Origin of the sequence: Paenibacillus bouchesdurhonensis (assembly GCF_900155685.1) — a bacterium.
Taxonomy (GTDB): domain Bacteria; phylum Bacillota; class Bacilli; order Paenibacillales; family Paenibacillaceae; genus Fontibacillus; species Fontibacillus bouchesdurhonensis.
Genome location: NZ_LT732548.1, coordinates 1,231,058 through 1,279,258 on the forward strand (window position 1 = coordinate 1,231,058; position 48,201 = coordinate 1,279,258).

A 48,201-nucleotide genomic window follows, 5' to 3' on the forward strand; every position below is an offset into this window, starting at 1 on the left:
CAGTCTGGAAGATCTCGGTGATTGTAACTTTCAGAAGTAATATCCCGTCGATAAACCTCATCCGATATAGTCCAGTACGTCTTATCATTAATGTATGTCAATGCTATTCCCCCTTGTCTATTCTGCGAATATATTATAAAGTTACGAAATATATAAATTACCATAATAGGAGAAATGTAGCTTGGTCAAGAAAATTGTTGCAGCTTTAGCTCTTGTTATAGTTGTGCTCTGGCTGGTGGGACGCTACACATCCAATATAGAGAAGAAGGAAATGGTAGAAACGGCCACGATCCTGAGTCAGGAATATATTAAAAAGTATTACAAAAGTGAATATATATTAAAGGATTATGATATTATTCATCCTTCTATCTCTTCTACTATCTTTATGTATGGTTATATTGAGGGGCATGAGGATGAAACGATCACCGTTGTTTATAATTATCGTAAAAAAGAAGTGGACTATGCTAAGGGACCCAGTTGGTTCATTGAATCCCGAAACCCGAAGTATCCCTCTTTAAGCGGGCAGGACACGCAATAACTCTTAGCTGCTTGATGCAAGATGCGTAATCCGTTTAATCTCTATTTTTACAGGATGAGGAACTAGAACTATTATACTACATATGGTTCCTTTTGGGTATATCTGGAACTGGGCAGTGTTTCTTATGAACTAAGTTTATTTCGATGAAGTTGAAATGGAAAAGAGGAGTAGATCTTTGGAATAATCAGATAGGAGGATTGGATATGGTTAAAAAAGTTGCTTTGGTTCTTGTTCTTGTTGTAGTTGCGCTCTGGCTAGTGGGCCGCTATACATCCAGTATAGAGAAGAAGGAAATGGTAGAAACCGCCACGATCCTGAGTCAGGAATATATAAAAAAGTATTATAACAGCGAATATATAGTCACAGATTATGATATTATTCATCCCTCTATAAATTCGACCATTTTTCTTACAGGATATATTAAAGGACATGAAGATGTACCGATTTACATTACATATGATTATGAACAAAAAGTAGTACGAAATGTTGTGGGTCCCAGTTGGTTTATAGACAATGGAAAGTGACACGACTCTCATCAAGTGGACAGGACTCGTAGTAGATCGTGGAATAATCAGATGGGAGGATTGGGTATGGTTAAAAAAGTTATTTTGGTACTTGTTCTTGTTATAGTTGCGCTCTGGCTGGTGGGCCGCTATACATCCAGTATAGAGAAGAAGGAAATGGTAGAAACCGCCACGATCCTGAGTCAGGAATATATAAAAAAGTATTATAACAGCGAATATATAGTCACAGATTATGATATTATTCATCCCTCTATAAATTCGACCATTTTTCTTAAAGGCTATATCAAAGGGCATGAAGATGTAATGATCTCTGTTACATATGATTATGAAAAAAAAGAAGTACGTAATGCTGGGGGCCCCAGTTGGTTCATCGATAGCCGAAACGAGTAACGATAAAAATCCCCATCATATGAAAGAAGTATCATTTGAAACTTAAGCTGACGCCTGCGTCAGCTTATTTATCATATAGAAGCACTCGTGTAGCGACCGGATGCACGATTGTGCATGAAATATCATACAGAAATACTCGATTGGCGGCGGTCAAACCCATGATTGCCTCTCATTTCAATTATCAGTAGATATAAGAGCATATTGGATCAAAGTCCATGATTATATCTATATTCCTATTTATGGTTCTTATAGTATATTATATAGAGGGGGTATTGGATGGATGGAGGACTAAAGTTCTATCGAAGGAAGCCATTATGCTTATTAATGAGGAGTTAATAAAGGGAAAGGTGTTATGGAATGATTAATATTCAACTAACTTTCTATGGTCTATTGCTATCGATGATGCTTATTCTGGCAACAATTGGAGCGATGATGTATTTCAGGTGGCGCAGTCAGTTGTATGTCAATCTGTTCGGCGCAACTCTACTAGGTGCGATATCTTCTATAGCTATGTTAGCCATATCTAACAAATTTACTTCATGGTACGCATTCTTTCTATCTCTCTTGACCTGCAGCTTCGTTCTAATGCAGATCGCTCTGCATCGATTGTTATTTACAAAAAGACAGGATAAATTATACGGACACTTAATAGGAACTGGAGCTAGTCTAATAACGGCAGCAGCATCGCTATTCTTGCCTGTGGAAATGGCAGCTTTACTTCTGCTGTTCGTTATTGCCGGGCTTGCCGGTTTCATGATTTATAAGATTTTTCCTGAAACAGGGAGCAAGCCGAAGATTATGATTTCATTTCTATGCTACGCACTCCATCTTATCTTTTTTATATCTGCAGCAATAACGAAAATAAATGGACTTCATGTGCTAGGTATGCTTGTTCTATTCTTCTCGATGTACATGATCTTCACCCAGCTAATGGAGAGAGTGCTTGATATTATGCAGGCCGCTGCTTTTACGTCGACTAGGGATGAGGCTACCGGACTATACACCCGCAAGCATTTCGTTCAGCAGGCTAATCATTATTTATCGCGTGGACAGGCATTCGGTGTTGTATACATATTGATTGATTTCAGTAAGGAGAATCGAAGCGGGTCTTACGATGAACAATTCAACAATATTGGGCCAATTATTCAGAAATACATAGATAGACTCGGCTTTTCGTGCAGATATGGTCAAGACGGAGTTGCCGTCATCATTACCAAATCATCTTTAGAAATGGCAAACCTAGTAGAATCCCTACGGATGAACATTAAAGGAGAAGTTCCATACCCTATAGCAGTCGGTTATACCAAAGTTATCGAAGGGGCAGAACTGGAGCAGCTCCTCCATGATGCCAGACAGGATGCTGACCGGATAAAATCTAATGGTTTGGATAAAATATTCGATTTGGCAAACAGTAAAATCCTGAGTCATGATGGAAATGGTGGTGGTAGGGTATGAATGCACTGATCATTTCAGCCAAAGCTGCCGCCCAAGTCCGTAAAGCAATTGGGAATTCAGACATTAGTTATGAGAAAACAGGAAGATTTAGCGGCTCCGAGTACTTAGAATTCATACATTCCGTAGCTAGAATTAACATTCAAACTTTTATAACAGATATGGATTGTACGGAAGCCCAGCCTTTTCTAGAGGGGATACGCCAGTATAAATCATTAAGAAGTCATACGCAAATTGTAGTTATTGCTCTTGATCGTCATGAAGAGGATGGAATGGTTCATCAGTTAGCAGATATGGGAATTCAAGTGATTACGACAGTGCCGGGCACTAAGCCCGAGTCTATTATCCAGGCTTTAAATAAATTGTTGCCGAATAATCAAAGCCAACCCGAAGCTGCGCTGGAATTGAATGATTCGGAAGTGCAAATGGAGCGCGTCAAAGATCGTATTTACCGGTTCACTTCAAAGCTTCAAAGCTCTTATTTGGAGAATGCAGATGTTATGGATCTGGAAATTCCCGAGCTTCCCTTCCAGGAGAGAGTTATTGTTCAGGATCGAATTATCGGAACGATAACAATAGCTGTTATGGGTGTGGAATCCAAGGTTGGATCTACGCACTTTAGTATTTTGATATCCAATTATTTAAACCGGAAGGGGTATTCGGTAGCTATTGTTGAAGCTAACTCTTCGCAGGATTTTAGTTATATCGAGAGCGCCTATGAGGGCATTCGGGATTATACCAATCCCACCACGCAATTCAGTATAAATGGGGTAGTTTATTATAAAAGCACCGATAAGATCGATATGAGCTCACTGCTGGCAGCAGGCTATGATTATCTTATATTGGATATAGGCAGTTATGCTGAGAGCGAGTGGAGCGCTGAATTTTATCGCGCGAATGCTCAAATTCTAATCGGAGCGGGAAGCGAGTGGCGACAACCCAGAATCAAAGAGTTCCGGGACGCACACAAGAAGAGTGATCAATCCACTTGGTTCTACTGCATTCCATTCGTAGATCCGATAAGCATAGCAGATATCAGGAAAGAGCTCCCCGGTAATCTGGTTTATCGAATTCCTCCTCATGCTGATCCTTATAAAACCCAAGGAGAGACTGATTCGACCATTTCGAAATTACTAAAAAATTATTTGGGAGAAAAGAAGAAGGCTTCGACAAAAAACACTCTCTATTTAGTGATTATTGCTTGCTTGCTCCTGATAATTATTTTACTAGCGTTATTGTTTGTTAAATAATATTTGAGGTTTCCCTAAGCAGAGGTGTCTGCTAAGGGGAGCCTCTTTATTTTGTCCTTAAAATGCTCTTTTTTTACAAATACAAATCAGGGTCTTTAGAACCGAATATAATTAACTAAATTTAGATATAATAATTAAATTTCAACAAAAATCGACAGTTTCTGCAAAAAGCGTATGATATAATTTTCCTACATTGATAGGTATTTGGGTTCATCTTATTATTTGAAGGGAGTTAAGGTATGTCAAGAATACGACTGAGGCAGAAACAGCTTCTAACGGCCGGCGCCATTGGAGGAGCGATAATTCTGCTTATTTGCATAATTATTGGATATTTATATGTGAGCAATATTCAGAAGAAATATGTGCAGCGCATTAATGAAGTTGAAACCAAGCTAGCTGCGGCTGAAAAGCAGCTCAACGAGGAAAGAGTTAATGTGGCGATATTAAGCGATGATTTTAAGGCAGGGGATCTGATTACTGAGGAGGATATTGTCTCTGTTAGCGTTCCACGGAGTGTCGTTCCAGATAATGTTGTTCTGGAGAAAGATATCATAGGCAAATATTCCAAGATCGATCTAAAGAGGAACACACTAATCACCAATGCGATGCTGTTTGAGGAAGGGATCACGCCTAATGATTTGCGTAATCAAGAATTCAATCTGATTCAACTGCCGTTAAAACTGACAACAAGAGATTTTGTCGACATAAGGATCAAGTTTCCTACCGGACAGGATTACATTGTTCTTTCTAAGAAGAAGGTTGCTGATTTGAATAACGGTACAGTGTGGCACCAACTGAAGGAAGAAGAAATATTATTTATGTCCAGTGCTATCGTGGATGCATTTATTAATGATGCTACGATATACGCGCTTAGTTACGTAGATCCTTATATGCAAGAGAGGGCCCATGTTACGTATCCGCCAAATCCTAAAGTCCAGGAGTTGATTATGTCCAATCCTAATATTATTGGCATTGCGACCATGGCCATGGAACAGCGGAATCGGGAACGGCTGGAGCGCGATCTACAGGAAATGCCGGAGCAGGAGCGCCAGAAGTATATTAGCGGCAAGTCAAAGCTGGAGACGAACAACGCAAATACTTATCAGAATGACTACGATGCTTCTGGTACAACGGATTATACACAGGATAATCCACTATTGGATTCTTCATCAGATTCAGGGCAATCAACGTCATCACGGCCAGCATCTTCTACGACCTCCCGGTCGGAAGATATTTTTAAAGACCATATTGATAGTGTTTCTATAGAGGAGTAGATCAAAAGAAATGAAGCAAATATTATTTCTCGGCCATTATGACAAGACGGATATGATGTTCTACCTGGGGAAGCTGATTTCAATGGAACATAGCGTGCTCATTGCAGATGCAACGGAGTCAAAAAGATATGAATATGCGTATCCCAAACTGGATATAGAGGAGGATATTCACCAATATGATGGCTTTGATGTTATGGAGAACGTGCATAGTCCGACTCAGCTCAAAGAGCGTATCGCTGAGACAAGCTATGATTATGTCTTGATAGACATAGATCATTTAAAGAATATTCAGGAGTGGAGAAGTGATGATCCTCTATTTTTGGTAACGTCCTTGGATAATTCGGTATTGCAGAGGAATTGTCAAATGCTGAACGTCCTACTTGAACAGAGCGAAGCATCTGAGCTGAAGCCAATTACAAGAATCGTGCAGCGGGCAACGGATGCCTTTACTGAGGAATACTTGGATGAATTGCTAAATCATCTCCCCATTCAATGGCATGACACATTTGTGTATTACGTTGATGAGCGGGATAGTGCCCGAAAAATACATAATCAGTTCAGCAATCAGATTTCGATGAGCAAATTGTCTGGAGAATATAAATCGGTATTAAAGCAAATGGCGTCTGCTATTTTGGAAATCGATGACAAAGAGGCCGGAAGGTTGTGGAAGCGTACCGAGAGGAGGAGAAAGTAAGTGGCACAGATATCCTTTTGGGGAGTGCAGCATGGGTTGGGAGTCACAAGCAATACAGCAGCGATAGCCGCAGTGATCGGGCTGGAATATGATCTGAGAACATTAATCTCACAGCCGCAATGGTCTGACTCTACGCTGGAACGATCATTTTATAAAACCATTAATCAGTATAATAGGCAGTTTATCGATGTATCAGGGTCAGGCATGGATGCGCTGGAGCGAGCTGTCCGAAGCAATAAGCTGGAGAGGGAAACGATTAAGAACCATTCCCTGCTGATTGAAAGAAATAGATTGGACTTGCTTAGCGGTACCGAGAAGTCGGATAAGCTGCGATTCGAAAGCTCGAACGATGTATTGGAAATAATATTCGACAAGGCCCAGGATTATTATGACACGCTGCTGCTTGATGTGCATAGCGGTGTTAATAGTCCCGTAATTTTAAATACCTTGGCAAATTCCGATCTTATCGTCGTTTGTCTCAATCAAAACATAAATGTTCTTGAGAAGTATTTTGATGAGAAATGCAGAATTTGGCCGGAAGCATTGGACAAGGTGCCGCACATTCTATTAATTGGACAGTATGATCACGATTCTAAATATAAAATTAGGAATATAGCGAATAAGTATAAATACAAAGGGAAAATAGCATCTATCCCCTATAACAGCGGCTTCCGGGATCATGTCAACGATGGCGATGTGAAGGGCTTCTTTGTTAAGAATCGGTTTGTACCCAAGCATCATAAGAATTACAAGTTCATACAAGAAGTGCGCAAGGTAAGTGAATTGATTCTTACAGAAATAGGAGTTCATGCGAAGACAAAGTACATGGAAGGAAGGGCCTTATAAGATGGGGATGTCCTACACCCTCAATTTTATCGTGATCATCATTATATTGATCATACTGGTTGTGTACCTCTTCGTGGTGCTGAATCGGAAGCCGAATCAGGAACAGATCAAGATCACGGATGGAGATAGGAGAAGATTCGAGCTGGATTCCATTCTACAGTATGTCAAGGTGACCATTAATGACTTTGTAAACAGCAGCTTGCTGGATATGGGGCTTTCAGGGGAAGAGTATGCGCGACGGCAAGCCATTGTTGCAGAACTGAGAAGTGCGATGAAGAATGCAACAAACGGCGATATCCAGGAGAAAATATACTTGAAGCAATACATTTACGACCTGTTGGATCGAAGCTATAAGCTGGATGAGCATAATATTAACTACATTATTCCGTTTGAAGATCCTGATCAACTGACGGATCAGGATAAATTTGAAATTTTACTCCACTTGTATAAGAAGAAGCATGGCTTTCAAGCCTTGACTCAATTAATTGATAAATACCAGCTTGACCGGCCGAAGCAAATTATCGAAGACGGCAAGGTTGATTCCTACATTATTACAGGCGAAGAAATTCGGAGCATCTATCAGCGCGAGGCCCGGAATAGCTTGGAATATACGGACAAGCTGAGTATTATCGTTCAACGTATTTATGGGGCTTACAAAGGATTTGGAGTCATTGATGAGATACGAGACATGGCCATTGATGGAGTATCGGGAGGGGTATCAGGCATTCCTACGGCGATGCAAATCATCGAGGATGAGATAGAGCTTATGCAGGGGATGAAGAATTCCCGTCACCCCGGTTATCAGAGTGTGTGGATATTTTTCCGGGGGAAATCGATTCATTTGCCGTTTCTCAGTTTTGGCTCGGATATTGAGCTGAAGAGGGTATGTCAGAATATTTATAAATACGATAACCCGGGGCAGCTTACGGAAACGAATGGGTTCAAAGTCAATGAAATGAAAGACGGCTCGCGGGTTGTCGTCGTAAGGCCTCCCTTTTCAGAAAGCTGGGCCTTCTTCGTCCGGAAATTTGATCTACCCAATATGAATCTGGACAGTCTTGTCTCCGATAGATCAGGACGTCATTCAGAGCTTCCCCGGGAAATGATCAAGCATTTGATGAGGGGAGCGCAGGTAACCGCGTTTACTGGTCCGCAGGGCTCGGGGAAAACTTCGCTAGTCATGGCGTCTGTTAAATACATATATGCTACTTTAACTTTACGGATACAGGAAATGACGTTTGAGCTTCATTTAAGACGACTATACCCGGAACGGAACTCTCTAGCTTTTCGGGAGACGGACAGTATCTCTGGTCAAGCTGGGCTCGACTTGCAGAAGAAGACGGACGGAGCCGTTAATATTCTGGGCGAGGTAGCGACCGATCCGGTGGCAGCCTGGATGATTCAGATGTCTCAGGTGGCAAGCTTATTCACCATTTTTACGCATCATGCAACTACAGTCCGTGAATTGGTATGGTCGCTGCGAAATTCCTTGCTCAAGACGGGAGTGTTCCAGAATGAGCGCATTGCCGAGGAGCAGGTAGTCCATGCCGTGAAATGGGATATTCATATGCGCAAGGAAACCGACGGAAGAAGATATATCGAACGCATTACGGAGATTATTCCTGTAACGTACGAGTCGGATGTATTGGAAGGTGATGCGCTGTCTTCTACTGCAGACAGCATAGAGAGCAAGCTTGATGCTTTGGTTGAGCTGCACAGAGAGGCTTATCGCCGCAGCAGCGGGCGTGTGTGGACGTCACGCAACATTATTGAATATCGTGATGGTGAATATGTTGCCGTTGCCCCGATATCCCAACAGAAAATTGACAGTATGATGTTTCATATGAGCTCTGATGATCGTCTGCAATTCCAGGCATTCCTAGACCGCTATTGGGGGGGATCGCCATGAATAAATGGTTTTGGGTGCTGGTCATTTGCGGGTCGGCAATCTTAGTATCGGGATTATTTCTGGTCTTTGCCATTCTTAAAGAGCGAAAGAGAAGGAAGAACTTCGGCAGCGTATGGACAACCGGACAGAACTCCAGGAGGGCCACTCCACCGAAATTATTGATTTTCTATCAAAAATCCTACATGTTTCTTCAGCGGATTCCCGTCATTCGCGGACAAATTTTGCGTATACGCAAGCGGTTAACAGCTATTAATACATACGATGAATATACGCTTCGCAAAGAAACGATGAGAATTACCTATCTTACTCTAGGTTCATCCTTCCTGGGGATTCTGATATTGGCAGTAGTCAGCAGAAGCTGGATAGCTGTGTTCTTCGGGGTATTGATTGCCATCATCATGAATGAATTATTTATAGATATATTTGTTAATCGGGTAGAGGACAGGCTGCTCAAACAGTTTTCTCGCTTCTTGGAGGATAACCGCCATTACTATCAAGAGGTGCGTATGGTAGATGAGGCGATTTATCAGGCAGCGCAGGCTTCGCCTCAGGATATTAAGCTCCAGGTCGAGAAGATTTATGATATTTTGACATCCCATGAACCGCATAAAGGGCTCGAAGGCTATTATGCCGTTGCGCCTAATCGTTATTTAAAGGTGTTTGCGGGAATCTCGCATTTGATTATGGAATATGGCGACCGTATGGTGGACAAGGGCTCCATGTACTTGAATTCAATCAACAAGCTCGTTCAGGAAATTAGATATGACCTGTTGAGGAGGCAGAGGCTGCGCTACCGACTTGGGGGACTGACGATGATCGCTATAGCCCCCATTCTGCTATCTTTTCCGTTGGTGCGCTGGGCAGAGAGCTATTTCCCAATTACGAAAGATTTCTATACCAGTAAGATGGGGATTATTATTCGATTGGTAATTTACGGCGTATCGGCGCTTAGTTATGTTCTTATTCGCAAGCTGTCTGAGAATGACGAGGCTAAGTACGTTCCTAAAGGGCCTAGAAGGCAATGGGAAAAGCAGGTGTACAGCTGGCCGATTGTCCGGTGGTTTGTGGATCGATTGGTTCCGGGGATGCAGACTCGCAAGCATTACAGATTGAACATGCTGCTTAAAGAAGCGAATTCGCCATTTATTTTGGAATGGTTCTATATTCATAGAATTGCCGTTAGTACTGCAGGATTCGTTGGCGTAATTATTCTGGCCGTTATTCTCCACATTACTACAGTATTTCATGTATATAACAGTCCGACTAAAGAGCAGACCACGATTCTCGGCTACATGAATGAGACCGAGCTGAGCAGAGCTGAGGAATTAACGAGATTTGACAATCAAATTATAAGAGAGGTGAAGGCGGAGGCACGAACCAATAGGGAAAGCATAAAAACCGTGATTGAACAAAAATCAGACAAGTCGCTCAGTGATGTTGAAATGAATGCAGCTATTATGCGAGTTGAAGGGAAAATGACTCTCATTAATAATGAATTCTTCAAATGGTGGGAGCTGCTCATTGCCATAGCGGTTGGCGGGGCGGGTTATTATTTGCCTGTATGGATACTTCAATTTCAGCGCAAGCTGCGGGCCATGGAAATGCAGAACGAAGTAGACCAATTTCATGTCTTAATTTCGATATTGTCAGAGTTTGAGCGAATGTCGGTGGAGACGATTCTAGAATGGATGGAACGATATGGGATCATCTTCAGGCCAGCGCTCCAGCGTGCGCTGCTTACCTTTGACAGCGGCTCCGAGGCTGCTTTGAAGACGCTAATGGATGAAGCTCCCTTCGAATCTTTTGTCAGAATTATCAAGAGATTGCATCAGGCTATTGAGAAGATTTCGATTCGCGAAGCCTTTGATGATTTAGAAATGGAGCAGGAATACTACGCGGAGCAGAAGAAGGAGCGGCTGGAGCGGCTAATCCGCCAAAAGGCTTCCTGGGGGAAAATGATCGGGTGGACACCGGGAGCATTATTAATAGGACTCTATCTGGTATTTCCGTTCCTCTATATGTCCTTCGGACAGCTCGGTGAATTATCAAAACAAATACAAACTATTTAATTTAAAGGAGATGTTTAAAGATGGAAGAAAATACAGGCGTCGGTATACGAGTCGCGGCAGGGATATTCCTGACGATTATGCTAATTACGATTGTAGTTATTATTACGATATCCTCACAGGATGCCGCTAAGCAGGGCCAGACGAAAATGGCCTCGATTACAACGCAGTTGTCTGACACGGAGTTTAATACGTATAACAATACTACTCTATCCGGCAGTCAGGTGCTGAATGCGGTTCGCCAGTATATGAATTTGGAGCAGTTTGGGATTCGAGTAGTGACTGGGAAGCAGAAAGCTGCTGGCAATAATGTTGGGACGTTCTATGGCAATACTTTTGTTTATGAAGGGGATGACAAGGGCTCCATTAATTCTGATTATAAAAATGTTGACTTAACTATACCTGAGAATCAGAGATATCCGGAGTATATTAATCCGAGCGGTAAATTTAGAGCGACTATTGTGAGAGATAAGAACAATATGATCCGCGGCATAGAGTTTGTTCAGGAATGAATCATGGCTTGCGTACGATGGTATAGAGGGCAGGGATTAAAAGATGGTGGATAACCTCGAGAAAACTATATTCGTTGCTGCCGAAATATTCCTGTTCATCGTTGCCTTTATATTCGCTCTTAACGGTATTCATGCTCAGGAGGCCGCTTTCGAAGCGGCCAGAAAATCCATGGAGCAGGAGGAACGTCGTCTGTACACCAGCCTTCAGCTCAACAGCAATGAGACCTATACGGGGGCAGAAGTCATACAGAGCTTATATCAGATTCCTCAGCTGGGGGTTAATATCCAGGTTGGAGGCCAATATTTCTCCAAGTACAATGATCCGGAGACGATCAATATTTCTGGAATTGATCCGTACAAGGTGTACGATGTAGCTTACATCCGGGATAGTCAGGGTATTCTGTTAACCATTATTTTTACATAGAGGGTGAGTACGTGGAAGGATCATTATCTAAAATAATGGCGATATTTATTGCAGTAGCCCTGCTATTCGGGTATCCGCTCTACCAGCAAGCTCAGCGACAGGACGAACTCTCGCAAATGGTCGTTCACAATGCGGTTACGGAGTTTGTCGATGCAGTGCGGACGAAGGGATATATCACTCCGCGTATGTATCTGGAGCTGAATCGCAAGCTAGGGGCGACCGGTAATCAATACGATATTCAAATGGAGCATTTGCATAAGCGGTACAATCCGGTTTATTTTGATCCCGCCAATCCGGCTACCTTTGAAGGCAGCTTTGATATTTATTTTAATGGTCACTACACGGAAGAGATCATGGCGGCATTGTTCCCAAATAATACGGAGCCTTTGGATAGCAGGAAGCGTATTTATCCCGTCTCTACAGGGGATGCAGCAGCGACTCGGCCGGATCCCATGGTTGCGGGGGACTTTTTTCGCGTGAAGGTGCGAAATGTAAATCGTACCATGGCTGTGATTTTGCAGGACTTTTTTACAAATGGGAATACTGGCAGCAACACCAAGGTGTATGTTACCTACGGGGGAATGATTATTAATGAAGATTACTAATTGGGCGATTCTATTCGTTTGTATCATTCTCCCCTTCTACTTAGTTATGGATTTGCGAACCGCCCATTTGAAGACCGTTCAGACTCTGAACCATCAATATACCGTGGCTTTAAGGACTGCGGTACAGGACGCGGGAGTCGTTCTGAATGCGAATGAGCTGCAGGAATTTGAGGCCGAATACGAATCTGAGAAATATTTTAAAGTAAATAAGGAATTGGCTGTAGAGACCTTCTTCCGAACGATGTACCTGAACTTTGAGGTAGATGGGGATCGAATCAGGGAAGGGGCGCTAGCCGCCTATATTCCAGCGATTATTGTTATGGACTATGACGGCTATCATATTTATGCGGTTTCTGAATATCGGGATGCTGAGGGGCAGATCGTATACAAGCACTTATGGCGGCCGAAGAAGCCATATGCTTATTCCGACGCATCCGGGAACATTATTAACTTTACGCTGGATGGATATGTCCGAGCCTATGAAGCTGCTTCTGGAGAATGGCTAAGGGGATTCCAGCATGAACTGCAGCACAAAACGTATATTTCCTTGTTAAATGATGCTCAGGGTTTTGAAGCGATGAGAAGGAGCACGATCATTAAGCGAATCCAGGAGGATTTGGCTTATTTTATTAACGAGCATAATGAGCACGCTATCCGCAACGGGATTCACTATACCTTTAAACTGCCAAGCATACCGCAAGAGGAATGGGTTAATACGATCAATGATATCGGCATTCTTGCTTTTGTTCAGGGGATTCCTGTGGGTGATCAGTTCTACAACAATTATGCCTTCGGAGGAGGACGGCTGGTTAAGAAAACGGTGATATATGGAGGGATCGATGAAGCTACAGGATTCAAATATTATTACCAAGAGGGCTGCGGGTATTCCTATCGCATAGAAGAAACCTTTGACAGCAGGAAGGATGCGGCGGAGGCCGGATATTTTCCGAAGGAATGTGTGCGATAGACAGTTAATTAGCGTAGGATTGCATACCTCTGATGATTAACCCATGGAAAGGCAATTAATCGATTGACGCCTAAATTACATACAGTGACAAAGTTTCTCAGAAATAAAGTTAATAACAGGAAAGAAAGGTGCTTATAAGATGAAAAAATGGATAACTGTCTTGTTAGTTGGTGCTTTAGCCTTTTCTACTTTTCAATTCGCAGAGACTGTAGAGGCTGCTAGTAGTTCTGTTATTACCGTCTTGGTCGATGCACGAAAGGTAAAATTTCAAGGTGGCGATCCGGTCATGGAGAACAATCGGGTTCAGGTGCCGCTTCGTGGGATCGGAGAAGCACTGGGGGCAAAGGTAGACTTCAGCGAAAAAAACGTAACCTATTTGAAGGGCGAGAAATCGATCGTTCTAACATTAGGAAGTAAGGTGGCCGTGGTCGATGGCCAAAATGTAACGATGGATACGGCAGCCAAAGCAGTAAAGGGACGCACCTATGTTCCGTTGCGGTTTGTTAGCGAGAACCTGGGTGAATCAGTGAGCTGGGATCAGGTGGGAAATTGGGTATGGATTGGAGAGAAGGAGATTCCAACCTTAGAGGAAGCTGGCTTGAAAACAGTGAGTATTGATCCGTATAAAAAATGGTTTGTGAACGATGAAGATCTTCTGCAAAGTCCTGGAGGGGATATAACTTATGAAAAGGTATTGAACTTTGGCATTACTGATTTACCCTTTAAGCACTCACGCGATATTTATAGCGTAGAACTATTTACAGAGCTTAAATACAAAGTTACGTATCTAAAAGTACGTTCTAAGACGAATACAAGGGGAGGCAACCTCTTCTACCTTACCAAAAAAACAGATATTCGATTTCGTCATCCGGTAGCTGAAATGTCTATAGATAACGGCGACGGAACAAAATACAGCTTTTATAGTGTTTGGTCTGCAGCTGATAAAACACTGTATGATATAGTCGATCAGAGGCCTTTAGAGATTAGTGATATTGAATACATTGGTTTTTACGGGGGCACACAAGACTATATCCCTCTCATGGTAAATCCATGGAAAGGCAATTAATCGATAAATGCCTAAATTACATACGGATGACAAAGTTTTCAGAAAGAAAACTAACATCATGAATTATTAAAGAAAGGTGCTTATAAGATGAAGAAATTGATGACTGTCTTTTTGCTGGGTGCTGTAGCCTTTTTCACTTTTCAATTCGCAGAGACTGTAGAGGCTGCTAGTAGTTCTGTTATTACCGTCTTGGTCGATGCACGAAAGGTAAAATTTCAAGGTGGCGATCCGGTCATGGAGAACAATCGGGTTCAGGTGCCGCTTCGTGGGATCGGAGAAGCACTGGGGGCAAAGGTAGACTTCAGCGAAAAAACCGTAACCTATTTAAAGGGCGAGAAGTCGATCGCTCTTACATTAGGAAGCAAAGTAGCTGTTGTCGATGGTCAAAATGTAACGATGGATACGGCAGCTAAAGCAGTAAAGGGACGCACCTATGTTCCGTTACGGTTTGTTAGCGAGAACCTGGGTGAATCAGTGAGCTGGGATCAGGTGGGAAATTGGGTATGGATTGGAGAGAAGGAGATTCCAACCTTAGAGGAAGCTGGCTTGAAAACAGTGAGTATTGATCCATATTTAAAGTGGTTTAAGGATAAAGAAAACCTTCTGAAAAGTCCGCGGAAAGATATAACTTATGAGAAGGTGTTGATATTTAAAGAAACAGATTTACCCACCAAGCTTCTAATGGACACTTATAGTATTGAACCATTTACTGATCCTAAAACCAAGGTCACTTTTCTAAAAGTAAGATCTAAGACGAATTCCACAGCCGGCAACTTATTTTACCTTACGGAAAAAATGGACATACGATATCGTAATGAAGAAGCTGAAAGGACTATCGATAACGGCGATGGTACAAAATATAACTTTTATAGAATTTGGTCAGCAGCTGATAAAACAATACATGGAATCATTGATCAAGACCCTCTAGAATTAAGCAATATTCGTTATATAGGATTTCGTGGTGGAGACTATGACTATATTCCTTTTATGATTAACTCCTGGCAAGGAAAATAACATTATGGGCAGGAAATTAAAACGATTTATATTGTTATATTTGGTAGGTATCCTTGTAATTTCATTGATCCCCATCGGGATAAGTGAAGCTAGTGCAGTGACAGAGATTACCCCTCTTAAGTACCATAAAGATAGAAATTATCGCTATTTTGTCGGTATGTTTTACTACGATATGTGGAAGGATAGCGCGGGGAACTGGACAGATGGCGGAAGACAGCCGAACAAAGGAATGCGTGGGGAGGCGTCTTTCACGTATAGATTCCAGTTTCCCAACCGGAAAATTAAAGATGTTGAAGCTCGTATTTACACATCAGGAGATCCGAGGGTGTATTTTGAGAATTCGAGATCAGACAGATATGATGAATATATATCCAGCATAAGCACGGGTACCTCTGATTCAGATATTAAACCTTTTTCCAAGCAGGGGATCGGAACGGATACGACGACTATACCAATAACATTAAATATGCTGTTGGATGCAAGTAGACCCGAAAACATCAAGAATCAGCAATGTCCTACTTGCGCACCTAACGTAGAAGCTTATCGCATTTACCTTCCTATTCTTTTTAAAATCGAATTGGCAACACAACTCAACGTCAAATACTTTACAGTTAACGGTCAGCCACTCGACGTGTTTACACCGCGGTTAAATGAAGAAATGACTGTAGGAACTCATTATGAGTTTATCCCACCAACAAATGATCGATATGAATACGTGGGGTATAAAAAGACTACCATGGATGGCGATCCAGGTGGAGATATAATTGAGCGAAATCCGGATTCTTTTACTTACAACGGTTCACATGAAAAATATACATTGTTTATGTATTACAAGTTAAAAGGTAGCGAAGATAAACCACCGGGATTTGACTGTACCACGCCTTCGCCGGGGCAGACGATGGCAGGGGAGGATTTTTACCCCGATGTCAGTGCAGTGATTAAGGCCGATTCCCGGTGGAATGAAGCATTTAATGTGCTTGATGGGATACCGACAACGGAAAGCTTGTATGGTAATGTGTGGGCCAAAGAGTATCTGCACTTATATGAGTATCAGGAAATGAACGGGACATGCACCTTTACGGTGAATGTAACAGTTATGCCGCCGCCTCCCGAACCGGGAGAAGAAGCGGGGGAGGAGCCGGAAGGTTCTGTCGTTCAGGTAGTCGTGGATAAAGAATATTCATTTTGGACGATCCAGCAGGTAGAAGTATACAAAATTGAAGAATCGGATTTGTGGAATTATGCTTTTGACGGAAATGGAATTCGCATTAGGCCTGTCGGGTATTATGAGCCTTATTATGCTACAGCCGAGACCCATGCCTATGAGCCTTCGCCGATACCTGAGGATATTCAGGTGAGCTTTGACGGTGATCCAGAGGAGGCGGCCCGCAACGCGGTTAGTGTCAGAGTGAGCAATGATACATTTACGTTCAATGGTCAGACCCTGATGGATGGAATGGAAACGGAGGAAAGCGGCCCTATTCCGTATCCTATCCCCATGGCCCCCATGATCGGGGACAATGTGCTATATAGCCCGGGTCATGTAATTCCGATGACCAAAACAAATAAAGCGTATCAGCCTAGCAGCGGAGCGATATATTACGTTCAGGTCAACGGATATGCAGAACTAAGCTACCCGATATACGGCATTAATGACGTAACGGTTCATACGCCAGTAGTTATTTATCCGGATGTCTCCGACGACAGGGAGCATAATCAAAAAACGAGGCCAGCTGCCAGAAGGTCTGCAATCATTCTTGACCGGCCGTTTACGATTGAAATGCCCAATAGTGGACAGCATACGAATTATCTCGGATACGGCTATCGCAATTATTTGAAATACATTGGCAGCAAACAGGTGCGTTTCCCTTTTGATGTCTATGACGGAACGCAAACCCGCTTCTATCCGAAGAATACGTGGATTGAAGTCGAGAAATCCCAGGAATCCTTTACCTTCTTCCTGCCTGTATGGGTTGACGAAGGATTCTACGACGTAGAGTTCCGGACGATCGCACATAATGCTCCTTACGATGCAAGTCATCAAACGAACGCAAACCTGGATTTGACGCACCATATTGCGTATGACACGGTACCGGTGGACGCAATAGGCCGAGTCTATGATTTTCGGATTACAGATATCGCGGATTACAACTGGGAGAGTGTTTTTCGGGAAGCCAAAGGAAGCGTAACTCCCACGGGGGCGGCCTACTGGGTTGAACTGAACGACATTGATGGAAATCCCAGAGGAAATACGCAGCGGTATACGCTGCCGATCCGTCTTGGCAGTCATCCGTTTTATAAGAATGTGTCGATCAAGACAGGTTATCATTTTAAGTTCGATTTTAAAACCAAAGGCAATATGATGGATCAGTTGGACGGTGTGAGAATAACGCCTACGTTCTATTTTGTTACAAATGACGGTAGAACGAGAGTTCCTGTAGATCTCTACTATCATACGAATACGAAAAATTTTATCAAGGTTGGATCCGCCGACGATAAAGTAGAGCGATACGTTATACTAAACCACAGGCTGCGGAATGTATCTGCTACAGAACTCACCGATACGGCGAGTTACAAGTATGATCATTACTGGGGAGCTGGGCTGGACGCTGCTAGTAAGTCGCAGTATATCGATAAGTACATTCATAAATATACTCAGCAGAAAACACCTGTAGGCTGGTTCCGCCTGCTTGTCCTGCCAGAGCAATTACGGACATTTATTGGGCCGAAAACCACCTATTTAGGACAGTCCATCCCGGCTTCGGTTGATCGTGTACGAACGAATGTATCCGTTCAGAAATGGTATGGTGAATATAGTCTGCCTGCAGCGCCTTATGTCGTGCAAAAAGACGTGAACATCGCCGAATGGGGCAGGCGAAATGGCGGATTAAACGATAAATCCCCTATTTTTCTGAAAAATGGATACATTATCGTGAATTTTAATATTGAGACAATTCAGGATGGAGACATAGATTATCCGCATCTGCAGTACATCCATGCTCCCGCTATGCAGCCCACTGGAAGTCAGTGGGAATTAGAAGGGTATCAGGAGATTGTTCGTGATTCGTATGGTTACCCGTTTCAATTGCAGCAAGGTGATGTGGTGTTCTATCATGCGAACAAGTCTTCAAGGGATGATTTCCACTCTACCGTTCCGCATTAATGAGAATAGGGAGAGTTGGCCCTAGTTATTAATGAGCTAAAAATAGAAAATGAACGAAAAACAATAGATCTTATCTACAGGATGGGATCTATTGTTGCTTTATAATTACAGCTCAGGATCACCACCCAAAATAATGGTATCATTGTGTTATAAAATACCAAATATACGAAAAGGTGAGAATATGAAGAAGCAACGAATGCTGCTGTTAATTTTTCTTTCTATATTGGTTGTGCTGGTAGGAGGCTGTAAGAGCAAGGAAGAACTGAAGAAGGAAGAGGAAATCCGGGCAAGGGCTGAGCAGGTAGCGTTAAAGCATTTTAAGGAAAATTATAATGTTGATGTCGTTTTTACGGAAATAACCTTAGACCTGCTTATATAAATACTACAATAAGTTTTCAGGGGCATATTGAGGGGATGGAGGATGAGAAAATCTATATTCTTATAGACTATACTACATATGAAGTAAGCGTTGCGAGTGTACCGGAGAATACTGAATAGCTGGATTGCCGTCCGGTTAGACAATGAGTTTAGATCTTAGGAGAAGAAATTCATGGGAAGTTAATAGATGAGAAGTGGTGATCGTATGAAGGGACAAAGAATGCTGCTGTTCATATTTCTTTCTATATTGGTTCTTTTAGTAGGAGGCTGTAAGGGCAAGGAAGAGTTGAAAAGAGAAGAAGAAATTCGTGCCAAGGCGGAGCAGGTAGCCCTGACTTATTTTAAGGAAAAATACAATGTAAATGTTGTTTTTACAGAGTATAGCATCAGGCCTTCTTATATAAATACTACTATATGGTTTGATGGGTACATAGAAGGAAAGTTAGATGAGAAGTTGAATATCATTATTGATTATGTTACTTATGATGTAAATAATGCAGGCATACCGAAAAAATACATGAATAATCAGAAATTTAAAAGTAGAATTTCAAGTAATATGGCCGAATTGCTGTCCGATTAGAAAATCGAGTTTAGATCTTAGGAGAAGAAATTCATGGGAAATTAAGAGGCTTACCAGAGGAATATTTCAATTCTACAGGGATTGAGAAAGAGTAGAATAAAGGTAGGGAAAATATAAAGGATAGGTTTAAAATAATATCTATCCTTTATATTTATTTTCATTTCATGGATTCGTCTAAATACCTCATTCGTTCAATATAACGGATTAGCTCATCTCTTCGGGCCTCAAACCGAGAATTCCAGGTAGATAAATCACTAAAGAAGGAGCTCATCTGTTTACGCATCTCGTCGCCAGCCATTCCCTTCCAGCCGTATAGCTGACCATAGACGTTCCTCAAATAGCATTCATCTTGTCGGAGCTTTTGCATCACTTGATTTAGCTTTCGTTCTGCTTGCAATAATTCATCAAGCTCTATAAGGATTCTTCCTGACATATGTATAGCCTCCTGTGTTCTTAAAAAGGGCTAGCCTCGATCCGCTTGAATGAAGTCATCCGCTTTCTTATTAATGAACTGAGCGATACGGTCTGCGGTAGTGGCATACCAGCGGATGAACTGGTTCAATTCGGAAATGGTGTTATGTACAATGGGCTCTAGAGAACGACTGCGGCTAGATCCGAGAAGGCTTTGAATTGTTCTCAAAGTTCCAGGAAGCTCTCGTTGAAATTCCTGGACATTAAGTTTGATTTTGCTGCTGGCCTCTTTAAGAGCTTCGGGCTGTAGTTCAATGGTTGATCCAGCTAAAAGTGCCATGCTAGAGAAAAATTTGTTGGAATAGGCTTGAAACATATCGAGAGTGCCATTTCTTAATTTCTCCCAAGCGACTATAGCGCCGATATAGTTATTCCAGCGCGGAGATCCTTGAATCGGTTCACCTGTCAGTCTATCTATTAGAGTATTATTGATATTTCCATCGGAATCAAAAGTGAAGTTCTCTAGGGAATGAAAAGATAGCCGATCGTCACTACCCATAAATGAAAAAGCTACCCTCATAAAATGCCCAGGTCCCCACTGACCGGGTATATACCACACTTTTCCTCCAATGACTGTTGGATATTTTATAGAATAATATGCTTCGTTAGCAGATTGAAAATCTGAATTGACATAGTATGTAGAGCCGACATGGCGTTTATACTCCCCTAATGCTCCGGCACCGACGGAGTCGCTAGGGTGGACGTAATTTATGACTTGTTTATCATATTCACCGTTATTGAGCTTCTCAAGTTGTTCGTCAGTTAGCAAATTAGTGACACTGGGAGCGCTGAAGGTAACTCCCTGTATATCATTATTTACTGCGACATACTGTGTAAGTGCTCCTCCTAATGAATGACCGGTAGAGGTAATTTCCGCGGTAGGATAATGCTTTTTTACAGCATCATACAATTCTTGTGCTTGATAGAACTGATTGGCTCTATAATTCATATCTGCCTCTAAAGAATATAATAAAAAATTTTTAAGACTAGGCTCATGCTGCTTCTTTAGTTCTTTGAACCTTCCCCGAACAATATCATTCAAGTCTGTGTCAAAGTCGCCAAGTCGGTTTAAAGTCTGATCCAAGCCGCCCCATTGGGGCTCTGTTCCGCGGAAGCCAATGACAACTTGATTGTTCTTCTCATTGTAGAATACAGTCGCATCAAATCCTCGAGAGCCATGAAGAACGGCTCCTTCTGGTTCAACGACTTCCCAGCCATGAAGTTTGGTATCACGTTGAACAGTTTTATTTTTTTTATATGAGGCTTCTGATATTTCTTTATATACTTCATCACTAATATAAGCCAAAGCTCCTCCTCCTTTATACTTAATTATCAATTGATAGTATAATAGTATTATATTATAAATTCCAAATAAATGAAGGGATGAGAAAATGAAGGGTATGAGGATATTTCTGATAGTATGTCTTTCTATATTAATTCTTCTAGTAGGGGGTTGTAAAAGTAAAGAAGAACTGAAGCGGGAAGAGGAAATTCGAGTAAAGGCGGAGCAGGTGGGGGTGAATCATTTTAAAGAAAAATATAATGTTGATGTGGTATTTACAGGGTATGATATTATGCCTTCTTATATAAGTAGTACTATCTACTTTGAAGGTCATATAAAAGGTGAAAAAGATAAAGAAATCGACATTTTTATAAGCTATATTACATACGAGGTGAGCAGTGCGGGTATTCCAAAGGAATATATGAATAGTCAGAGGGTAGAAGATGAAGCTTCAAGTAACGCATCGGAATTGCCGTCTGATTAGAAGCTCAGGAGCAACTTTCTTGGAAATTATAGAGGTGATAATGTGAAGAGTCCGAGGATATTATTGATTGTATTTTTTTCCATATTGATTGTGCTAGTAGGAGGATGTAAAAGTAAAGAAGAACTGAGGCGGGAAGAGGAAATTCGAGTAAAGGCGGAGCAGGTGGGGGTGAATCATTTTAAAGAAAATTATAATGTTGATGTGGTATTTTTGGAGTATGATATTATGCCATCTTTTGTAAGCAGTACTGTGTGGTTTAAAGGGTACATAGAAGGAAAAAAAGACAAAGAAGTGAGTATTTATATAAGTTACATTACATTTGAAGTAAGTACTGCTAGTATACCTAGGGAATACATGATTAATCAGTGATTTGAAAATAGAAATTTAAGCGGGGCGCTGGGCATAATCTATTGAATAAAAATTCAGGAGAACAATTTCTAAGTGAATAAAGAGGTGCGCAAGTGAAAAATACAAAAATATTAGTCTTCTTATTTTTTTCCTTATTAATTGTGCTAGTGGGAGGCTGTAAGGGCAAGGAAGAACTGAAGCGGGAAGAGGAAATTCGAGCAAAGGCAGAGCAAGTAGCGTTAAAGCATTTTAAGGAAAATTATAATGTTGATGTGGTATTTACGGAATATAATATTCGCCCATCTTATGTTAGCAGCACTATTTTTTTTAGAGGACATATAGAGGGCAAGGAAGATGAAAAGATACACATATTCATAAGCTATATTACATACGAGGTAAGCAGTGCGGGTATTCCAAAGGAATATATGAATAGTCAGAGGGCAGATAGGTGATTTTAAGATATAAATTCAAGTACCTTGCAAATAATGCGAGGTTTTTTTATTTGTATAAAATAAAATAATTAGTAACTTTCAACAATAATCGACAATTTTTTCAAAAGTGACATGGTATAATCGGCCTATATTCTAACTTTTTACCGGGTATTTGGAAATAGTTCTGTTATCACGCTTATAACAGCAAGAGTATAGGAAAGTGAGTGGTTAGTCTATGTCATATTTCTTCTACCGAAGGTCGCCGCGAATAATCAAAGAGCAGACCAGGGAACCTGTAGAATTGGTTCGCCCTCCATCGGTTCCTCAGGCCCCATCGTTGAACCTGATATCAATTATGGTTCCGATTATGGTTACGGTTGCCGGGGCTACGGCGATGATTGCTTTTTACAATAGCAGGGGGAATAATCAATTCGTTATCGTTCAGATGATTTCCCTATGCACGATGGTTGCTTCCTATTTCATTCCGGTACTGGTACATTTTCAGCAGAAGAGCAAGCATCGTAAAGATTTGAAGAGACGAACCCAGAAATATGAAGCTCATTTGGAAGAGCAGCGGGAGAAGCTTCAGAACTGGAAGAATGAATTGGTGCTCGATTGGCATCAAACCCATCTTGAACCACAATTTTGTACCCAATTAATGCTGGAGCGAAGCTCCTCGATTTGGGAGAGAATCCCTCAGGATGCGGATTTTATGAAGATACGGGTAGGAATCGGCACTGTCCCAAGCGGATTCGAAATCAATGTCCCGAAGCAGGAAGGACTGGATAAGGATCCGTTGGTGGAGAAGGCGGAAGAACTTGCGGAACGCTTCTCAACGATCACGAATGTCCCGGCCCTTATGGATATGAATAAATACCGTGTGATCGGTCTGGTTGGTGAGGAAGAGGATTTAAATATGTTCTGCAGGTCAGTCATAACTCAAATATCAACCCATCACGCACCCGATGAAGTGAAGATTACCGCCTTTCTAAATCAACTGCAATCACCAAATTGGAGTTGGCTCCGGTGGCTTCCTCACACTTGGGATGATAATAGAAGTAAACGCTATATTTTTCAGGAGCGAAGCTATCAGCCACAATTATTGGAGCAGCTATTCACTATACTTCAAAGACGCTCATGGGTTGAAGAGAAAGAGAAGGCGCTGCCCTTCTATCTCTGCTTCATATCTTATATAGAAATGCTTGAGCATGAACCCTTGCTGCCTTTGCTCCTTAAGCAGTCTGACGATATTGGCGCTTGTACAGTGGTGCTGGCATCGAGAAGAGACTTCCTGCCTAAGGAGTGCCAGTTGGTTGTTGAGCTAAAAGGAACAGAAGGAATTATGCGCTCCACGAATGTAACGGGAGGCTCTTCGGATAATACATATGCTAAACCCAAGGATGCTGTCCCCTATGTCCAGCCGTTTCAATCGGACAGCATGACATTGTTCCAAGTGGATAGCTATGCCAGGGGCATTGCGCCTTATCGTATTAAAAGTAACTCCGCAGATGAAATTGTAAATGTACTGACTTTATTTGAACTATTCGAAATTGATGTAGTTCATGAAATCGATGTGTCAAGCAAATGGGAACAGAGCCGGTATCCGAATACGCTGCCATTCCCCGTTGGAGTTCGAGGGGGGAAGAAGCCCGTAATTCTAAATCTTCACGATAAAATTGAGCGCAAGGGACACGGTCCGCACGGACTAATGGCTGGCACAACAGGCTCTGGCAAGAGTGAAGTCATACAATCGATGATCGCTTCGCTCGCCGTGCACTATCATCCGCATGACGTTGCTCTTATGCTGATTGATTATAAAGGAGGCGGAATGTCCAACACCTTTGCGGACTTGCCTCACGTCATTGCAACGATCACCAACCTGGAAGAGGAAGGATTGATTGAACGCTCCAAAGTTTCCTTGAAGGCAGAGCTAAAACGCAGACAAAGACTGTTTGTTTCCGCCGGGAATGTACAGCATATCGATGAATATTATCGAACCGAGTGGCGAGAGCGGGAGCCATTGCCGCATCTTTTTATAGTTATTGATGAATTTGCCCAGCTAAAAAAGGATCAGCCGGAATTCATGAGCGAGCTTGTCAGTATTGCCGCCATTGGAAGAACGCTGGGAGTTCACTTGCTCTTGGCTACGCAAAAGCCCGGAGGAGTAGTAGATGATAAGATCTGGAGCAACTCCAGGTATCGTGTATGTTTGAGGGTTCAGGATGAAGGCGATAGTCGAGAAATGCTAAAAATTCCTGATGCGGCCTATATTACTAATCCAGGACGCGGTTATTTGCAGGTTGGCAGCAATGAAGTGTTTGAATCTGTTCAATTTGCCTGGAGCGGGGCACCGTACCGGCCAGGCGAGGATGCGAAGCAAAGCGATAATCAAATTTTCGAGATCAAGCTTGATGGCAGCCGCAGCAAGCTTGTGGACCCCTTAGAAATTATTCCGCAAGTACGGGCGGAAGAACGGGGAATTGAGCTGAAGCAGCTTAGTGTGCTGACACAATATATTGCCAAAGAGGCTGAGAGTCAAGGTATCCATCGTTTGCCTGGACCGTGGCTTCCTCCGCTTCCAGCCGAACTTGTCCTGGACGATTTGCCGGATGCAGCGGTTGAGACTCGTACATTGTTGAACCCTAAAGTAGGCCTTGTTGATGATGTAGGCAATCAGACGCAATTCCCGCTGCATATTGATCTCGAATCGGGGCACTGGATTATATATGGCATGCCGGGAACAGGGAAAACGACGTTCATTCAAACGTTTCTTTATGCCCTTGCATTGGGAAATACTCCAGAGGATGTCCATGTTTATGCGCTTGATTTTGGCCGTATGCTCAAGGACTATCATCTGCTGCCTCATGTGGGGGATGTTATTCAGGATGACCAAGAGGAGAAAATTGAGCGATTAATAGGATTGCTGGAGGAACAGATCAGATATCGAAAAGTATTGTTTGCCGAAACAGGGGTTAAGTCAAGGGTCGCTTATTGTGACGATACCGGAGAGCAATTACCTGCGATTCTTGTCGTTATTGATGGATATCTAAGCTTTAAAAATCAGTTTGAGAAAGCTCATGAAAGAATAGAAGTTATCATGCGGGAAGGTGCGAGTCTTGGGATATATTTTGCGATTACAGTGAATCGGGTATCGGATATTGCGGATCGAGTTAGAAGCAATTTCCCCAACGCCATCTCCTTTCAGCTATCTGATGCGGGGGATTACCATTATACGGTCGGCCGTCTATCCAGTATTCCTGGGCAGCTGCCGGAAGGACGCGGCTTTGTGAAAGGAGCCCTCCCGCCTTTTGAATTCCAGACGGCGCTTTCCGTGGAAGCACCTAGCGAGTCGGCTAGAGCCAAGAAGCTTAGAGAGATTTTTCTAACTTTAGATGAAGGCTGGAAAGGCTATAAGCCATCTCCAGTGAGAACCTTGCCTGAAATGATTTCATTGCAGGAATTCTGGGGAAGAAGCTCGGAGTATTCCTCCGAACAATTTCCAATCGCCCTCAGAGTGGATGATCTTAAGCCATTTGTCTGGAACCTCGTTGATGGCCCTTTCTTTACGATTGCCGGTCGTGCGGAAGGTGGAAAGACCTCGTTGCTTACTACAATTGGGATCATGGCATCGCAATACCGCAATTCCGAGGAGCTTGAGTTATATTTGTGTGATTTTAGACGCTCATCTCCGGGGGTAAGCGCACTTAAGTCATTAGCTCATACGAGAGGCTATGCATCGGACGATAGAAGTCTGGAGGAGATGCTTCAGACAATTCGAAATGAAGTAGAAAAACGAGTTTCGGACACGGCCTCTGCTGAAGGAAAGCCTACGCTTATGCTTTTAATGGATGATGCGGATATTACGGCTAAACGAATCTCGGGATCTTTTGCAGTAACAGAGCATTTGGAGTACCTGACTCGTTACGGCCAGGAGAGTGGCTTGGTGATCGTTATTGCTGGGCAGGCAAGCGACCTGCACCAAAACTGGGACTCATGGATGAAAGAGATTAAATCCTCCCAAGTTGGGTGGCTTCTTGGTACAACCGATATTTCTGATGCCCAATTGTTCAATGTTAAGATTCCATATGAGCAAAGCAATAAAATTCTTCCAGCAGGAGAAGGATACTATATTAGAAGAAAGATAGAGCGGATTAAAGCTGTGCACTCGTTTGGCCATGGTATTAATTTGCTGGAGAATCAGATTGAAGAGGTAAATAAGTCTTGGGAAAATAGTCTTGTTTAGTGTGAAAATGTAAGAAAATGTATTGAAGAGAAACGGGTTTTTTAGTACTATTATATTAGTTTGTTAACATTTTCTATATTAGGAGGAATATCTATGTCACGTATTTTAATTACACCAGAGGAATTAGATAGAATTGCTTCGCAGTTTCAGAACGGAGCTAACTCTAGTAAGGATCTGTCTGACCGATTGAATTCAGCAATTCAATCCATGCAGGGCCAATGGGACGGGATGACGCAGCAGCGCTTCTTCCAAAGATATGAGACAGATAAGAAAAACATGCTGACATACATACAAATGCTGACAGACGTTTCGACAGAGCTCAAAAATATTGCAGATCGCTTTAGACAAGCAGACCAACAAGGTTAGCAAGGAGAATTGGTTAGGGGCTAGGCTAAGTAATGACTTATTACTGGCCTGGCCTTTGATGTATAAAGGAATAAATAATGAGGAGAAAATCAACGTGAATTATCAAGTCCGGGCCACCGAGAATACCCCCGCACTAATCATCTACCTGTTGGACATCAGCGGTTCTATGACACTGGAGTTTGAAGGGCGCAGACGAATGGACATCATTAACGAGGCCTTAAAGACGGCGATTCGACAAATTGTATATCGTTCGACCAAAGGCACATCGTTATCACCGCGGTATCGTATTTCTATCTTGGCCTATAGTGATGAAGTCTACGATTTGCTTGATGGAGTGAAGTCCATTGATCGTATTGCCAACCGTGGGAATTTGCCGCAATTGTATCCAAAACGTTTCACAGATACAGCCAAAGCCTTCAGGCAGGCTGAGAAAATCCTTCTTTCGGAGCTTCCTCATATGACACATTGCCCTGCGCCTATTATTTGCCATATGACGGATGGTGTTTATACCGGTGAGGATCCAGAGCCAATTGCTCGCCGGATTATGGATATGTCGGTTCCAGACGGGAATGTATTAGTTGAGAATATCTTTATGACCGATGAAGCTGTCCAAGACAAAGTGAAGGATGTCAAGACATGGAAGGGCATCCTGCCTGATACGTTTACGCCGGATCCATATTCGGAAAAGTTAAAGAGAATGTCCTCGGTTATCCCTGAAAGCTATCGCGAACTAATGATGGAATCAGCTTACTCTATCCAAAAAGGGGCATTAATGATGCTTCCAGGAACAAGTGCTGACCTTATAGCCTTAGGTTTTCAGATGTCTGCTTCAACCCCAATTAAATAACAAAAGGTGAGTTTATGGATCGAACGATAATGACAGTAATTATAGATTCCACCGGTGAAACGAAGGATTTGGATTTACCTAGCCATGTGCCGTTAATAGAGCTGGTAGATCCTATACTGCGTGGAATCAGCCAGGGGGCGCCTCTGAATTACAGTTTGGATCAGTTGGATTTCTTAATCAGCGATGGGAGCCAGCAATGGCAGAAGGTATCTGGAGATAGTACCTTGAACGAACTAAAGGTGTTGGAAGGATACTATTTAAGATTAGAGAAAGTCCAGTCCTTCTCAACTGCCTCGGAAGCGCAGGATATGATGAAGAGCGATAAAATATCGTTGTTCTAGCATTTATAAATATAAAGGGAGTAATCCTTGTGTTTAAACCCGAAATAAATTTGAAGCTCCATATAAGAGAACAAGTATTCAGCATGGCAGAACACCCGACTTTTCCCGGGATTCCTTACGGTCAGGAAGGAAGGCAAGGCACCGTGTATAAACTCTTAAATGAGGACGGCGGGCAAGATGCGGCTATGAAGGTCTTTCGGCCTTCCTTCAGACACCCGTCCTTGGTTAAAACTTCAGAGAAGATGCTCGGTATATCCGACTTCAAGGGCTTTCGTGTATGTGATAGACAAGTACTGAGCCCCCAGCTAGAGATGGAGCTGCTAAGCCAATATCCTGAACTATTATACAGTGTGATTATGCCTTGGATCGATGGGGATACATGGTGTGAAGTTATTCAAGAGAGAAGAGAATTAAAGGAAGAGCAATGCAGACATCTGGCAATATCGCTTGCCGAGATACTTTCAGGTATGGAGCAGCGAGGGCTTGCCCACACGGACTTATCTTCGTCAAACCTAATGGTTTCTGGCTATCAGGAGGAGAAGCTGAGCGAGATTTGTGTAGAGCTTCTGGATTTGGAAGATCTGTATATGACCGGAATCGAGGAGCCCGATCATTTGCCTGAGGGGATGAACGGGTATATGGCAACGTATGCTCGGAAGGATTCAGTATGGGGGCCCGATAGTGATCGCTTTGCCGGAGGCATCCTCATTGCAGAAATGTTGGCTTGGTCAAGCCCGGAAATTAGAAATCTTAGCTGGGGAGAGAGCTATTTTGATCCTGACGAAATTCAACAAGAATGCAATCGATTTGAACTCATGCAACAGACCATCGAGAGGCTGTACGGCTACGAGACAGCTGGGTTATTCGTTAGACTTTGGCGGTCGGAGCAGCTTCAGCAATGCCCTTCGTTTGGCGAATGGCTTATTGTCCTTTCTTCTATTGACTTAGAAGCAGAGCTCGATCAGCCCGTGGAAGAGCTGAGGGAGGATGTGGCTAATGAAGTCCAAGGCTCGCAAGAGTCGGAAGCGATTCAAGTTAATCCATTCCCCGACGATAAGCTGGAGGAATCACTTCGAAAGGCGAGAGAGCTTGAAGAGGGAGGTCAATTGAGCGCTGCCCTATGGGAGTATGGCAAATTGATTTCATATTTTCCAGAAGCCTCTTCCCTGCGCAGGGAAATTGAAATTGTCATGTCATCGGTACAGCAATCCATTGATGAATCTCTAGAGACAGAGGCCAAAGATACCTTGAAAGTAAGGGATATTTTGCGGAAGGAACAGATTACTGAGCCTGAGAATCTGTATCGCAATGTGTGGATAGTTACTTTAATTCTGTCTGTGGTATTTATCCTAATTTCATTGGTATTTTATATATTCAAGAATATTTAGGGGACGTGATGAATTGTCACAGAGTGAAGCGGTCTACCGACTTACATCGCAAGAGTTCTTCTTTCTGACTGAAATGCTGGGACTTCAAGGGGTTGCTGGGTTTGAGGATCCTTTTCGCGGCTATTTAGTTGACGAAATCGAAGAGCAATTTAATCAAATCAGGCCTGGCCTAGTATCTAAAGGATATCTTATTCCGGGCAATGATCCTGAATCATATGAAATCGAAGATGTGCTGGGAATATGTATTGCTGTCTGCGGAGCTTCGGATGCTGTACAAGTCAAGAAGTTTATTGCGGGCTCTGGAAGCTATGACGCATTCTTGTATTTTATGCCGAATCTGGTCGTCGAGATGGCGGTTGATGAAGAGGGCAGTATAGTTCTTAGTCCGGTAGCCAATGCGGAGATTTCCTTTGAATGGCTGTTCCGCTTTTTTCCGCTAACCTTACGGTCTGAGAGGCAATGTGAGCTGCAGTTGAAGGATTGCAGTTGGAATAAGTGGAACGCTTTGACCTCTAAGGAAAGAGCAGCACTCTTAGAAGAGAAGGATTGTCCGGAAGATGAGCTGCAGCCGCTTGTTGCTGCATTTGAGAATGCGGGCCGCTCAGGCTCTATGGTGTTCTGGAATAGGCAAGGGTATAAATGGTACACCGAAAGCTATCATTATGTGCAGAGAGAGCAAGAGTTGTATTTGATCTCGGAAATCGGCATTGAAGAAATAAATATTCAGGCTTACAACCCTGAAGTTATTCTGGATGGTTTGAATCGTTTTGGGGCTAACTTCGATCTGGGTGTGGAAGTTGAGGGAGGAGGATAAGCATGGGAAAACGCATCAAGATTGAACCGGAGCAAATTAAAAAGATTGGTGATCGATTTCTTGCCTGCAGTGAGCAGAATTTAAACATGTCCAAGGAATTAAAAGCTTTAATTGATGGTTTGGGCGGAGATTGGGAGGGAAATTCAAGAGAGCGCTTCTATTCGTCCTATCAGGATGCCCATAAGCAATTGGAGAGCGTGTCTACTTTGCTGAAAGACGTTGGGGATGAGCTGAATGCAATCTCCGAGAGATTCAGACAAGTAGATATGAATACATATTAGGGGGAGTGACCAATGCCGATTCGAGCTGATGTCTATGAGCTTCAAAGAATAGCCAGGCAAGTAAGATCAGGCAGCCAGTTATTAAATAATGAGGCTCGAGGACTGAACGAACGAGTATCCACGATGAATTGGAAGGGTTACGCCTATCAGCGCTTTATACAGGGATTTCGTGAGACCCACCTAAAGCTGGGACGAACAGCAGCTCAAATGGACGGATTTGCAAATTCGCTTGAACGGATTGCAGAGGCCTTTCGCCAGGCTGATATGGAAGAGGATCGTAGAAGAGAAGAACAGGCTAGGCGTGAGCGTGAAGCAGCAATTGCCCGTGCTAATGCAAGTCGAAAGAAATAAGGAGGGAGCGGCTTGAGAATAGAGGTGGAAATTCCTAGCCTGAAACAAACAGGCAGAGAGTTGAAGAGAACTGCTAATGAATTAGAAAGCATGCAGTCAAGCCTTCAGCGATCCATGAGCAGGCTTACTCTCGAGAGCCGGAGCCGTTCTGATGTCGATAGCACTTTCCGGCAAATTGATCAGAGGCTTACGGAGATAAGGCGTGAGCTTGAGGAACTCTCACGACAATCTACTACTAAAGGCGAGCAATTTAGTGAAGCAGACGGCAAGGGACGTTCATTCACACAAAGTAAGGCCTGGAAGTTCATCAAAACTGGTACAAGCATGGCATTGGATTTTGTACCGGTTGTAGGCAATGCCAAAGGTATTATTGAAGCTGTAATCGGGCGAGATCTGATTACGGGTGAGAAGCTGGCTCCTTGGGAGAGGGGATTAGCCGTTCTAGGGCCTCTGGGGAAAGGTACACGGAATGCAGCGAAGCTGGTGAAATTTGCCGATGAGGCCGTGGATGGAATTAGTGTGCTTGCCCGAAACAGCGATACGGTTGCAGATGCTGTGAAGCAAGGCGAACGGGCAGTGGATGCGGCTGCCGATGCGAAAACCGCGACCAAGCAAGCAACAGAGACCGCTGGCCATGTCAAGGGCGGCGATGAGGTTGCATCGGCAATGAACCGCAGCGACAGCGTCTCTCAGGCTGGTAAAACAGGTGATCGTGCGGCTAATACTGCCGAGGAGTTGACGTCAGCTAAACAGGTCTCTGCAGCTGAAGGCAGTATACAAGGGATGAATCGTGCAGGAAAGAATATAGATGCTGCTCACGGATCGGATCAAGCGATAGCTGCGGCCGTCGGGGCAGGAGCTGGTGGTACGGCTGCAGCAGCAGCTTCGCTGGCGAGCAAAGGAAACAAGACAGCCACAGCGGCTAAAGAGGCTCCAACGAGTAAAGGAGGCTCGAATTCTCTCGAAGCGGGACAACACGGCGGGGGTGGAGGTACATCTGCCTCCAAGTCTAAAACGGATAGTTCAACGATGGATAACAGCAATCGAAATACGGAGAGCTGTGTGGAGGATCCAATTCATACTGCAACAGGACAGCAATTTATTGTTCACCCTGCTCTTAAGTTGTATGGTGCGGGGATATGGCAGTTTGAGCTGTACTACCATTCAGGTTTGCTTCAGGCCAGCGAGCTAGGAACTGCCTGGACGCATAATTATGCTATGAAATTGGAAGAGACGGGCCCGAATGGTACGGATACTAGGAGAGCTATCACCGTTTGGCGCAATGCGAGCCATTACAATGTGTTCTATCAGGAAGCTGATGGAGTATTCCGGGGCGGAGATATCGACTCCAAGTGGAATGAACTGTATTTAACGGATAAGGGCTACGAATTGCGAACCAGAGATCGAGAGAGTTTCTATTTTAATCATGACGGAAGATTCGAGCAGCATCGCAACCGTGATGGTTTTCTGCTCCAAGCCTTGTATGATGATGGACGCCTTATTAGCTTGAAAGATGCAGTTACTGGCAGAGCATTGAACTTTCTGTATAATAACGCAGGTTTGCTAGAGCGCGTGTATGATCATGCCAGGGAAATTGAGTTTACTTATAATGAGTCTCGCCATTTAACACAGTTTCTCGATCCGAATGGGCACTGCTCACAGCTGACTTATGATAAGGATGGGCGGATCATCACTTTAATGGTTGCTGGAGAAATTCAGTTCATTAATACATTTGATTCAGAGCATCGAATCATCGCTCAGGAAGACGGTAAAGGAGCCATTTCCCGTTTGAGCTATGATACTGACAGCAAGCCGGGTTATACGATTACGACCTTGATTGATGCTTTGGGGCACGAACGACAATTTGTTCATGATACAAACCATTTATTAATTGAGATCACAGAACCGGATGGCACCAAGCGTGAATACACTTATAACGAATGGGGACAAGAGACAGCACGGATAAATGCGATGGGTGAGAAGATAACCAGAGAGTATGACCCGCAAGGTCGTCTCGTTGCAATCATCGATCCGTCAGGCAGCCGTACTTCATACACTTATAATAGCAAGCACCTGGTGGTACAGGAGATTGATGCATTAGGCGGGGTTACGGCTTATGAGTATGACGAGCAGGACCGTTTGCTTTCGGTTACTCGCCCGGACAGCACTTTCAGCAAATATACTTACGATTCGAAGGGGCTGCGAATTGCTTATCAGGACTTCTCCGGAGCCGTCACGAAATATCACTACCAGGATACTGGAGAGCTGTCGGGAATAGAAGATGCTGAGGGAAGAATGTTTACAGTTGCTCATGACGATGCGGGACGAGTGAATGACATTCAGGATCCGCTAGGAGGGCAAACCAAACGGCTATACGACGCCAACGATAACTTGGTGATGGTGACCGATCCAATCGGGAGGACTTGGAGCTTTGCTTATGATGCCAATGATCATTTGATTGAAGAGAAGAAGCCATCCGGAGCGACAATTAAATATACCTATAATGCCGCCGGACAGATGGAGTCGACGGAGGATGCCTTGGGGCATACGGACAGATATACATACGATAATGAAGGGCGCCTTGTAGAACATACGAACTCCATTGGAGCCACAACACGGCTTGTTTACGACAGCGTTGGCCGATTGTCGACGGTTACCGATCCGTTAGGCCGTGAATTGGCTTATACGTATGACAAAGCGGGCAGATTATTGTCTGTGGTCGATGCGGAAGGACAGCAGATCCAAGCTTTAACCTATGATATGAATGGAAACCCTGTAGCAGTAACCAATGCTCTGGGACACACGACGCATCGACGATTTAATGCCCTGCGCCAGCTGATTGAGGAGAAGGACGCCCTTGGACGTCAGACAGAGCTTGTTTATGATGCTGCTCATCGTGTCAGTGCGGTGATAGAAGAGCATACAGCTCGCTATGAGCAATCCTTTGATGCCATGGATCGCCTGGCGTCTTATATGGATTCCAATGGGAATCGCACGATGCTTCGCTATGATCAGACGGGGCTTCTAGTTGAAGAGAAGAATGCTGCTGAAATGAGCCTGGTCAATAGCTATGATGAGCGGGGTTGGCTCATAAACCGCAGCAATGCTCGAGGCCAGAACACGGAATATCGTTATGATGCCGCTGGACAGGTAGTAGAGGTTAAAGATGAAGCTGGTCAAATCTCTCTAGAGTATGATTTGGATGGACGGGTGATTTCTGCTGCCGAAGGCAGCGATCAGGCCGAGCGAAGCTATGATTTGATGGGGAGATTGATCGAATCCCGCGATCCATGGGGCCATCGGATTCGTTATAGCTATGATGCCCTGGGACAACTGACTCATTTGACTTATCCAGATGGGAAAATAGTGGAATACCGCTACAACGCTGCAGGTGAATTAAGTGAGGTCAAGGACTGGCGCGGTCGTCTAACCCGGTACAAATATGACGATAACGGACGTGTTATAAATACTGTGCGTCCTAATGGAAGCACTGAACAGCGAAGCTATGATGCGGCTGGCCAGCTTCTTCGCATAAAAGATGCATCAGCCCAAGGCGTGATGCTGCAGGATCTTCGATACGTCTATAATGAAATCGGCCAAATCATAATGGAGGATGAACGGCAGTATACCTATGATAACCTTCGAAGATTAAGAAGCGGATCGTGGCCGGGACGCCGATTCCATTACACCTATGACTTAGGCGGAAATATTACCGAAAGCGGCGATAGTTCATCGGACGTCAAATTGAACATGTCCTACGGTTCAGACAATCGTCTTGCTAAAGTTGGAATCTTCCCCGTTGAGATGGATCGGGATGGCAACCTGCTCTACATGACCGACGGCGAAATCATGGAAGCCTACGAATATGACGCCCGCAACCGCTTGTGCGCAGCAGGCAAAGCGAGATATCGATATAACTGGAAGGGTGACCGAATCTCCCTAACCTGGAGGGGGACAACCACCCGCTACGTCATCGACGATCGTACCGAGCTAAGTCAAGTGCTTATGGAGCTTCATGAGGATGGGACTCCGAAGGCCTTCTATGTATATGGTCATGGCCTGATTGGCCGGGAGGATGAAGCCGGGAATTACTTGAGTTACCACAGCGATCTTCGCGGAAGCACGACGCTGCTAACCGATGAACATGGCCGGGTAAGAGATCGCTACACTTATGATCCATATGGCAAGATTGAAAGCCACGAAGGAGACACCCGTCAGCCCTTCCAGTATAATGGAAGAGACGGAGTCATGACAGACCCGAACGGGCTGTATTACATGCGTGCCCGTTACTACCATCCGGTGCTAAAGCGGTTCCTGAACCGTGATGTTATCCGCGGAGACCTGCAGGATGGCCAAACCTTTAACCGCTATGCCTACGTAAACGGCGATCCGGTTCGCTATATTGATCCTCTGGGATTGATGAAGCAGGACTGTCCGAGGGCGGGTAAGGGTGACACGAATCCTTCAAAACCTGCTATGTCATTTGAGGAGGCACTTGAGAAACTAAATGAATCAAACTTGAGACCGGGACAAACTGTAATATCAAAGAGTCGAGTAATGGAAATAGTTGATAATTACGACCCGATAAAAGCACAAAGTAGCATTTTTAGTAATGGAAAAACCTCCTACCTTGTTGAAGGTCATCACACGACAGTTGCGAGCGTAATGTTTGGAAGAGGCAATAGCTTTAATATGAACTACCCTACTTTACAGATTCCTTCAGCAACTAATGTTTACTGGACGAAAAAATGGTATGAGTTTTGGAAAACATCAATAAAAGTCCTAGATTAGCTTGTAGATGATTGATGGGTTAGTCTTGATTAAAAAAGTCTATCCTATCAATCATCGGCTATTATATTTATTTAAGGAGAAAGGACATTGACCAAAAACACGATTTACGGAGAAATCCTATATGTTGGGTTTGTAGCGGAAAAAGGTAGGGTATTCAGTCGGATAGGGAAATATTCATATAGGAGAATATTAAGGAAACACGCCTTTTTTTGGCAAAGTGTGATTTGGAGAATGATTGATGGTGCATATACAGAGGAAGACGAGCAATTAATAGATGACTTCATTGATCTTTGTCAAACCCAAAAAGAGATTGGAAAATTTTATTGTCCACAATCAAAGTCCTTTGCGGAAATTAAGCAACGAATCCAATTAGGTATGAGACAAGCTGATAATAACAAAGAGGATATAATAATCCTAAGTTTTATGAATGAATTGGTGTTGGAGTTAATAGCATTGCTAAAACCCAAAATCATGATTAATAGAGATAAAGTGCATTTAACAATTAGAGCTCTGCACAACCTACCTAAGTATTTTTTGCATGGATCGGAGACGTTCATATATCAAATATCAAATGCTGGTGCTAATTTTCAGGATACGATAGCATATTCGATTAGCAATATGGATGAATCCATGAAAAAAAGATATATACAAATATACAATGAATTGATTGAACCTTGATTGGCCTCGTGCCTTTCAAGGTTTTTTCTATTTAATTCTTCGTGGGCTATTATTCAACAAATTTACCCAACAACAACAAAATACGACAAACTTCTCGAACACCAAATGGTATGATTATACTATATTTCTTAATGCAAGTGCCTGTCGAACTATATCTTTATGGGTGGGCCATGGGAAATATGCAATATGTAACTCATCTATTATGAAGAATAGGAGCGTACATAACATGAAGAAATGGATGGTTGGAAGGTTTACTATAGTTTTAGTGACAGCCCTCTTGGTTGGGGTGACGAGTGTTTCTCAGGATAAGGCTGGAGCCAATACGGCAACTACGGCTTCTAAGCAGGAAGCTGCATTGCCAGCGGCTTTGCCCATTGCGAATCAGCCTGTTCAGCGGGGGGAATTCCTTAAGCTGGTTGTTGCCGCACTGGAGCTGCCTCTAGAGGAAGCCGCGGGTTCCGGGTATGAGGTTTATGCTAAGGCGGCACGCGATCATCAATTATATGTTGAGACGGACTTTCCAAGCTCATCCCAATCGCTGAGCAAGCCTATTACCCGCAAGGAGGTCGCTAGAGTGATTGTGCGGGCAACGGGAGGGAATACGCAAGAAGACGATAAGTGGATGTATCTGGCTACCAAATCAGGCTTGCTCACGGGGCTGGGCAAGGGGGAGCTTGGCGAGGACAAGACCATAACTCAGGCCCAGGCTGACAAAATTATGGAACGTATCCGGACGTTAAATGCAGGAGGGCAGTTAAAAGCTGACAAGTATGCAGTCTCCAGTGCCGAGCTAGTCTGGCATAAGACGAATATATTTACCGTTATGCCAGAAATTTTTGTCACTAGAGAGGAACATTATAAGGGGAAGACCATAGAGGACTTGTGGCGTGAGGATTTAATGGTCATTGAATCGAAGAATGGCCTATATAAGGGACAATTGGATGCGCTTATCGCTATTGATTTAGAGGATCCCAATGACCCGAATTTAAAGCTGCTTGATCCAATCCAGGAGTATAAGATTGATTTTAACGGAGCCAGAATAAATAATGTACCTGTGGACAACTATCCCATTACAGATTGGAAGAAAAGCTACGTACTTCTATTCAAGGGAAGAACAATATACAACAAAGATAAAACAAAATTTGCTACGTATCAGCACGGGCCGTTAACTTCCATTCATGGAATAGAACCGCCTGATTATCAATTGTTTCGAGAAAAGAAGGTCTTGAATCAAGCTGCCAGTCTTTATCGCAAAGAAGCTAACGATGTGGAAGCTTATATTATACCCAAAGAAGGGTGGATTCAGGAGAAAAATAGACAAATATTTATTGCTATTAAGACACCGGCATTATCTGAATGGGTTGGTGGAATCCAAAATGTATTAATTAGAGTTGACGGCCCTAAATATATTAAGGACTAGTATTCTATATGTCAGATTATTCGAAACGAATATTCAGGGTCGGGATTGCTGGTATGTTGACAGCAGCTATACTGTCCGTTTCAATTCCAGATATTCCTGCAGTCAGAGCTGCGGGAAATCAGGTCATAACGAAGTCAATTCCTTACCACCTTTCTGGAAACGATAAGATGACAGGCGGCGGAATCTTGTATACGCGCTTTGATTCCATGGAGGTAAATTTTAATGAGGATGCCGGTGCTAATAATAAAATATTAAAAATTGAATTTATTAAGGGTAATGAGGTTATTGATACAGTTGAAGTGAATGACCGGTATTATCGAGGGAAAATTACATTTTCCGGCGAAGCTGATCTAGTACAATCCCTAGCCAATACCCCAATCGCAGGGGGATATTTTGCTTGGCAGCGCGGAGCCTCTCAGGTAGGCTGGACTCCCGGGGCTTCAACCTCAGGTTATAAATTTATAGGTACCGCGAATCCTAAGATCAACCCTACAGGACTGCATGAGTACCCGGGAGTTGTAGTGGAATTGGAGACTACTTTTAGCAGGAAAGAATCCTTTAAAAGCGAAAAATATGGGATTTCGGTTTCTAGTAATGTGGTCGATAACCGAAGGAGCATTATTGACAGCCTAAATGATGGAACAGCAGTACGGGTTAATAACAGAGATAATGTTCAATACCCCAAGCCAAATCGACCAGGTGAATTCTATTTTGGCAAAAATGATGAGTCGACGGTAATGAAGCAGGTTATATATCCTGACCTAAATGGTAATAAAGATTATGCCGACTTAAATCAGGCTAAAGTAATATTTACACAACGGCATTATAATGCACTTCACTTTCATAAGCTTCCCGCAGGCAACGCGGCAATGTTATTTTTCTTGGCCAATTATGAATATGATATTGTGTCTTATACGTACAGGTATCCCGAGAAAATGAAAATTTATTATGAAGGGGATTCCCCGGATGATATCGAATCGAGCTCGGAGTGCACTGAACCTGTTCCCGGCCAAGCTTTGAAAGACGAGGTTATGATCCCTTATGCTGATGGGGTAATCAAAGCAGATCGGAGAGGGAATGAACCGTTTGATGTTATTATGGGGATTCCAACCTCGGAGAGTCTGTATGGAAATGCCTTCACTGAAGAGTACTTATATAAGAACCAATTTGTTGAAATGAGCGGGATATGCACTTATAACGTAACTGTGAAAAAGACCTTCCATTTAACATGGTATCCTCCTGCCCCTGAAGGTGCGACTGCGCCGCCTGGGCCTATGACGGCTCAGGAAGAGATTGTTAGGCAGTATACGATCGAACGACCCTATTCTTATTGGGTTATTGATAATTTGGAAGTGTATGAAATCAAGGAAGCTGCACTATGGAATTATGCATTTGAAGGAAACGGCATTCGAATTGAGCCGACCTATTACACTCCCCCGGATTTTTCAACCGAAATTACGGGGAAATTTAAAGCCCCTCCGTTGCCTGATACCATAATAGCTCCACCCGAGAGTCGCAGCGGAGGACAGGAACCTCCGGATTTGTCGGGCGAAGAACTGCTGTCTGAAGCGGAGGCGGCAATACCAAATGTTACAGTTCAGAACGATACCTTCTATTTTAACGGAGCAATCATTATGGACGGCATAGAAGTGGAAGAGGTTGGCCCATCGCCAGGAAGCATTCCTGCGCCAAGAACGATTGGGGAGAATGTGCTATATAGCCCAGGGAATATCATCCCGATTAGCAAAACGAACAAGGCTTATCAACAAAGCACAGGAGCCATTTATTATGGGATTATGAGCGGCAATATTAATGGAGGGGCTGATATAAGTTTTCCTATTTATGGAATAAACCCCATAACCGTACATACCCCTGTGGTAAATTACTCTTCTGTATCGGATGATCAAGCGCATAATCAGAAGACGAATCCCAATGAGAATCGCTCGGCCTTGATCCTCGAGCGTCCTTTCAAAATTCGAATGCCGACGTGGGGGCAGCATTTAGATGAGTGGAGTTATCCGGGCTATGGAGATCGAGATTATGCAAAGTACTATCGAATTAAGCAGGTTCTGTTTCCGTTCGATGTATACAATGAGAATAAGACCCAGTTTATTCCGAAGCGAACCTGGATTGATATTCCCGTAAATCAGGTGGAGACCACCTTTTTCTTGCCAGTTTGGGTGGATGAAGGCCATTACCAAGTTTATTTTCGAAATATTGCAGAAAATGCGCCAGGCACCAGATACGAGGATATTCCATATGAGCAGGACGCCAACTTAAACTTAATAAATCATGTCGCTGTCGATGAAGTATCTGTTGATGTCATTGGACGACTTTATGATTTTCACATTACAGATATTGCGGATTTCAATTGGGAAAAGGTATTCCGCGTATCCAAAGGCAGCAGTAATCCCACCGGCGTCTCTTATTGGGTTGGCACTAGAGATATTGACGGGCAGCCCCGCGGCAACAGCATGCCGTTTACACTATTGATTCGTCCGGGCAGCCACCCGCTGCAAGGCTACAAGAATGTCTCTATAAAGACGGGGTACCATTTTAAATTCGATTTAAAGACAAAGGGAAATATGTTCGGAGAGCGGGATGGAGTTGTGATCACCCCTACATTTTATTTCGTAAGCCAGGATGGTAAGGTTCGCGAGAAGGTAGATCTATATTACCGCACGAACGAGAAACCATTTGTCAAAATTGGCTCCAGGGACGACCAAGCTTATCGATACGTCATCCTAAATGAACGTCTGCGCAATGTGCCCGTGGAGGCTCTGACGGATACGGCATTGTACAAATATGATCATTATAATGGTTTAGGACAGAATCTGTCTCGAAATCAATACGTTGATTTGTATTTGAATAAGACGACAAAGCAAAAGACACCTGTTGGCAGCTATAGCAGGATGGCTTTGCCGGAACAGCTTCGAACTTTTATCGGGCCTAAAACCAAATATTTGAACCACGATTTGCCATCCTCTGTAGATGCTCAGCGGGCAAACGCATCTATTCAACAGTGGTACGGTGAGTACAGTCTGCCTGCGAATCCTTACATAGTCAAAGCAGGGCAATCTATTGAGGAGGCTCACCGGGTAAATGGCCGGCTGGATGACAAGTCACCTGTGTTCTTGCAGAACAGATATAGGAATGGATACATCGTCGTTAATTTTAATATAGTATCTGTTCGGGAGGGCGATGTGGATGCCCCTCATCTCCAATATATTCATGCGCCAATGATGAACAAATGGGAAGAAAATCAATGGCAGATGGAAGGCTTCCAAGAAAAAATTAAAGATGCCTACGGCCATGAATTCTCATTAACTCAGGGTGATGTGGTTTTCTATCACGCTAATAAATCCAGTCGAGATGATTTCAGCTCACAGGTTTCCCATTAATTTGATTCATGAACATTCAGAACAGGTCAAGCCAAGAAGCGCTTGACCTGTTCTATCGTTACAGTCCATATTATAGACATCAACAAAGATGGCCGGAAATGAGAAAGAAAGGAACATGCGGATGGACAATTTTTTTCGGGTAGAGGGCGCGCCTGATTTTGGAATGTTTTCGACTTCCCATCTCGTAGGGATTGGGGTGTTTCTACTGGTAATTGCAGCACTATTTGCGGGGAGAAAGCATATTGGATCCAGCGCGTTAGCTATGAAGGTGATTCGTTATGGCCTGCTTGGCTTGCTATTGTTATCTGAAATTGCTCTAAACTTTTGGTACGTGCTTGAGGGACAATGGGATATCACGGATACTCTGCCGCTGGAGCTGTGCAGTATATCTTTGCTGTTGTCCATTGTAATGCTGGTGACGAGAAATCGGCTGTTGTACCAGGTATTGTTTTTTGCCGGGATCGGCGGGGCATTGCAGGCATGGCTGACGCCGAGTTTGGACTTTGGGTATCCGCATTTTCGTTTTTTTCACTTTTTTATCGCGCATGGGGCAATCATTCTCGCTTCGCTCTATATGACCTGGATCGAACGCTATCGGCCGACATGGAAATCCATTGCCTGGACGATGCTGTTCCTGAATGTATTGGCCTTAGCTGTCGGCGCGCTGAATTATGCGATCGGTGCTAACTACATGTTCTTACGGTACAAGCCGAGCACGCCGTCCGTATTGGATATGTTTGGGCCGTATCCATATTATTTGTTGGCGGAGGAGCTTATTGCCCTCACGATGTTTATAATTATGTATGCGTTGTTCTTCTGGATTCCTGATTTGAGGAGAGAAGCAGCTAGACAGCCGGAGAATAAGAAGGAACTTACTAGATAGACCTAGCTGTGAATTAAGCTGGTATGAGCAGCGGTAGAGGCTAAGCCCTATTATGTTGACGCGTTAATTAATATGGGGTTCCTAACGGGTTCTCTTTTATAAGGTAATCGGGGGTTGAAACAGCTGCATCTCAACATGAAGAAATAGCTCCAATTAAAATATGTGGAATAGTCTCATAAAGGAGGAAGCTAAAATCATGTACGAAGCAGATGAATCCAAGGAGTTATCAGCCATCTCAGATCACTTGGACTACGGGCTAAGCATTGTGTTCATCGGCTTTAATCCTAGCATTCGTTCCGGGCAGGTCGGGCATCACTATGCCAATCCACGAAATAATTTTTGGCGCATATTACATAGCTCCGGGCTGACGCCTAGATTGTATCATGCCTTCGAGGACGGGGATCTGTTGAAGCTAGGGTATGGCTTTACGAATATCGTGGCGCGTCCGACGAAAGGGGCCGAGGATATTACTCGGAAAGAATATGCGGAAGGCCGTGAAACATTGCGTGCGAAGCTGGAGAAATATCGTCCGAGGGTGGCGTGCTTTGTCGGCAAAGGTGTCTATATAGAATATAGCCGCAAACCGCGAGTGGAATGGGGGTTCCAGGAGAGCCCTATAGTCGAAGGAATTCATGAATTCGTGGCTCCCTCTTCCAGTGGCCTGGTACGGATGCCGATGGCCGATATCGTGGAGATTTATACAAGGTTAAATGAGTTTACAATGGGGGGCTCTGCTCCTGAATAAGGGTCTATCGACTGGGATTGTTTTTGATATGCGTTTCAAAGGAATGCTTACTGTGCTGCTAGAACACGAGTTGAATCCCCAATTGGGAACTAGATCCAGTCTATCCCTTCCCCTCGACTCTTTCAAGGTGATATGCTATGATATAACCTTGATAACGTATTAACGAACTAAAGTATTTAAGGGCTGTGCGGACTAGACGGGGGAGGATCAATATGAAGAGAATTAGACTAGTTGTATTGGGATTAATTGTTGCAGTTATGATGGCTGCCTTAGTAGGATGCTCTGGAGGAGCAAAGGACGAGGGCAAGCTGGTAATCGGGGTTGACGATAAATTCGCGCCGATGGGATTCCGGGATGAGAAGAACGAGCTTGTCGGCTTTGACATTGATTTTGCGAAGGCGGTCGGCGAAGAAATGGGCATGGAAGTGACCTTCCAGCCGATTGATTGGAAAGCGAAGGAATCCGAGCTGAACAGCGGACGGATCGATCTCATTTGGAACGGATATACGATTACAGAAGAGCGTAAAGGTAAAGTTTTATTCACGAAACCTTACTTGGAAAATAGTCAGATCATTATTACTTTAGCTGATTCTGATATATATTCCATAAAGGATCTGGCCGGAAAAAATGTAGGCCTGCAATCGTTGTCTTCGGCGGTGGACGCGCTTAACGCTAATCCGATCAATTCCGAAGTGAAGAGCGTTACAGAGTTTGCGGATAACGTGCTGGCACTTACCGATTTGAAGACGAAGCGCCTGGATGCGGTCATTATTGACGAGGTCGTGGCCAGATATTATATGTCCAAGGAAGAAGGCACATTTAGGCTGGTTGAGGAAACCCTTGCTCCTGAGGAGTATGGAATTGGCGTCAAAAAAGGCAACGAAGCCTTGCTGGAGAAGCTGCAAAATGCAATAGACACACTGAATGCGAACGGCAAAGCCGCTGAAATTTCAGAGCAATGGTTTGGCGAAGACAAAATTTTGAAGTAGGCAATTGATGGGTTTTCCATCAATTTATAAATATGAAATTAAGTAAAGTCATCATACGATAACCGGATCGCTATTTGTCCGGTTTTTGTTTTTTGGGGAGACGAAATATATGAGTATAAGTTACCTTTGGGACATCACTATACCGATGCTGCAGGGCGCCAGAACGACGATCCTACTGTTTCTGCTTGTCATCATTATATCGATTCCGCTGGGCTTCCTCGTTACGTTAATGGTGAACAGTCGCGTGAAGCTGGTTAGCTGGTTGGCTAACGGTTATGTGTACGTGATGCGAGGAACGCCGCTGCTGCTGCAACTGCTGTTCTTCTGCTTCGGTCTGCCGATGCTGCCCTTCATTGGCGAATATCTTCTGATGGACAGATTTGCAGCGGCCTGCCTTGCATTTATTTTGAATTATGCCGCCTATTTCGCGGAAATTTTCCGCGGGGGTCTGCTGGCTGTCGATAAAGGGCAATATGAAGCTGCGCAGGTGTTGGGATTGAGCCGCTGGCAGACATTAACGCGGATTATTATGCCGCAAATGTTTCGGGTGGCGTTGCCTTCGGTATCTAATGAATCGATTACGCTCGTCAAGGATACGGCACTACTCTATGCGGTATCCGTTCCCGAACTGCTCCACTTTGCTTATGCGGCTGTAAATCGTGATTTTACCATTGTTCCGTTCGTCGTAGCAGGCGTCAATTACCTGCTGATGATTTTAGTATTAACCCTGCTGTTCAAAGCACTTGAGCGAAAATTCAAATTCGAATAAAGGACTGTCTAGCTATGGCAATCATTGAAGTTAACAATTTGAGAAAAGTGTTCGGCCAGCTTGAAGTGTTGAAAAGCATCTCCTTCAATGTGAACCCGAGTGAAGTAGTAGCTGTAATAGGCCCTTCAGGCTCAGGAAAATCAACGATGCTCCGCAGTCTTGTACATCTGGAAGAGGCAAACGGCGGCAGCATCAAAATTGGGGACGGGCACCTCGTTAAAGACGGCGTATACTCTAGTGGTCAGCAAATCAAAGCGATTACTGCTCGCATGGGGATGGTGTTCCAGCATTTCAACCTGTTTCCCCATTTAACGGTCAAAGGCAATTTGGAGCTGTCACCTAAGCTGGTTAAAGGGATGTCCGCAGCCGATGTGTCCAAGATGAGTCTGGAGCTGCTCGACAAGGTCGGTCTAGCCGACAAGGCGGACGTCTACCCGTCCAGTCTCTCCGGAGGCCAGAAGCAGCGGGTAGCCATCGCCCGGGCTTTAATGATGAACCCGGAGATCCTGCTGTTTGACGAGCCGACGTCGGCTCTCGATCCCGAACTGACGGGGGAGGTTCTGCAGGTGATGAAGCGCTTAGCCGGGGAACAGATCACGATGATCGTCGTGACGCATGAAATGGGCTTTGCCCGGGAAGTAGCCGATCGCGTCCTGTTCATGGCCGATGGCGAAATCATCGAGTCCGGCACGCCGGAGAAAATCTTCGAAAATCCGCAGCGTGAGCGCACACGGGCGTTCCTGACCCGGGTATTGGCCTGATCAGTGTTTCGTCTCGCGAACAATGAATATAATACTACAGGGCTGTCCCAAGATCTGAAATGACTCGGGAACAGTCCCTGTTTATATATGCACTACAGCAAAGCCTTTAATCATTTTGACTTAATACTGCAAAGATACTGGTACAGGTACTCCCTGCTTATCAACTGAACATCTACATTCAACTGCATACACCAAACTGCGTGGGCCAAGCTGTCGTATATTAAGATGCATGCACCAAACTTTGACACATCACGTTGTCCCTTATTAAGCTGCGCACACTACGTTGTTCCTACAGTAAGCTGCATGCACCAAACTGCGCACACCATGCCGTCGTACATTAAATGGAGTCCGTGTATCTAATTATGCTCTAAACGAATGTTTCAAAACAATAGATGGATTTTAGGTATCTAAAATCCAAAATCCAGGCCATGACTGGCAAATCCCCTTCTTTTAACCCATGAAATCCATTTAAATCTACCTTCTCTTATTTGCCGCGGAAACTAACTACTCTAAATCCATCTATATAAGTTGAACTATTAAAATGTATACGTTGAAACTATAGGCTCTCAAGCTTGCTGCGATACATTTTCGGAGACACGCCCTCCTGCTTCTTGAACACTTTGCTGAAATATTTGACGTCCCGAAACCCGACCATTTCCGCAATTTGCGAAATTTTCAAATGAGGGTTTTGCATGAGCTGCTTCGCCTTGTCGATCCGGTAAGTGGCTAAATAGTCGGAGAAATTAATGCCGAATTCCTGCTTAAACTTACGAGAAATATATTCCCGGCTGACGAAAAAAGCGCTAGCAATATCAAGCAAGGACAGATCGTCCATATAGTTCTGCTCAACGTATTTGACGATATCATTAATTGTCCGCTTGTCTTTAGCCTGCCGTTCGTTGATCACGCGAGCCAACTCGCTCATTAAACTATAAGACCAATCCCGCCAGGCGAACAGCGTAAAAGCATAACTGCCCGGGTGGGGAGGCTGATTCAGCCGGTCGCTTTGCTCCAATGCGGCTTCGGCATTCCCGGCGGCATCGCCCAATGTCTCCCGCAGGAGCTGGACGCGAAACTGCATGACCGCAGCTGTCCATTGCTGAAGCTGCTCCGGCGTAATGCCCCCGGTTCGGGCGAGCTCGCTAACCCATTTTTGCGAGGCTTCGGAAATTTGCCCGTCGCTTCCGCTAAGGACAGCCATCTTCCATTCCTCTCTAACCGAACTGAAGTTATACTGGCCATGTCTTTCCGCCGAATCGTCGCTTTCTGCTTCAAGTGAATGCACATAGGCGTCGCTCCGCAGCACGTTGCGCCTGGCCAGTGCCGTCTTCGCTTCGGCATATTGAGCCGGAAGGCTGTGCGGAAGCTGGCCTGCCAAGCCGATCCCGAAATGCATTCTGCGCTGAAATGTATGGAACAATCCTTCGTTAATGCGGAATATCAGTTCTTGAATGTTGCAGGATCGCTCCCAGGTCAGAATAATAATTTCCCAGGGAGCACCCCAATACTTGAAGGCGATGCCAGAACGATCTTTGGCGAGGAACTCATTGCAAACATTAATGATGGCAAAGTGCATTAATTCGCTGTCGTTGCCGAATCGCTTGATGAGCAGCGCATCGCTGGCGTCCAGCTGCAGCAGCGATAGCTGTGCGGCTTCGGCTTCCATTGGGATGGCACCCTCATTGCGCAGGCGACGAACAGAAGCCTCGGCGGCGCTCTGATCGTCAATAAGGGAGGAGAGCAGCTTCTCCCCGTAAACCGGTTTGAATTCATTCAACTGGATGTTTTGCCGCTGTATGTCGATCCGATCCCGCTCCTCTTCGCGCCATTCCGTCACTGCTTTATGAACCGCGGCATTGATCGCCTCAGCTTCAATCGGCTTTAGGATATAATCGATTCCTCCATGGCGGACGGTGTTGCGGACGAATTCGAAATCGTTGTGACCGCTGACCACGATGAATTTAACGGTATCGGCAAATTCGCCGATCCATTCCATTAGCTCCATGCCGTGTCCGGAGGCCATCATCATGTCCATAATGACAAGTTCTGGGCGGGACTTGCGTATGAGCTCCATCGCTTCGTTGCCGCTTCCGGCCTCCAGAATTTCATGGATGCCGTGGGCATCCCAATCCACGAGAAGATGGACAGCCTTACGGACTCTGGCTTCATCATCTACAATAAGTGCTTTCATCTCTAATCACACTCCGCTTCTATCTTGATCAGGAATAATCAGGGTGATTTGTACGCCGACCGGATCAAGGTTGCTGATCGCCAGCGCGGCATTATCTCCATTGACAAGCTGCAGCCTAGCGAGAACATTGGCCAAGCCGATCGAAGTGCGGCTTGTCTCATCCCCGTCATTCACTGGTTGATGGATTGTGGCGGGGGGTAAATCGCCTTGTTCTTCCTGCAGCTGTTTTTATCTGATTTCAGGGGTCTGTGCCCCCTTGTTCTGTACGACGATT

44 protein-coding genes (1 of these 44 running past the window's edge) are annotated in these 48,201 nt (G+C 44.0%); 40 read left to right on the forward strand and 4 right to left on the reverse strand.

Annotated features, from left to right (window positions below; all coding sequences use genetic code 11):
• A protein-coding gene (locus CZ379_RS10125) for a hypothetical protein (protein ID WP_110931518.1) crosses the window boundary here: on the reverse strand, positions 1–101 show its beginning. It extends 1,360 nt beyond the left edge of the window; 101 of the gene's 1,461 nt are visible here — the first part of the coding sequence; the start codon lies at positions 99–101; the stop codon falls past the left edge of the window.
• Positions 102–181: 80 nt separating this feature from the next.
• On the opposite strand from CZ379_RS10125, the gene CZ379_RS10130 reads away from it, so the two are divergent.
• The 19 genes from CZ379_RS10130 to CZ379_RS10220 all read left to right on the forward strand — a co-directional run bounded on the left by CZ379_RS10130 (position 182) and on the right by CZ379_RS10220 (position 19,652).
• Positions 182–538: a hypothetical protein gene (locus CZ379_RS10130; RefSeq protein WP_234404877.1), complete on the forward strand. Its 357-nt coding sequence runs from the start codon at positions 182–184 to the stop codon at positions 536–538.
• 203 nt (positions 539–741) lie between these two features.
• The gene (locus CZ379_RS10135) at positions 742–1,062 is read left to right on the forward strand and encodes a hypothetical protein (protein ID WP_234404878.1); all 321 of its coding nucleotides are present in this window, start codon (positions 742–744) and stop codon (positions 1,060–1,062) included.
• Between the two features lie 66 nt (positions 1,063–1,128).
• A complete protein-coding gene (locus CZ379_RS10140) occupies positions 1,129–1,452 on the forward strand; it encodes a hypothetical protein (protein ID WP_110931519.1) in 324 nt (107 codons plus the stop codon).
• 357 nt (positions 1,453–1,809) lie between these two features.
• Positions 1,810–2,907, forward strand: a complete 1,098-nt coding sequence (locus CZ379_RS10145; protein WP_110931520.1) for a diguanylate cyclase domain-containing protein — start codon at positions 1,810–1,812, stop codon at positions 2,905–2,907.
• Positions 2,904–4,154 carry a hypothetical protein gene (locus CZ379_RS10150; protein WP_110931521.1) on the forward strand — a complete coding sequence of 417 codons (1,251 nt, stop codon included), beginning with the start codon at positions 2,904–2,906 and terminating at the stop codon, positions 4,152–4,154. The genes CZ379_RS10145 and CZ379_RS10150 overlap by 4 nt, the downstream gene beginning before the upstream one ends.
• A 239-nt stretch (positions 4,155–4,393) precedes the next feature.
• Complete coding sequence (locus tag CZ379_RS10155) at positions 4,394–5,428, forward strand: SAF domain-containing protein (RefSeq protein ID WP_110931522.1); 1,035 nt, start codon at positions 4,394–4,396, stop codon at positions 5,426–5,428.
• A 10-nt stretch (positions 5,429–5,438) separates the two neighbouring features.
• Positions 5,439–6,122: a hypothetical protein gene (locus CZ379_RS10160; protein WP_110931523.1), complete on the forward strand. Its 684-nt coding sequence runs from the start codon at positions 5,439–5,441 to the stop codon at positions 6,120–6,122.
• Positions 6,123–6,968 (forward strand): hypothetical protein, encoded by an 846-nt coding sequence (locus CZ379_RS10165; RefSeq protein WP_110931524.1) that lies wholly within the window; start codon positions 6,123–6,125, stop codon positions 6,966–6,968.
• Positions 6,931–8,877 (forward strand): P-loop NTPase family protein, encoded by a 1,947-nt coding sequence (locus CZ379_RS10170; RefSeq protein WP_234404879.1) that lies wholly within the window; start codon positions 6,931–6,933, stop codon positions 8,875–8,877. The genes CZ379_RS10165 and CZ379_RS10170 overlap by 38 nt, the downstream gene beginning before the upstream one ends.
• The gene (locus tag CZ379_RS10175) at positions 8,874–10,946 is read left to right on the forward strand and encodes a hypothetical protein (RefSeq protein ID WP_110931526.1); all 2,073 of its coding nucleotides are present in this window, start codon (positions 8,874–8,876) and stop codon (positions 10,944–10,946) included. The genes CZ379_RS10170 and CZ379_RS10175 overlap by 4 nt, the downstream gene beginning before the upstream one ends.
• 20 nt (positions 10,947–10,966) lie before the next feature.
• Positions 10,967–11,455 carry an ABC transporter permease gene (locus CZ379_RS10180; protein ID WP_110931527.1) on the forward strand — a complete coding sequence of 163 codons (489 nt, stop codon included), beginning with the start codon at positions 10,967–10,969 and terminating at the stop codon, positions 11,453–11,455.
• A gap of 43 nt (positions 11,456–11,498) precedes the next feature.
• Entirely contained in the window at positions 11,499–11,879 is a 381-nt protein-coding gene (locus tag CZ379_RS10185) for a hypothetical protein (protein ID WP_110931528.1), read from the forward strand.
• An 11-nt stretch (positions 11,880–11,890) separates the two neighbouring features.
• Positions 11,891–12,484: a hypothetical protein gene (locus CZ379_RS10190; protein ID WP_110931529.1), complete on the forward strand. Its 594-nt coding sequence runs from the start codon at positions 11,891–11,893 to the stop codon at positions 12,482–12,484.
• Positions 12,471–13,451, forward strand: coding sequence for a hypothetical protein (locus tag CZ379_RS10195; protein ID WP_110931530.1), 981 nt, complete (start codon positions 12,471–12,473; stop codon positions 13,449–13,451). The genes CZ379_RS10190 and CZ379_RS10195 overlap by 14 nt, the downstream gene beginning before the upstream one ends.
• Before the next feature lie 139 nt (positions 13,452–13,590).
• A complete protein-coding gene (locus tag CZ379_RS10200) occupies positions 13,591–14,517 on the forward strand; it encodes a copper amine oxidase N-terminal domain-containing protein (RefSeq protein WP_110931531.1) in 927 nt (308 codons plus the stop codon).
• Positions 14,518–14,604: 87 nt separating this feature from the next.
• Entirely contained in the window at positions 14,605–15,531 is a 927-nt protein-coding gene (locus CZ379_RS10205) for a copper amine oxidase N-terminal domain-containing protein (RefSeq protein WP_110931532.1), read from the forward strand.
• Positions 15,532–15,535: 4 nt separating this feature from the next.
• On the forward strand, positions 15,536–18,694 hold the full coding sequence (locus tag CZ379_RS10210) for a DUF5704 domain-containing protein (RefSeq protein WP_110931533.1): 3,159 nt from the start codon (positions 15,536–15,538) through the stop codon (positions 18,692–18,694).
• Positions 18,695–18,875: 181 nt separating this feature from the next.
• Complete coding sequence (locus CZ379_RS10215; protein WP_110931534.1) at positions 18,876–19,073, forward strand: hypothetical protein; 198 nt, start codon at positions 18,876–18,878, stop codon at positions 19,071–19,073.
• 186 nt (positions 19,074–19,259) lie between these two features.
• Positions 19,260–19,652, forward strand: coding sequence for a hypothetical protein (locus CZ379_RS10220; RefSeq protein ID WP_110931535.1), 393 nt, complete (start codon positions 19,260–19,262; stop codon positions 19,650–19,652).
• A gap of 157 nt (positions 19,653–19,809) precedes the next feature.
• Here the strand turns inward: CZ379_RS10220 and CZ379_RS10225 are convergent, their stop codons facing one another.
• Positions 19,810–20,085 carry a hypothetical protein gene (locus CZ379_RS10225; RefSeq protein ID WP_110931536.1) on the reverse strand — a complete coding sequence of 92 codons (276 nt, stop codon included), beginning with the start codon at positions 20,083–20,085 and terminating at the stop codon, positions 19,810–19,812.
• A gap of 30 nt (positions 20,086–20,115) precedes the next feature.
• Entirely contained in the window at positions 20,116–21,429 is a 1,314-nt protein-coding gene (locus CZ379_RS10230; RefSeq protein ID WP_199925555.1) for a lipase family protein, read from the reverse strand.
• A gap of 85 nt (positions 21,430–21,514) precedes the next feature.
• Here CZ379_RS10230 and CZ379_RS10235 point away from each other — a divergent pair, with 85 nt between their 5' ends.
• From CZ379_RS10235 to CZ379_RS10330, 20 genes are all read left to right on the forward strand, one after another.
• Complete coding sequence (locus CZ379_RS10235; RefSeq protein WP_110931538.1) at positions 21,515–21,889, forward strand: hypothetical protein; 375 nt, start codon at positions 21,515–21,517, stop codon at positions 21,887–21,889.
• Between the two features lie 42 nt (positions 21,890–21,931).
• On the forward strand, positions 21,932–22,258 hold the full coding sequence (locus CZ379_RS10240; RefSeq protein WP_110931539.1) for a hypothetical protein: 327 nt from the start codon (positions 21,932–21,934) through the stop codon (positions 22,256–22,258).
• Positions 22,259–22,350: 92 nt separating this feature from the next.
• Complete coding sequence (locus tag CZ379_RS10245; RefSeq protein WP_110931540.1) at positions 22,351–22,689, forward strand: hypothetical protein; 339 nt, start codon at positions 22,351–22,353, stop codon at positions 22,687–22,689.
• A gap of 214 nt (positions 22,690–22,903) precedes the next feature.
• Complete coding sequence (gene essC, locus CZ379_RS10250) at positions 22,904–26,911, forward strand: type VII secretion protein EssC (RefSeq protein ID WP_110931541.1); 4,008 nt, start codon at positions 22,904–22,906, stop codon at positions 26,909–26,911.
• 93 nt (positions 26,912–27,004) lie between these two features.
• The gene (locus CZ379_RS10255; RefSeq protein WP_110931542.1) at positions 27,005–27,277 is read left to right on the forward strand and encodes a WXG100 family type VII secretion target; all 273 of its coding nucleotides are present in this window, start codon (positions 27,005–27,007) and stop codon (positions 27,275–27,277) included.
• 94 nt (positions 27,278–27,371) lie between these two features.
• Complete coding sequence (locus tag CZ379_RS10260; protein ID WP_110931543.1) at positions 27,372–28,124, forward strand: vWA domain-containing protein; 753 nt, start codon at positions 27,372–27,374, stop codon at positions 28,122–28,124.
• A 14-nt stretch (positions 28,125–28,138) separates the two neighbouring features.
• A complete protein-coding gene (locus tag CZ379_RS10265; protein ID WP_110931544.1) occupies positions 28,139–28,465 on the forward strand; it encodes a hypothetical protein in 327 nt (108 codons plus the stop codon).
• A 29-nt stretch (positions 28,466–28,494) separates the two neighbouring features.
• Positions 28,495–29,853, forward strand: coding sequence for a protein kinase domain-containing protein (locus CZ379_RS10270; RefSeq protein WP_110931545.1), 1,359 nt, complete (start codon positions 28,495–28,497; stop codon positions 29,851–29,853).
• Positions 29,854–29,866: 13 nt separating this feature from the next.
• Entirely contained in the window at positions 29,867–30,667 is an 801-nt protein-coding gene (locus CZ379_RS10275) for a PHP domain-containing protein (protein WP_110931546.1), read from the forward strand.
• A 2-nt stretch (positions 30,668–30,669) separates the two neighbouring features.
• Positions 30,670–30,948 carry a WXG100 family type VII secretion target gene (locus CZ379_RS10280; protein ID WP_110931547.1) on the forward strand — a complete coding sequence of 93 codons (279 nt, stop codon included), beginning with the start codon at positions 30,670–30,672 and terminating at the stop codon, positions 30,946–30,948.
• Between the two features lie 12 nt (positions 30,949–30,960).
• Positions 30,961–31,299 carry a WXG100 family type VII secretion target gene (locus tag CZ379_RS10285; protein WP_110931548.1) on the forward strand — a complete coding sequence of 113 codons (339 nt, stop codon included), beginning with the start codon at positions 30,961–30,963 and terminating at the stop codon, positions 31,297–31,299.
• Between the two features lie 12 nt (positions 31,300–31,311).
• On the forward strand, positions 31,312–36,090 hold the full coding sequence (locus CZ379_RS10290) for an RHS repeat-associated core domain-containing protein (RefSeq protein WP_110931549.1): 4,779 nt from the start codon (positions 31,312–31,314) through the stop codon (positions 36,088–36,090).
• Between the two features lie 87 nt (positions 36,091–36,177).
• A complete protein-coding gene (locus CZ379_RS10295; RefSeq protein ID WP_110931550.1) occupies positions 36,178–36,768 on the forward strand; it encodes a hypothetical protein in 591 nt (196 codons plus the stop codon).
• Positions 36,769–36,994: 226 nt separating this feature from the next.
• Positions 36,995–38,188, forward strand: a complete 1,194-nt coding sequence (locus CZ379_RS10300) for an S-layer homology domain-containing protein (protein ID WP_110931551.1) — start codon at positions 36,995–36,997, stop codon at positions 38,186–38,188.
• Between the two features lie 8 nt (positions 38,189–38,196).
• The gene (locus CZ379_RS10305) at positions 38,197–41,589 is read left to right on the forward strand and encodes a DUF5704 domain-containing protein (protein WP_199925557.1); all 3,393 of its coding nucleotides are present in this window, start codon (positions 38,197–38,199) and stop codon (positions 41,587–41,589) included.
• Positions 41,590–41,710: 121 nt separating this feature from the next.
• Complete coding sequence (locus CZ379_RS10310; RefSeq protein WP_324616407.1) at positions 41,711–42,472, forward strand: YwaF family protein; 762 nt, start codon at positions 41,711–41,713, stop codon at positions 42,470–42,472.
• 196 nt (positions 42,473–42,668) lie between these two features.
• Complete coding sequence (locus CZ379_RS10315; protein ID WP_110931554.1) at positions 42,669–43,217, forward strand: mismatch-specific DNA-glycosylase; 549 nt, start codon at positions 42,669–42,671, stop codon at positions 43,215–43,217.
• 212 nt (positions 43,218–43,429) lie between these two features.
• A complete protein-coding gene (locus tag CZ379_RS10320; protein ID WP_110931555.1) occupies positions 43,430–44,206 on the forward strand; it encodes an amino acid ABC transporter substrate-binding protein in 777 nt (258 codons plus the stop codon).
• A gap of 109 nt (positions 44,207–44,315) precedes the next feature.
• Positions 44,316–44,975, forward strand: a complete 660-nt coding sequence (locus CZ379_RS10325; protein WP_110931556.1) for an amino acid ABC transporter permease — start codon at positions 44,316–44,318, stop codon at positions 44,973–44,975.
• 14 nt (positions 44,976–44,989) lie between these two features.
• Positions 44,990–45,736 carry an amino acid ABC transporter ATP-binding protein gene (locus tag CZ379_RS10330; protein WP_110931557.1) on the forward strand — a complete coding sequence of 249 codons (747 nt, stop codon included), beginning with the start codon at positions 44,990–44,992 and terminating at the stop codon, positions 45,734–45,736.
• A gap of 556 nt (positions 45,737–46,292) precedes the next feature.
• On the opposite strand, the gene CZ379_RS10335 is transcribed toward CZ379_RS10330, so the two are convergent.
• A complete protein-coding gene (locus CZ379_RS10335; RefSeq protein ID WP_110931558.1) occupies positions 46,293–47,927 on the reverse strand; it encodes a response regulator transcription factor in 1,635 nt (544 codons plus the stop codon).
• A gap of 48 nt (positions 47,928–47,975) precedes the next feature.
• Between CZ379_RS10335 and CZ379_RS26120 the strand changes: the two genes are divergently transcribed.
• Positions 47,976–48,128, forward strand: coding sequence for a hypothetical protein (locus CZ379_RS26120; protein ID WP_234404880.1), 153 nt, complete (start codon positions 47,976–47,978; stop codon positions 48,126–48,128).
• Positions 48,129–48,201: the final 73 nt, after the last annotated feature.

Bases quoted from the DNA above. Each gene is read 5' to 3' on its own strand.
- CZ379_RS10135 (WP_234404878.1), top strand. From the start codon at position 742: ATGGTTAAAAAAGTTGCTTTGGTTCTTGTTCTTGTTGTAGTTGCGCTC.
- CZ379_RS10140 (WP_110931519.1), top strand. From the start codon at position 1,129: ATGGTTAAAAAAGTTATTTTGGTACTTGTTCTTGTTATAGTTGCGCTC.
- CZ379_RS10145 (WP_110931520.1), top strand. From the start codon at position 1,810: ATGATTAATATTCAACTAACTTTCTATGGTCTATTGCTATCGATGATG.
- CZ379_RS10150 (WP_110931521.1), top strand. From the start codon at position 2,904: ATGAATGCACTGATCATTTCAGCCAAAGCTGCCGCCCAAGTCCGTAAA.
- CZ379_RS10155 (WP_110931522.1), top strand. From the start codon at position 4,394: ATGTCAAGAATACGACTGAGGCAGAAACAGCTTCTAACGGCCGGCGCC.
- CZ379_RS10160 (WP_110931523.1), top strand. From the start codon at position 5,439: ATGAAGCAAATATTATTTCTCGGCCATTATGACAAGACGGATATGATG.
- CZ379_RS10170 (WP_234404879.1), top strand. From the start codon at position 6,931: ATGCGAAGACAAAGTACATGGAAGGAAGGGCCTTATAAGATGGGGATG.
- CZ379_RS10175 (WP_110931526.1), top strand. From the start codon at position 8,874: ATGAATAAATGGTTTTGGGTGCTGGTCATTTGCGGGTCGGCAATCTTA.
- CZ379_RS10180 (WP_110931527.1), top strand. From the start codon at position 10,967: ATGGAAGAAAATACAGGCGTCGGTATACGAGTCGCGGCAGGGATATTC.
- CZ379_RS10185 (WP_110931528.1), top strand. From the start codon at position 11,499: ATGGTGGATAACCTCGAGAAAACTATATTCGTTGCTGCCGAAATATTC.
- CZ379_RS10195 (WP_110931530.1), top strand. From the start codon at position 12,471: ATGAAGATTACTAATTGGGCGATTCTATTCGTTTGTATCATTCTCCCC.
- CZ379_RS10200 (WP_110931531.1), top strand. From the start codon at position 13,591: ATGAAAAAATGGATAACTGTCTTGTTAGTTGGTGCTTTAGCCTTTTCT.
- CZ379_RS10205 (WP_110931532.1), top strand. From the start codon at position 14,605: ATGAAGAAATTGATGACTGTCTTTTTGCTGGGTGCTGTAGCCTTTTTC.
- CZ379_RS10210 (WP_110931533.1), top strand. From the start codon at position 15,536: ATGGGCAGGAAATTAAAACGATTTATATTGTTATATTTGGTAGGTATC.
- CZ379_RS10215 (WP_110931534.1), top strand. From the start codon at position 18,876: ATGAAGAAGCAACGAATGCTGCTGTTAATTTTTCTTTCTATATTGGTT.
- CZ379_RS10220 (WP_110931535.1), top strand. From the start codon at position 19,260: ATGAGAAGTGGTGATCGTATGAAGGGACAAAGAATGCTGCTGTTCATA.
- CZ379_RS10225 (WP_110931536.1), bottom strand. From the start codon at position 20,085: ATGTCAGGAAGAATCCTTATAGAGCTTGATGAATTATTGCAAGCAGAA.
- CZ379_RS10235 (WP_110931538.1), top strand. From the start codon at position 21,515: ATGAAGGGTATGAGGATATTTCTGATAGTATGTCTTTCTATATTAATT.
- essC (WP_110931541.1), top strand. From the start codon at position 22,904: ATGTCATATTTCTTCTACCGAAGGTCGCCGCGAATAATCAAAGAGCAG.
- CZ379_RS10255 (WP_110931542.1), top strand. From the start codon at position 27,005: ATGTCACGTATTTTAATTACACCAGAGGAATTAGATAGAATTGCTTCG.
- CZ379_RS10265 (WP_110931544.1), top strand. From the start codon at position 28,139: ATGGATCGAACGATAATGACAGTAATTATAGATTCCACCGGTGAAACG.
- CZ379_RS10280 (WP_110931547.1), top strand. From the start codon at position 30,670: ATGGGAAAACGCATCAAGATTGAACCGGAGCAAATTAAAAAGATTGGT.
- CZ379_RS10285 (WP_110931548.1), top strand. From the start codon at position 30,961: ATGCCGATTCGAGCTGATGTCTATGAGCTTCAAAGAATAGCCAGGCAA.
- CZ379_RS10300 (WP_110931551.1), top strand. From the start codon at position 36,995: ATGAAGAAATGGATGGTTGGAAGGTTTACTATAGTTTTAGTGACAGCC.
- CZ379_RS10305 (WP_199925557.1), top strand. From the start codon at position 38,197: ATGTCAGATTATTCGAAACGAATATTCAGGGTCGGGATTGCTGGTATG.
- CZ379_RS10310 (WP_324616407.1), top strand. From the start codon at position 41,711: ATGGACAATTTTTTTCGGGTAGAGGGCGCGCCTGATTTTGGAATGTTT.
- CZ379_RS10315 (WP_110931554.1), top strand. From the start codon at position 42,669: ATGTACGAAGCAGATGAATCCAAGGAGTTATCAGCCATCTCAGATCAC.
- CZ379_RS10320 (WP_110931555.1), top strand. From the start codon at position 43,430: ATGAAGAGAATTAGACTAGTTGTATTGGGATTAATTGTTGCAGTTATG.
- CZ379_RS10325 (WP_110931556.1), top strand. From the start codon at position 44,316: ATGAGTATAAGTTACCTTTGGGACATCACTATACCGATGCTGCAGGGC.
- CZ379_RS10330 (WP_110931557.1), top strand. From the start codon at position 44,990: ATGGCAATCATTGAAGTTAACAATTTGAGAAAAGTGTTCGGCCAGCTT.
- CZ379_RS10335 (WP_110931558.1), bottom strand. From the start codon at position 47,927: ATGAAAGCACTTATTGTAGATGATGAAGCCAGAGTCCGTAAGGCTGTC.